Genomic DNA, 54,406 nt, shown 5'->3' on the forward strand with positions numbered 1-54,406 from the left:
ACGGCTGAAACCGGGCCTGTCGCGATGCGCACTGCCGCTGAGTTGGGGCAGATTATGCTGACGGGCGGGGCTACGGGTATTCCGACATTTGCAGAGGTGCTGGCGCTGGTGAATGGCCGCGTTCCGTTGCTGGTTGAGATCAAGGATCAAGACCATCAGATGGGCGAAAACGTCGGACTTTTGCAGCAGGTCGCGGCTGATGCCCTCGCGGATTACAAAGGCGACGTCGCGATTATGTCGTTCAATCCACATGCGGTTATGGCGTTTGGTGTCGCCGCCCCGACCATCCCGCGCGGCATTGTCACGTCGGATTATACCGCTACAGATTGGCCCACGATTCCTGCCGATGTGCGTGATCGATTGCGTGATATTCCCGATTACGACCGCATTGGTGCCAGCTTTATCAGCCACGAAGCCCGCGATCTGGGGCGTGATCGCGTTGCCAATCTGAAGGCTGCGGGTGCGAATGTGCTGTGTTGGACGATCAAATCGCCCGAACAAGAGGCGGAGGCACGAAAAGTTGCGGATAACGTGACTTTTGAAGGCTATCTCGCTTGACCCCCACCCAATTGCGCACAAATCAAGACTATGACTGACGACGCAATCGAGATTAACGCCCATCCCGACCTGAGCACAATTGCGCAGGTCGATTGGGATGCCTGCGCGTGTCCCGAAGACGGGCGTCCTTACGATCCGTTCACAACCTATCGCTTTATCAAGGCATTAGAAGACAGCGGGTCGGTTGGTTCCGGCACGGGCTGGCAGCCGCGTTATTTAACCGCAAAGGTTAATGGTCAGGTGATCGCTGTCGCGCCGCTTTATGCCAAAGGTCATTCGCAGGGCGAATATATCTTCGATCACAACTGGGCCCATGCGTTTGAGAATGCGGGTGGTCGCTACTACCCGAAACTGCAACTCGCCGTGCCGTTTACGCCTGCAACGGGACGCCGATTTCTGACACGTCCCGGTTTTGAAGTCGTCGGCATGTCCGCTATTGTCCAAGGCGCGATCCAGATTGCGGCAGATAATCAACTATCGTCGGTCCACGTGACATTCTGCACCGAAGCCGAGGCAATTGCAGGCGAGGAAATGGGCCTACTGCCTCGCATTGGGCAGCAGTTTCATTGGGAAAACGACGGTTACGCGGATTTTGACGGATTTCTCGGCAGCCTTGCAAGTCGCAAACGCAAGAACATCCGCAAGGAACGTGCGCAGGCGAATAGCTTTGGCGGTGATATTCTGATGCTGACGGGCGACGCTATTCAGCCCGAACATTGGGATGCGTTCTGGCAGTTTTATCAGGACACCGGAAACCGCAAATGGGGGACGCCCTACCTGACGCGTGGATTTTTCGACATCGCCCAAGAGACATTGCGCTATGATATGTTGCTGTCACTGGCGGTGCGTGACGGACAATATGTGGCGGGGGCATTGAACTTTATCGGGCGCGAAACGCTATACGGGCGCTATTGGGGCTGTATTGAACACCACGCCTGTTTGCATTTCGAGTTGTGCTATTACCGCGCGATTGACTACGCCATTGAACACGGGCTGGCGCGCGTAGAGGCGGGCGCACAGGGCGAACACAAACTTGCGCGGGGCTATTTGCCTGTCGCGACCCATTCATTGCATTGGTTCAGTGACGCAGGGTTTCGCGATGCCGTCGGCAATTACCTAGAGGCCGAGCGCGACGCGGTGGATAACGAAATCGAAATCCTGACCAGTTACGGTCCATTCAAACGCGAAAATCGTGAGGAACAACAATGACCGACGCATTGACCACAGCAGAACGCGACACACTGATTGCACCGCTTTTGGCGAACGGCTGGACCATGGTTAACGGGCGTGATGCGATCCAAAAGACATATGTTTTCGGGAATTTCGTCGCGGCCTTTGGATTTATGACTCAAGCTGCTATCTGGGCCGAGAAATTGAACCACCACCCCGAGTGGTCGAACGTTTACAAAACCGTCGACGTGACACTGATCACGCATGATTGCGACGGGTTAAGCGTTTTGGACGCGAAATTAGGCGCAAAAATGGATGCGCTGGCTAAAGGATAACTATGGAAGACTTGTTAAATACTGAAATTGTCGACGGCAAAACGCTCGCCGACTTGTTTACTGTTGAATTTCTTGCCTCGGTTTTCGGGTCGGTTGTCGCCGCGCTGGTGATCCTGATTGTCGGATTTATGATCGGCGGGTGGGCACGGCGCAGGCTTGGCCGGTTGGGTGAGCAGTACAAACACCTTGACGAAACGCTGTTCAACTTCCTTGGGAATATCGCCCGCTACGTCATCATTGGCTTTGCATTCCTGTTTGTTCTCAACACCTTCGGCGTGCAAACCACATCGTTTGTCGCTGTTGTCGGTGCCGCTGGTCTCGCCATCGGTCTGGCGTTGCAAGGTACGTTGTCGAATGTCGCCGCTGGCGTGATGATCATCTTTTTCCGCCCGATTAAACTGGGAGATTTTGTCGAAGTGAACGGTAGAATGGGCACCGTGAAAGACATTACGTTGAATTACACCGAACTCGCGTCTGTCGGAAACGTGCAGATCATCATTCCAAACTCTGAAGTATGGGGCAACACGATCGAGAACTATTCGGTTTACACGACTCGTCGTGCGGAATGGACGTTTGGCGTAGGCTACGGCGCGAACCTCAAGGACGCTGAGCAGATCATTCACGATACGATCTTGGCAGATGAACGGTCCCACGCAGAGCCCGCACCCTTTGTGCAGGTCAACAATTTGAACGACAGTTCGGTTGATTTCTTGGTGCGCGTTTGGTGCGATTCAGCCGTCTACTTCCAGTTCCAAGCGGACATGAAGCGGCGCGTCAAAGAGGCGTTGGATGCGGGCGGGATCGACATTCCGTTCCCGACAAGAACGCTTATTCAAGTCAAAGAAGACTGATAGTTTGGGCGCGGCGTCAAAACCGCGCCCTTTTTCTTTAGATCATCGCCAGCAGTGATTCACCGCCAGAGATATCACATTCACCGGGGCTCGATTCTTCGCCCAGTGCTGTGACAACGCCGTTATCCACAACCATTGCATAGCGCTTTGAACGCCCGATCAGGCCCGCTGGTGGTGCCGAAAAATCCATGCCGATGGCTTTGGTGAACGCGCCGTCGGCGTCGCCCAGCATCGTGATGCCCGCTTCAGCAGCACCCGTGCTTTCGCCCCACGCCTGCATCACAAACGGGTCGTTAACCGATACGCAGATGATTTCATCAACGCCTTTGGCCGCAAAATCGTCCTTGGTCCGCATAAAGCTAGGCACGTGCGACGTTGTGCAAACGCCAGTGTAGGCACCCGGCAAGCCGAAGATCACAACTTTGCGGTCTGTCAGTTTTTCTGACAACTGAACGCTGGCAGGACCTTCTTCGCCCATAAACAGCAGTGTAGCGTCGGGCAGTGTCGCCCCTTTTGAAATCGTCATGAATACGTCCTTGTTTTGATTGCACCTGTTGTCGCCAACAATATAGGCTTGGCGAGTAATCAAAACCAGATCAAGGACACAATTGTATGTCACATGTCGTCGTCATCGGTGCAGGCCAAGCCGGATCATCTTGTGTTGCAAAGCTGCGCACCGACGGATTTGACGGCGAAATCACGCTTGTCGGCGGTGAACCTGTGCCGCCATATCAGCGCCCACCGCTGTCAAAGGCTTATTTACTGGGGGAAATGGCAGAAGAGCGGCTGTATCTGCGCCCTGCCAGTTTTTACGCCGACAACGATATCACGCTGCGCCTGTCCACACGAGCGACTGCGATTGATCCCTCTGCGAAAACCGTGACGCTCGAAAATACCGAAGTGTTAAGCTACGATCACCTCGTTCTGACCACTGGCGCGCGTCCTCGGACCTTGCCCAGCGCTATTGGTGGCGATCTGAACAACGTGTTTTCCGTGCGCGATCTGGCTGATGCGGACGCAATGGCGCCTGCATTCGCGTCGGGCAAAAAGGCGTTGATCATCGGCGGGGGCTATATCGGGTTAGAGGCCGCTGCCGTCGCTGCCAAACGCGGCGTTGATGTGACCTTGGTCGAGATGTCAGAGCGGATTTTGCAGCGCGTTGCTGCCCCACAAACCTCTGACTACTTCCGCGCATTGCATACCGCGCATGGTGTGAAAGTCCTCGAAGGCATCGGTTTGGACCGCTTAGTCGGCAACGACACGGTCACAGGTGCGGTCCTCAACGATGGCACAGAAATACCTGTCGATTTCGCGGTTGTCGGCGTTGGCATTACGCCTGCCACGATCCTTGCCGAAGCGGCTGGTTTGACTATCAACAACGGTATTGCCACCAACGCGATGGGCCAGACGTCTAACCCTGCGATTTGGGCGGCGGGCGATTGCGCCTCTGCGCCGCTGAACGGTCAGCAGGTCAGGATCGAAAGCGTCGGTAACGCCATTGATCACGCAGAAATAGTTGCGAAAAACATCATCGGGGCTGCGACGCCTTATGTGCCCACGCCTTGGTTCTGGTCAGATCAATACGATTGTAAATTGCAAATCGCGGGCCTGAACGCTGGATACGACGCAGTTTATGCGCGCGTGACAGGCGATGCACGGTCGCATTGGTATTACAAAGGCAACCAGTTGATTGCCGTTGATGCAATGAACGACGCGCGCAACTACATGATCGGAAAACGCTTGATTGAAGCAGGCAAAAGCCCCGCACCCAATCAGATCACCGACCCCGATACCGACATGAAAGCACTGCTTAAAGCATGAGGATCATTGGCGGACAGCATCGCGGGTTGAACTTGACCGACGTGGGAAAAGGCGATGTAGCAGCGCATTTGCGGCCCACATCTGATCGCGTGCGCGAGAGCCTGTTCAATGTATTACAGGGCGGCAAATACGGAAATCCCATCGACGGGGCGCGTGTGTTGGACTTGTTCGCAGGCACCGGCGCATTAGGGCTAGAGGCGCTATCGCGCGGTGCCGCATATGCCACGTTCGTCGATAGCGGACGTGTCGCGCAAAAGCTGATTACCGAGAATATCAACAAATGTAGGCGCGGTTCGGACACAAAGCTACTGACCTGCGACACCAATAACCTGCCGCTTGCGGATACCCCTTGCGACCTGATTTTCGCTGACCCGCCCTATGGTCAGGGCCTCGGTCCCGCCGCCTTACGCGCTGCCAAATCCGCTGGATGGATCGCAGACAACGCGCTGATCGTGCTGGAAGACAACACCGCCCTGCCCGCACCACCGGGCTTTCGCAAACTCGACCAACGGCGCTACGGCGACACATGGATCACACTACTGGAGCCGAACGTATGACCGTCAAACTTGTTATTTTCGATTGCGATGGCGTTCTGGTGGATACGGAACCTACGACAAATCGGGTCATTGCCTCTGATCTTGTGAAGCGCGGTTTGACGTTAAGCGACCATGACATCGGCGAGCTATTCGTCGGCGGAACCATCGAAGCTGTGTCAAAACGCGCCCGCAAAATGGGGGCCGCCATCCCCAACGATTGGGTCGAAACGATCTACGCCAAGATGTTCAAAGAATTAAGCTACGGCGTCAGGGTTTTCGACGAGGTTGATGTTTTCCTCGACGCGCTTGCCGCCCAAGGGATCGCGATTGCGATTGCCTCAAACGGGCCGTTGGACAAGATGGAAATCACGTTGGCCCCGTCGGGCCTAAAAGCCCGCTTTGGCAGGCAGATTTACTCTGGCCACGACTACACGCCAAAACCCGCGCCAGACATGATCCTGCACGCGATGCAGGTTGCTGGCGTCACGGCGGACGAGACGGTGTTCATCGATGACAGCGCAACAGGGGCAAGTGCTGGCTTGGCTGCGGGCGTGCGCACGTTCGGTTTCGATCCAAGCCGCAAGTTCACGCAGCTGGGTGAATTGGCCGTGGATAAAGTCGGGTCGATGCGGGAAATTGCAGGGCTGATCGGCGTGGCGATGCCCGCGTTATCATCCGAACCCGCAGCGCCTGCCGCCACTGCAATACCCGAACAGCCCGACCATTTTTGCCCCGGTTGCGGCGTAGAACGCACATTCTACGCCCGCTATCCTTGGCACTTTTGCGACGATTGCTGTCGCACCGCAGTCGACGGCGACGGGCGCAAAATCCACACATTCAACACCGATCTCAGTGGTGGTTTCGGGTTCCGCATTGAGGGCGAAAGCCAAAGCTATTCTTGTGGTGGCATCCTCGCAAAGATCAACAACCGCCCCGCTATCATCAGGGACGCCTACATGGGCGGGATCGTTGCACAACCCTGGACGACGTCCTCGACTGTTGGCACACCAAACAGAACCCACAATTCGCTGCTGCCAAATGCGACAAAGGACGCCATAACGCCGATCAAATAAGGTCGCTTAAACCTCGTAAGTCGGGTGGAACCTGCCCGATGGCGACAGCGTAAAGATTTCCGCTCCTTGCGCGGTGATCCCGATGGAATGCTCGAACTGGGCCGATAGACTCTTGTCGCGTGTGACGGCGGTCCAATCATCGGCCAGTACCTTGGTCTCTGGGCGACCCAAGTTGATCATCGGCTCGATGGTAAAGAACATGCCCTCTTCCAGCACAGCACCTGTACCAGCGCGTCCGTAGTGCAGCACATTTGGGGGCGCATGGAACACGCGCCCTAGCCCGTGACCGCAAAAATCGCGGACCACAGACATACGGTTGCTCTCAGCGTAAGCTTGGATCGCATGGCCAATATCACCAAAGGTATTGCCAGGCTTTGCGGCCTCGATTCCCTTCATCAGCGCGTCATGCGTGACCTGCACCAGTCGCTCTGCTTTGCGCGACATCTTGCCCGCAACATACATCCGCGACGTATCGCCGAACCAACCATCAACGATAACCGTGACGTCGATATTCAAAATATCACCGTCCTTAAGAACCTTTTCGCCCGGAATACCGTGACACACGACATGGTTCACAGAAATACAGCTCGCGTGCTGATACCCTTTGTACCCAATGGTCGCAGAGGTCGCACCGGCAAGCTCGACCTGCTCCGTGATGAACTGATCCAACGCCGCGGTCGCAACGCCCGGCGCGACCAATGCAGCAACATCATCCAGAATTTGCGCGGCCAAACGGCCAGCCTTGTTCATGCCGGCAAAACCATCCGCATCATAGATCCGAATACCGTCTTTGGTCACGCTGCCTTTGTTCGTCATCATATCGTCCTCAACACCTTTTCCGCGACATAAGCGATCACGCCCAACAAAACCAGTAGGGCGCGACACTTCGTTTCTTTGACGTCTTCCAAATCCTCGCCGAAGGCATCCTAAGGCGCAACAAAATCCAACGGGTTGCGAATATCAACACCCAGCGGCGAAATCGCACAATCAAACACCATCACCTCAACCCCAGCCGCCCGTGCATCGCGAAACGCCTGCGCATAAGCGGCGTCGATGTCCGCGGCCAAGGTGAAGCCCGCGCAATCCGTCCGCTGCACCAAGTACAACATCACAGCGCGGTGCCCGTCGCGGACCATCTGCGACAACTCGCGTAGGTGCTTTGCCCCCCGCGTCGTCACTGAATCGGGGAACTCGGCCAGTCCCGCCTTTCGCGACAACGTCACGCTTTTCACCTCGACATAGGTATCCGGCCCCTGCCCTGTCAGCAGAAAATCAATGCGGGAATTTTCGCCGTATTTGACTTCGGGACGCACCAAATCATAATCCAATCCGGCCACCTGATGTGCCATAAACGCCGCTTTTAAGGCGCGATTCGGCACCGATGTATCAACACCTGTAAAATGTCCGTTCTCGTGATCCACCAGCCGCCAGCCGTATTTCAGCTTTTTCTTTGGATCGTCATTCGGTTCCAGCCAAACCTTCATACCCGGTTCTGCCAGCCCCATCATTGAGCCGGGGTTCGCGCAGTGGGCGACGACTTCGGTCCCGTCGTCCAGCCGCATATCTGACAAAAACCGCTTGTAGCGGCGGATGAGGCGGGCGGGGATAAGAGGCGTGGCAAACTGCATAAGCCGCCCTATAACATGGACAACATCAAGGAGACCACCGATGCCGAACCCAACAGCCGCGATGCTAGTCATCGGCGATGAAATCCTATCGGGCCGCACCCGCGACGCGAACACGCATTACCTCGCTGGGCAATTGACCGAAGCGGGCATCGACCTCAAAGAAGTGCGCGTCGTCAGTGACGATGCACCCGCGATTGTCGCAGCGGTCAAGGCACTCTCGGCAGCCTACGACAGTGTTTTCACCAGCGGCGGCATCGGCCCGACCCACGACGACATCACCGCAGATTGCATCGCGCAGGCTTTTGACGACCACATCGACGTGCGCGACGACGCCCGCGCCCTGCTTGCCGCACATTACGAACGCAACGGTCAGGAACTGAACGACGCCCGCCTGCGCATGGCCCGCATCCCCGACAGTGCCACGCTGATCGACAACCCCGTCAGCGTGGCCCCCGGTTTTACCATTCAAAACGTGCATGTCATGGCTGGGGTCCCATCGGTATTCCAAGCCATGGTCGCGACCGTGCTGCCAACGCTGAAAGGCGGCGCACCGCTGTTGTCGCAGACCCTGCGCGTGCAACGCGGTGAAGGCGATATCGCGGGACCATTGGCACAATTTGCGCAAGACTTCAGCGACTTGTCTGTTGGATCATATCCGTTTCAAAAAGACGGCGTTTACGGGTCCAATATCGTCGTGCGCGGCACCGATGCGATCCGGCTCGACGTCGCGATGACAGCTCTCACGGCGATCTTTGCCGCATGACGCTACCTTCGGTTCACACGCTGTATGACGTGATCGACGCGACTTGGCCTGCAGCCGACACAACCGGCGTCGGGCCTTGGCTGATCCGTAGCGGATTGCTTGGCGGTAGCCGCGTCAGCGCGACAACTGCAAGATATCCTGCAAAGATTGACGACCTGCGTTTGGCCGAAACCGAGATGCGGAAACGCGATCAGCCCCGCTTGTTCATGATCCGCGATGGCGATGACGTGCTTGATGCGATGCTCGCCGATGCGGGTTACATCATCAAAGATCCGGTGAACCTTTACGCCGCACCTCTTGCGGAAATCGCCGCGAACAAACCGCCACCGATCACATGCTTTCAAGTTTGGCCGCCGCTGCAGGCCCAACATGAAATCTGGGCACAAGGCGGTATTGACGCGCCGCGTTTGGCAATCATGGACCGCGCCATGTGCCGCAAAAGCACGTTCCTCGGGCGTGCAAATGACCGCCCCGCTGGCACTGTTTTCGCAGGTATTCACAACAATATTGCAATGCTGCACGCGCTCGAAATCGCCCCTGCCGACCGTCGCCAAGGGCTTGGCAAGCACCTGACCCAAGCCACAGCCGTTTGGGCGCGATCCCAAGGGGCCAGCCACCTATCTTTGCTTGCGACACAGGCGAACATTGGCGCAAACGCGCTCTATGCTTCCCTTGGGATGCAGGTTGTGGGACAGTATCATTACCGTATCAAGCTGGACTGACCCATGACTGACAAAGTAACAGCCCTAGACCTGCCGATGGTGAACCCGTTACCGGACGCCACGCAGAAGTATTTCGACGTTTGCCAAGAAAAATTGGGTATGATTCCCAATGTGTTACAGGCCTACGCTTTTGACATCGACAAGTTGAACGCATTTACAACGCTGTATAACGATCTGATGCTCGCAGGCAGCGGGTTAAGCAAACTTGAACGCGAAATGATTGCTGTTGTTGTGTCGTCAATCAACAAATGTTTCTATTGCCTGACGGCCCACGGTGCCGCTGTGCGCGAATTGTCTGGCGATCCGGCCTTAGGCGAAATGCTGGTGATGAACTGGCGCGTCGCTGATCTGGACGCACGGCAAACCGCGATGCTGGGTTTCGCTGAAAAGATCACGATCGCAAGCGCCACAATCATCGAAGAAGATCGCGACACGCTGCGCACTGTCGGGTTTTCGGACCGTGACATTTGGGACATATCTAACGTTGCTGCGTTCTTTAACATGACCAACCGCGTGGCGTCCGCGACCGATATGCGCCCGAATGACGGGTATCACAGCCAATCGCGATGATCGGTAAATCTTGTCTTTTCCTAGCGTTATGCGTGCCTCGCATCGTCATGGCCCAAGACCTGACCATGCCCGGCAATGCCGTCGCGACCCACCAAGAGGCGGGTGCGCCGAACACGTTACGGGTGGCGACCGGAGCTTGGTCAGACGGCGCCTTGCCAAATATCATGGCCGAAGGGACGCTTGCGCAAAGTGGCTGGAAAATCTCTGCGGCGGGCCTAACCACGTTACAAATTCTTCAACCGTTGCGCGACCAGTTGATCGCTGATGGATACGATGTCGTTTTCACCTGCGTTGATACTACCTGTGGCGGCTTCGATTTTCGTTTTGCAATCGACGTGCTGCCACCGCCTGACATGCAGGTCAATCTAGGCGATTTTCGGTATTGGGCAGGTACGAAAACAGACGAAAACGGGCCCGATTACGTCGCCATTCTGACCAGCCAAATTGGCAACGCCGCGTACGTTCAGATCGACCGGATATCGAACGGTGGCGATGTAGGGCGCGTATCTACGCAAGGCAGCGCCATCACTGCCACGGCGAAACCGGCGCCCACAGACAGCACCACCCCCGATATGACCACCGCGTTGAATAGCGTCGGACGTACCGTTCTGGATGACCTGAGCTTTGCGAACGGCTCTGCCGATTTGGCCGACGAAACATACGCATCGCTCAAAACCTTGGCCGCGTATTTACAGGCGAACCCGAGCTTGCAAATCGCACTTGTTGGCCACACCGATGCATCCGGTTCGTTAGATGGAAACATCGCGCTGTCCAAACGACGCGCACGCGCCGTGCGGCAGCGCCTGATCAACCGATATGACATTCCGCCCAGCCAGCTTGATGCGCAGGGCATGGGGTATTTATCTCCTGTTGGAAACAACCTGACCGATGCGGGACGCGATGCGAACCGCCGTGTCGAAGCGATTATCACCAGCACGGAAATTGATTAAATCGCACCCTTCATAGGCAAGGTGAACATAGAAAAAAGGCGCTACTCTGGGGAAAGAGCAGCGCCTAGGCAGGTGTCAAACACCGGGGAATATCAGAGCGTTACTTCCAAACGTCGGGGCCTTTATCGGCAAACGAATGGACGAGAAAATCGATGAACGCGCGAACTTTTGGCTGCGTGAAACGGCCCGGCGGATAGACTGCATAGACGCCTTGGGTTTCGACAGGCAGGTCAGGAATAGCGACCTCGACCAGACCTTGTTCCATCGCATCAGCGTAAAGAAAGCTAGGCAAATAAGCGATGCCAAGCCCACCGACACAAGCGTTCAACAAGGATTGCCCATCGTTCACGGTCAACCAACCAGCGGTGCGCACTTGGCGTTTTTCACCTGACGGGGCAGTCAATTTCCAAACGGCAGAGTTCGCTTGGTTGGAATAATGTAGCAGTTTATGCTCGTTCAGATCGTCGATCTTTTCGGGGCGGCCGTACTGCTCAAAGTAAGCAGGGCTCGCGATCATGCGTTTGGATGTCTCGGTCAATTTCCGAGCGCGCAGTGTGCTGTCTTCTAGTTCACCGATGCGCACGGCCATGTCGAACCCTTCGGAGATCAGTTCGACGTAGCGGTTATTTAGGACCATGTTCACTGTGATATCAGAGAATTCCGACAGGAATTCACCCAAAACAGGTGACAAATAGTTGACCCCAAAGTCGGTCGCGACCGAAATCCGCAACAAGCCAGACGGTGCGGATTGCATGGACGTGACCAAAGCGTCGGCTTCACCAGCGTCATTCAGAACGCGGCGGGCGCGGTCATAATAGGCAAGGCCGATTTCTGTCGGGCTCACCCTGCGGGTCGTTCGGTTCAAAAGCCGCGCACCAAGGCGGGCTTCCAAGGAAGATACGTGCTTTGAGACAGCGGATTTGGAAATCCCCATCTTCTTGGCCGCGTCTGTGAAGCCACCTTGGTCTACGACCGTGGCAAAGGCTTCCATTTCTGTCAGGCGATCCATACGCGATCCTCATTCTGGCTATTTCTGAGGACCCTTTTGAAGCTCAATTCAGGCAGGAATGGGACGAGGGCCTGACAATAACGGGGTATTGCAGCGCTTTGTCGCGGTATGGGAAACGAAAACGTTAATGTTTTTAGCTATTTCCCATATCCCGCGACAAAACCGTTACAGCGCAGCGGCCAGCCGCGTCCCTTGGTCAATCGCCCGCTTTGCATCCAATTCAGCCGCCACATCAGCCCCGCCAATGATGTGAACTGGCCGCCCTTTGGCCATCAAATCATCGGCAAGCGACCGTTCCGGCACCTGTCCTGCGCAAAGGACAATCGTATCCACGGCAATCACAGACGGGTTTTCACGCGCCTTGCCGTAGCTGACATGCAGCCCGTCAGCGTCGATCTTTTCATAGTTAACGCCGCCGATCATCTTCACGTTCTTCATCTGAAGCCCAGCGCGGTGAATCCAACCTGTCGTTTTACCTAAGTTCTTGCCGAGCTTTTGCGCCTTGCGCTGTAACAACGTCACCTCACGCACAGGTGCATCGGGTTTCGGTCCTTCGACGCGCACACCACCACGCACGTTTTCGGGATCACCAACGCCCCATTCTTCGAGCCAAGCATCAAGGTCTTCAGTCGGACTATCACCCGTCACGAGGAATTCAGCGACGTCAAAACCGATGCCGCCTGCACCGATCACCGCAACTTTGTCGCCAACGGGGGCCTTGCCGCGCAGCACATCAATGTATGACAGGACGTTCGGCCCATCTTGGCCGGAAATTGCGGGATCGCGGGGTATGACGCCTGTGGCGATGATTACTTCGTCGAAATCGGCCAGTGCATCGACGTCGGCTGTTGTTTCAAGCCGCACTGTGATGCCTGCGTCCGCGACCGAAGTGCGGTAATAGTCGACGAGACCCCAGAATTCTTCTTTGCCGGGGACTTGTTTGGCCATGTTCAATTGCCCGCCAATTTCTGACGCTTTGTCGAAAATCGTGACGTCATGTCCGGCCTCTGCCGCCGTCAACGCCGCAGCCAGACCAGCAGGCCCGGCGCCGACGACCGCGATGGATTTGGGGGCGGCGGATCTCGTCACGACCAGTTCAGTTTCATAGCACGCACGCGGGTTCACGAGGCATGTCGACATTTTGCCGCTAAATGTGTGGTCAAGGCAGGCTTGGTTACAGGCGATGCAGGGTGCGATTTTCGCCGCATCACCAGCGGCGGCTTTTGCCACGAAATCAGGGTCGGCAAGGAACGGACGCGCCATGCTGACCATATCAGCGCAACCATCTGCCAGCACACCTTCGGCCACGTCCGGCGTGTTGATGCGGTTTGACGTGATGACAGGGATCTTTACCTCACCCATCAGTTTTTTCGTCACCCAGGAAAACGCGCGGCGCGGAACAGAGGTGGCAATCGTCGGAATCCGTGCCTCGTGCCAGCCGATACCAGTGTTGATGATCGTGGCACCTGCGGCTTCAATCGCTTTGGCAAGCTGCACGACTTCGGCCCACGTGGACCCGTTTGGGATCAGGTCAATCATGCTGAGGCGGTAGATCACGATGAAATCAGTACCGACAGCCTCGCGGACGCGGCGGACGACCTCGACGGGCAAACGCATCCGGTTTTCATATGATCCACCCCAAGCGTCGTCCCGTTTATTAGTGTGCGTGACGAGAAACTGGTTGAGGAAATAGCCTTCGGACCCCATGACTTCGACGCCATCATAACCGGCTTCTTGCGCACGGGTCGCAGCCGTCACCATATCGCTGATCTGTTTTTCGATCCCGTCAGCATCCAATTCTTTGGGCGGGAAAGGCGAAATCGGGGACTTCACAGCCGAGGCAGACACGCATTCTGGGCTGTAGGCATAGCGTCCTGCGTGCAGAATTTGCATCGCGATCTTGCCGCCGGCCTCATGTACGCGGTCCGTCACAATCTTGTGGTTCGCGATATCGTCTTCGTTGAACAGACCAGCCGCACCAGGAAAAACCCCGCCTTCCTTGTTGGGGGCCATGCCGCCCGTGACCATCAACGCCACACCGCCACGCGCACGAGTCGCGTAAAATTCAGCGACGCGGTTCCAGTCCTTCGTTTCCTCAAGACCAGTATGCATCGACCCCATCAGCACCCTGTTCTTGAGCGTCGTAAAACCCAGATCAAGCGGAGCAAGCAGGTGCGGATAGGTTGTCATGTCATTTCTCCCAAAGTTGCTGACACCTTGGTCGCAGTTGACGCGCACGTCATCCTAAACGCGGCGTCATCTTGGCATCTGACATAACAAATGCGGGTTAAGCGGTCTCGATACAATGCTTGCGAAACGCTCGCTTCAGAATATCTAACTCGGCGCGTAGCAGATCAAGCTCGACCTGCATTTCGTCTGACATCTGATCGCCCGCAAACACGGTAAAGCTGTTCAAAATCGCGTTGGTCGATTCGTCGACGATTACAAAGGTCTGGACGTCGTCGTTGATCAGATCGACAGGCACAGGTGCCTGCACAAACCACCTGCCCTCTGCCAGCTTTTCGATGGCGAGGCCCGGCACAATTTCATCGTTGTGACGCATCACCAGAACAGGGGACGCATCGACGGGTCCGGTCAGCGTGCCGTCCCAAACGCCCGCGCTCAAACGGTTTTTAACCAATGTAAAGTCGGTCATCCTAAGGTCCTTTTCACAAATCGGCGCGTGGATAGCGGTAGAAGGTCAGATCACGGATGCGCAGCTGGTTCATTGCGGGGTCTTCAAAGATCAGATCAAGCCACATGCTATCGATCCGGTTTTCGTTCAGATCGGCGTAGGCCAGATCAAAATCGACCGCGACTTCGCGATCCTGCAGCGGCAATTCTTGGACCAATTGTTCGGTGTTCGGCCCGTATTTGATGTTGAGCCGTGCATACACGGTCGCTGGCCGCTCTGTCCCGATCAAACCTTGGACGCGGACAATGTCGCGCTTGCGCAAACCGTCAGCCGCATCCTTGGGCAGATCAATCACAACCGACAAAAAGCTGCCGTCAAAACCAAGCACATCCATTTGCAGCCCAAACGGCGCGAGATCCTGCTCGCGGGTGTTTCGAATTTGGCGCAGCGTCAGTTCGGAATGGCTGCAATCGTGGAACACCTTAATGTCGCTGCCGATATAATCGCCATTCTCGATGCCAGCCTGCCCCTTGGGCGAAATCGGACCACGCCAAAGCGTCGGTCGCCATGCCCATTTCGTGCTGGGCGGCTTGCTAAAGATGTTCGAGCCAATCAGCGGCAGCGCCAGACGGCTTTCGGCCACATAAATCACGCGGTCTACAGCGCTACGCATCTGCCGCGCCCGATTACGTTGCTCGCGCAGCGTCGCCAGATCCGCATGTTCCACGTCACGCGCAGCCGCCATCCATCGCGCCAAGGCACGATGATGCAAAATTTTATTCAACAAACCAAACCGTTCACGTGCCACACAGAAACCCTTTCAGATGGGTGCTCTCACTCTACCTGTCAAACTGTTGCCAAAAAGGAAATACCGTTCAGGTTTCGATTGATACTACCTGAGGTTGATTGATCGCAAGCATCGACCGCAGCACGCTTTCCAGCAATGCCTGACCTTCGGATGCAGACAGCGGCATTCCTGCCAATCCCCGCACAGCGATTGTCGTAAGCCGACCCTTAACATCAACAAATGCACGCCATTCGGTGGTCTGTAGACCCGAAACGGGTGGTGCTGCCTCGTCCGTGAACTGCACGGTGACCGCCCCAGATGTTTGCTTAAAACCGCTGACAGTGACGGTGCCGGCGTTGCCATTCACACTCAGCAAGTTTTCGCCTGCCGTTGTGCCCAGGAACGCCTGAAACGCATTTGGATCGCTCGCGACCGCAGCACTGCCCGCTTCACCTACCTGCACGATGGCAAAACCGTTCAGTCGCGGACGGTCATTCACGCCCGCGATCACCTCACAGGCGACCATAACTGCAAAACCTGTGCGCGGCTTGCTGGCTTTGGTTTCGATGCAATACCCTTCGGGTACAGCCGCGATCACATCACCACCAAAAAGCGCGATTGCCGGAGTAGGAGGCGTCGGCGCCCCCAATGAACCCAGTTCAGCGCAACCCGCAACCAAGAGGGTCGCGCCGAATACTATATACTTACTTACAAAACCGAACACTGGATTAGAGATCCATGTAGATGTGTTTCTCGGCCTTTCCACCCGGATGCGTCGTCGCACCGTAACGTGTCGCACCAACCAGTTGGGAATACTTCCACAAGGCACCGGACGCGTAGATCGTATCTTTTGGACCTGCCCACGCTTCTTTGCGCGCGGCCATGTCTTCGTCAGACACATCAACCGACAATTCGCCAGTTACAGCGTTCATCGTGATGACATCGCCATCCTTGAGCAGCGCAATCGGTCCGCCATGTGCGGCCTCTGGCCCCACGTGACCAACACAGAACCCGCGAGTCGCACCAGAGAAGCGACCATCAGTGATAAGCGCCACCTTTTTGCCCATGCCCTGACCGGACAGCGCAGCAGTTGTGGACAGCATTTCGCGCATACCTGGACCGCCAGCAGGACCTTCATTGCGGATAACCAGCACTTCGCCTTCTTCGTAAGCGCGTGCTTTGACGGCGGCGAATGCTTCTTCTTCGTTCTCAAAACAACGTGCAGGGCCCGTAAAGACTTGCTCTTCGGCAGCCATACCAGCAACTTTTACAATAGCACCTTCAGGGGCAAGGTTGCCTTTGAGGCCAACAACACCGCCGGTTTTCGTGATCGGGCTGTTGATGTGATAGATCACGCGATCATCAGCTTCGCCTTTGATCATGTCCAGCTCTTCGCCCATTTCGCGGCCCGATGCTGTCATACAGTCTTCGTGAATCAGACCCGCTTTGCGCAGTTCCTTCATCACGACAGGCACACCACCAGATTCGTACAGATCTTTGGCCACATACTGACCACCCGGTTTCAGATCGACAAAGTAAGGAGTGTCTTTGAAGATGTCGCAAACGTCGAACAGGTCAAAATCGATGCCAGCTTCATGCGCAATCGCAGGAAGGTGCAGACCAGCGTTGGTAGACCCACCCGTACAAGCAACAACACGCGCCGCATTTTCCAGCGACTTGCGGGTCACAACATCACGCGCACGGATGTTTTTCGCGATCAGGTTCATCACCGCTTCACCAGAAGCGACACCATATTGATCACGGGATTCGTAAGGCGCAGGCGCACCAGATGAATTCATCAGGGCAAGGCCGATTGCTTCGGACACACAGGCCATTGTGTTTGCGGTGAACTGACCACCACAAGCACCAGCGGATGGACAAGCCACACGTTCGAGAATTTCCAACTCGGCGTCGGTCATGTTGCCAGCCTGATGCTGACCAACCGCTTCGAACACGTCTTGAACGGTCAAATCTTTGCCGTTCAACCGCCCCGGAAGGATCGAACCGCCGTAGATGAAAACAGACGGCGTGTTCAAACGCACCATCGCCATCATCATACCGGGCAAGGATTTGTCGCAACCCGCAAGACCAACAATCGCGTCATAGCAGTGGCCGCGCATGGTCAATTCGACCGTGTCAGCAATCGCTTCACGTGATGCTAATGACGACCGCATACCTTCGTGGCCCATCGCGATCCCGTCTGTCACGGTGATGGTTGTGAATTCGCGCGGCGTCCCGAGACCTTTTTTGACACCCAGCTTCACTGACTGCGCTTGACGGTTCAGCGAAATGTTACATGGGGCAGCTTCGTTCCAGCAAGTGGCGACGCCAACCCATGGCTGGGCGATCGCTTCTTCGTCCAAGCCCATCGCGTAAAAATAGGACCGATGCGGGGCGCGTGATGGCCCTTCGGTCACATGGCGGCTGGGCAGGTTGGATTTGTCTACTTTGGTCATGGATTGTGCCTCGCGATAAATCGTTTGGAATGGGTCTAAATAAGGGGGCAAGGCGTGACAAGCGTTTAACGACTGCTTTTCGCGTAAGACCATCGGCTAAATGCTGCTGATGCCTCGCCGAAACTGGCAGATTTGGGCCGGATTCGGACCTATTCGAACACAACACATGCAAGCCGCAGCGATCCGCATAGGATTTAACTGTCAATCTTCACACGAAACGCAGGTCACCTGCGTCATGCGCATGAGCAACTGCTTTTGCGAACGATTAAGGTGCCTCACGTCCTACAGGAGAAATTTATGTCCTCAAACGATCAAGAAAACCGCAAGCCATTCATCCATGACACGAACGGTGCGACCAACACATGGGTCCTCGCCGTTGTTGCCGTCCTCATCGTGGTAGGCGGCATTTTCCTCTATAGCGGCGATGACGAAGGGATCGAAGTAACCCCAGAGCCCGCCCCAACAGCCATCGAAGAAATCACACCAACCGAGACTTTACCTGCGGAATAAGACTTTGGTGCGCGCGGACGGCCTTGCATTGATTGCAATTCGTGTCGTCCGCGCATATCTCTGCCGTATCAACGCAGAGGCATCGTTATGAACTGGATCACGAACTACGTCCGACCCAAAATCAACTCGCTGTTTTCACGGCGCGAGGTGCCGGAAAATCTTTGGCAGAAATGCGATGAATGCGGCACGATGCTGTTCCACCGTGAACTGTCGGATAACCTTTACGTCTGCACCAACTGTGACCACCACATGGCCATTGGCGCGCGTAACCGTTTAGACGCGCTGTTTGACGGCGGTATTTATGTCGAGGTCGCAGTGCCGGAACCAGTCGCGGACCCGCTGCACTTTAAAGATCAAAAGAAATACACTGACCGCATCAAAGACGCTCGCAAGAAAACTGGCGAACGCGAAGCGATGCTTGTCGTCGAAGGCGAAGTCGGCCGCACCCAAGCTGTGGTCGCCGTCCAAGACTTCACCTTTATGGGTGGGTCCATGTCGATGTATGTCGGCAACGCGATTATCGCTGCTGCCGAACGGGCGATTGAACTGAAATGCCCGATGATCCTGTTTTCCGCCGCTGGTGGCGCACGGATGCAAGAAGGTATTCTTGGCCTGATGCAGATGCCGCGCACCACGATTGCCGTGCAAATGCTGAAAGAAGCAGGGCTGCCTTATATCGTTGTCCTGACGCACCCGACGACTGGTGGTGTTACGGCGTCCTACGCGATGCTCGGCGACGTGCAGATTGCGGAACCAAACGCACTGATCGGCTTTGCTGGCGCACGTGTGATCGAACAAACCATCGGTGAAAAGCTACCAGAAGGGTTCCAACGCGCGGAATACTTGCTGGATCACGGCATGCTTGACCGCGTCACAAAACGGACCGAACTCAAGGACGAGCTGATTACGATCATGCGTCTTTTGATGAAGCAACCGCCAGCCGTCAGAGGCGACCTGCCCCCACCGACACCCGATCTTGAACTGCCTGACATCGAGGACGCAAAAGCGTGATCCTACTCGCCGCGCTGATTGGCGCGGGGTTAGGCGGATTTGCAGTGCTGATGATGTTTCACGCAGGCATGTTGGCCGAACGATCCGGCACGGCAATTTTGCTGTGCGCAGTCGCATTGTTCTATCCGGTTTTTGCAATGCAAACGCTAGATTTCGGCAATGTCGCACTGCATCTCATCATCTTCATCGGCTTTGCCACGCTGGCCCGCTTCGGTTTCCAGCGCGGCACACATTTGCTGGCGGGCGGCTTGATCGGCCACGGCATTCTCGACATCGGCCTACACGTCGTCGGCGCACCGGGTCCAATCTGGTGGCCCGCGATGTGCGGCGCATTTGATATAGCAGCTGGGGCGGCGCTGGTCCGTCTCGTCCAAACTGGGAAAGCAATCGCATGATCAACACTTCTGACGCGATCCTCGCACGTATGATGGCACTACATCCAAAGGTAATCGACCTGACGCTGGATCGCACATGGCGGCTGTTAGAAGCGCTCGATAATCCGCAAAAGAAACTGCCGCCCGTGATCCACATCGCTGGCACCAATGGCAAAGGATCAACCCAAGCGATGATCCGTGCTGGCCTAGAGCAATCTGGCGCTGCCGTTCATGCCTACACATCCCCGCATCTGGCGCGGTTCCACGAACGGATCAGGCTGGCAGGCACGCTGATTACAGAAGCCGCGCTGACCGTAATCTTGGACCGCTGCTATCAGGCAAACAGTCCCGACACGATTACATATTTCGAGATCACAACCATCGCAGGGCTGCTCGCCTTCGCGGAAACACCCGCCGATTACACCTTGTTAGAGGTTGGATTGGGCGGACGGCTGGACGCGACCAATGTGGTTGAAAAACCCGCGATCACGATCATCACGCCTGTCGATCTGGACCACCAAGCCTTTCTCGGCGACACGTTAACCGCGATTGCGACCGAAAAAGCAGGGATCATCAAGCGCGGCGTGCCTTGCGTCGTTGGCCCGCAACACGAAGAATCCATGGAGGTGATCGAAGCCATTGCAGCACGTCTTGGCGCACCATTGCTGGCACACGGCCAACACTGGCATGTATCGGAAGAACGCGGACGACTGATTTACCAAGACGAACGCGGCTTGCTTGATTTACCTTTGCCAGCCTTGCGCGGGCCGCATCAGATCACCAACGCAGGTGCCGCGATTGCAGCACTACGGGCGCTCGGCAAAGACGACGCCGCTTGCGAAGCAGCGGTTACAAACGCCTATTGGCCTGCGCGAATGGAAAAACTCACCAGCGGTGCTTTGGTTGAATTGGCCGCACCAGCAGAGCTTTGGCTGGATGGCGGGCACAACCCAGCGGCGGGTCGCGCATTGGCTGCAACGCTCAAACAGCAACCGCCAAAGCCGACGCATTTGATCTGCGGCATGCTGAACACCAAGGATATCACTGGATATCTGGCGCCGTTGGCAGAAGTTGCGCAAACATTAACCGCTGTCTCGATCCCTGACGAGGTCAACACGATCCCAGCTGAAGAGACCGCCAAAATCGCCGCGACTGTTGGTTTGAAATCGTCATCCGCGCCGGATGTCGCCAGTGCAATAAGGGACATCACGGCAACGGACCCTAATGCGCGGATCTTGATTTGCGGGTCGCTATACCTCGCCGGTGCCGTCATGCGGGCGAATCATACCGAATCGCTTTGACGACAAACTTCCCGACCGATTCGTTTTCTCTTTGACGGACGAATCACTTCGCGTCTATATCTGTCTCTAATTACGAAAAGCACGTGGCCTGCCAGCCGTCTTATTTAGATCCAGTGTTTTATTTTTGGGGATACAATATGTTATCGCGAACAGTTTTGACTGTTGCGGTGGTTGGGGCATTTTTCGCCTCACAAACCATTGCGCAAACGACTGCGGGGGCTGCTGACGGCTCTTTCACTTATCAAGGCCAGCAAAAAAATATTAGCCAAGCGTCCAGCGCTGACACGGCAACAATGGCGCGGTTTTACGACCTGCGCGACGGCTGTGAAGGATTGTGCATCGCACCCGATATCGCCGCGAATGACGTTGAAACAATTACTGAAAACACTGTACTCGCCTTTATGGCAAACGAACTATCCAACGGCACGGGCCTGTTGATCGATAGTCGCCTGCCCTCTGACCGCGCCCTTGGCTATCTGCCCGCCTCTGCCAGCATTCCGCACACGCTCGTCACCCCAGAAAACCTGCTGCTGCCCGAGATTTTAAAGGCACTGGGCGCGCGTAGCCTATTGGGTGCGTTCAACTTTTCCGACGCCATGACGCTTGTTGTGTTCGATACAGGGCCGACGACCATGGACGCCCACCACTTGGTGAATGCCTTGATCGCTGCCGGATACCCCGCTGCCAAAATCAAATACTACCGTGGCGGGATGCAAGTTTGGGCCACGCTTGGTTTAACAACCGAGGGGCTATCATCATGAACTCTCTCGGACCAAAACAACGGGCAAGCGTGCTGCCATGGGTGATAACCGCAGGCGCCGTGACCTTTGCAGTCGGCGTCATGGGCACGCTTTATATCACCAAAAGCCAGCAACGTGCGCAGACCGAAGCCTTGTCATCCATCGTCGCGCAACTGTCGGACATTCAAGTCAGCCGTGCGCAAACGCCTGACCTGCTTGCGATCACGACACCCGCGTCTGACACCGCCGTCGTGGCGATGCCAACACCTGTCGATGAGATCCCGACCACGATCCCAAGTGCTTCTGCGGCATTGGCCGCCGCCGCCCCAACCGAAGAAGATCTGCGCAGCAAAGAAGACAAAATCGCCGAAGCCATCGCAATCGCGAACCGCAACCAGTTGCGCATGCTGACCGAAGGCGTCGTTGCGGGTCTCTACGATGTGACCGCAGAACCGGTTGACGGCGAACGTCCGCGTCTTGCTCTGCAATCGCGGAACGCCGCGACAACCGCACAAGCGCTCGAAGGTATTCTGGCCGCAGCCGCCGAAAGCGGTCAAATCGACGTACCCGACGCCGTGAACACAAGCGACGGCAATATTGACCCGCAAACCATGCTGTTCGATCTCGTGCAACGGTCGCTTGAAAACGGTTCACCGGAAGAAGTCGCCGCCGCACGCGAACTGCAGCTGCGAGCCTTTGCAGCCTCTACCGCCGAAACCCAAACCGTTTCTGGCGAACGGTTTTACACCGTCGAAAGCGGTGACAGCCTAGCCTATATCGCGCTGCAGTTTTACGGATCGACGGGCCAATACCCCCGCATTTTCGAAGCCAACCGCGATAAACTTGCCTCACCCGAGAAGGTGCAGATCGGTCAACGACTGCGCATTCCGAATGTTTAAGAGATAACGACAGATGGGACTAACCCGTCGAGCAGCACGCAACATGCAGGCCACTTTGGTCTGCATGTTCGCGTTTGCACAAACCGCGACAGCCACCACGCTCAACATGTGTTGGACTGGCGGCAACGGCTACACCATGACAGGCCGGATGGAACTACCAGACAGCGCCATGAACAAACCCATGGTCCGCGAAGATGACATCACCGCCTTTAAGATCACCGGATATTTGAACGGTGCGCGCGTCGGATCATGGAACCTGATCGAACAGACCGAAGCGACGTCATGGGTGCTCTACTTCGACCCCGCGACATTCACCTTCCCCACCGCAATCGACCTGAACCGACCTGTCAGCCAAGAGTGGAACGCCAATGGCGACGTGGACGACTGCGGCACCCCTGGGTTTGGTTTTAACGCAGGTAATTTCGCCCAAGATGTTTGCGTCAACGGCAAATATATCGAACCCAGCAGCATCGACCCCGAAACGACGTTCTTCGCGACGTTTGAACCTGTCACCCCCGATTGCCGCTCTGTTGCCGCGTTAAGCAAGTCACGCCGACACCCGTGATCCCTGCAATCTGTGCGAATACGATGGTATTTAGCACAATCTGGTGTATTTGGCAGGCAATCCCTCGTGCACAATCGGTAAAGGCCGCAAAATGATCCGCTTTGTCGTTGGTTTGTTCATCTTCGCAGTCGCCCTGTGTGCTTATATCATCAGCACGCAGCACGGTGGCATCATGCCGCAATCCAGCACGGTCGACACTGTCGCCGAAGCGCCTGCCGAACCGATCATCGCAGTGGCCGAGCAACCTGCCGATGAAACAGCGTCCACGATCATCGATCAAATTTCAGAGCGTGAACTAGGCTTTCAAACCATATCAACGCCAGTGGGCGCTGCTGTGCGCGACACGCTCGCGGTCTTGGGCCTGACCGTTCCGGGCATTGCGGAATCCGCGCCTGACAAACGATTTGCGACGCTGATTGGTGACTCGCTGAAAAACGGCACGGCTGACGCAGAACTCACCGCAAGCGTGATAACGCTGGCAGACGCTGGCGAAATAGCGATCCCCGCAGGGCTCGTCACTGCTGATGGGCAAATCGACACCGCGACATTCCTCAAAGCGATTGTGACGACGGCGGTCCTTGTCACCGAAGGCACCGATCCCGTCGTGCCCGACTTGTCCAATGATCCGGCGGCTGTGATTTCGGTGAATGGTTACGATTACACCATCAACCCGACCGACAGCCTTGCCGCGATCGCGGTCAAATTCTACGGCGATATCGGACAAACCAGCAGGCTGATCCAGGCGAACCCGATTGCACTGGCGCGCCCTGCTCAGATGACCGCAGGTACGACGATCAGCATCCCGGCGTTCTGATTATTCTGCCCAATCAGCGGCCTGCATTTCGCGTAAACGGCTGGCTGTGCGTTCAAATTCAAACGTACCTTCACCCTCAAGATACAACATCTCGGGCGATGCAGCAGCCGAACAAATCAACCGCACCTTACCTTCATAAAGCGTGTCGATCAGCGTCACAAACCGCTTGGCTTCGTTAAAGTTTTGACGACCAAGTCGCGGAATATCCTCGACGATCAACACACGCACCGCATCGACCAACGCAAGATAATCGGCAGCACCCAACGGCTTGCCACACAGATCATAAAACGATGCGCGCGCGACACCATTATGAAATCCGGGCAAGGTCACTTCACGTTTTTTCACGTGCAACACCAACGGTGCGCCCTGCCCGCCAGTTAAATGCTGCCAAACATCATCAATCTTTGATCGTGCCTCAGACGAAAGCGGCGTGAAATACCGCGGCGATCCGGCTAGTCGCCCTTGCCGATAATCCGTCTCGCTGACCAACTCATGAACAACCAAGCGCTGTTTGATCAACTCGATAAACGGCGTGAACAACTGGCGGTTCAAACCATCCTTGTACAGGTCATCGGGCGGGCGGTTCGATGTGGTGACAATCGTCACACCAGCCGCAAACAACGCCTCAAACAAACGCCCAACGATCATCGCATCGGTAATGTCCGTGATCTGCATCTCGTCAAACGCCAGAAACCGAACGCGCCCCGCCAAATCAGCCGCAACAGGCGCGATTGCATCATCGACACCCGCCTTACGAGCCTCGGTCATCTGCGCGTGAACCCATTGCATAAACGCATGAAAATGGCTGCGCTGTTTCGGCGCATCAATCGCTTCATACAGCAAGTCCATTAACATCGACTTACCGCGACCAACCCCGCCCCACATATACAAACCCGGCTCTGGCTCAGGGGCTTTGCGAAACAGCCCACGCTTTGGTGCAGGGGCGGCCATCGCCGCGCGCACCCGCTCTAACTGGTCCATAACAGCGACCTGCGCAGGGTCCGCCGTCAACGCGCCACTGGCCACTTTGGCCTGATATATATCGTGCATTTTCATCGCTATCGGCATAGCCCTTTGATCGCGGTTTGAAAACTACTGTTCGCCTTGTCGCGGGCTTCTTAACCCCCACCAGAGGCATCACCGCCATCGCTAAAATCGTTAACAAAGATTAACCGAGAGTGTCGAAACCGTCTTTCCCCAGTGTTTTGTTAAGAAACTAAAAAGCCTTACGAGATACACCAAACGCCAACAACAACGAGGTTGGCATGAACTCCCTGCTGCAGACCGCCGAAATTCTGGTCGATCCGATGCTCTTGGCGATTGCCGTCATCTATATTTACGGGTTCATCGTGCGCCTTACGCCTAACACATACGTCCATCAAATCGTGATGGGTGTCACCTTTGGGGTCGGCGCCATTTTCGCGATGTTGATGCCGATCACCTTTGCAGACGGCGTGATCATCGATATGCGCAATCTGTTGATCGGGCTCTCATCTGCATTTTTCGGCATTCCCGGTGCGATTATCGCGGGCGGCATGGGCCTAGTGACACGGTTCTACATCGGCGGAAGCGGTGCAATAGCAGGCATGACCGGCATCGCAATCGCGACCTGCGCGGGCCTTTTTTGGGCGCATTTTGTACGTGGAAAGTTAAAAATGCAGGGCTTTGAACTCGTACTTCTCGGCCTGCTGATTTGCACCTATTTGCTTGCTGTCGTCCTCTTACCCACGACCATCATGTGGTCGGCAATCTACGAATTGATCCCCGTCCTCATCGTGTTTAACGTCGTCGGTACGGTCCTCATCGGCAGTCTCATGATCCGTGAAGAAGGGCTTGCGGCGGAAAATGCCGCTCTGCTTAACGCCGCCACGACCGATCCTCTTACCCGCCTCCAGAACCGACGCAGCGCTGTTGCCGCTTATAACGCGCTGCCAATCCCCAAAAATAGTCGTCACGGCATCGCCATACTTTGCTTCGATGTCGATAATTTTAAAATTATCAACGACACCTACGGGCATGTTTGGGGCGACAAAGTGCTTGCCGAGATTTCCGACAGAATTAGCAAAACATTACGCCCCACGGATGTTTTTTCGCGGTTGGGCGGCGATGAATTTCTCATCATTCTCCCTGCAGTAACCGAGGCCGAAACACAGCAGATCGCTGAACGTTGCCGCGACGTGATCGCACAAACCGACATCGCCGACGCTGGCGAAACGATGAACGTCACAATTAGTGTCGGGGCAGAATGGCTATCAGAACGACCCGACTTCCTGACTTTCGTCGCGCGGGCAGACGAGGCGCTGTATCATGCGAAAAAGCTGGGACGTAATTGCGTTTCATTTGCTTGGCTCAACACGGCAACTGCCGCGCAGGCGTTCAGCCAGGCAACTCAAAATCGAACCGCCTAGGACCTGCTTTGTGAACGCAACATCGCGCGTAGGAAAGTCGATAGCTCAGCGCCATGACTGTACGGCAGCGCGTGACCCGCACCCGCTACGACTTCTTGATGCGCAACGCGGTTCCATTCGGCGAGTCTGCCAAGCGCAGCTATCGGGATAACGCTATCCTGCTCACCCCAAATCGCGATCACCGGAATACCATTTCGGCTGATGCTGCGATGCTCCTGCTCTTGCAACACCTCTAAAATATTGCGCCGGCTTGATAGAACCGAGCGCAAGTAGCCCCGTTTCTGCAATTCAGCCCGCTGTGAGACAGCAATGTCTGGGGCAATAGCACTCGCGGGATCGTTTGCAATCGCGCGCCGCATCCGCGCACCCGCTAGTACGCCATGCACCCAGTCACCGATGATCGGCTTGGTGCGGCAAAATTCAGAGAACTTGCTTTCTTTGGTCGCGATACCAGCAGGAGCCAGCAAAATAAGACGTTTCATGCGATGTGGCTCGTTCGCCGCGAACGCCGTCGCAATCGTCCCGCCCATCGAATAGCCGACAAGGGTCAAATCATCATCCAACGCCAGTTCGGCCAAGAGATCATTCAGCTGGGTTAAGAAAAACGGAACATCCTGAACGCCGTCAGGCGCATCCGAAAATCCACGCCCGTACAGGTCATAAACCAGAACACGATACCCCGTGTCCCCCAAAGCCTGCGCCGTTTCTTTCCAAACTGTGGACGGTGTGGACAGGCCGTGGATCAAAACAGCAACAGGCCCACGAACGGGACCAAGCCATTGATAATGCGTCACACCTTGGGATAATTCAACAAACTTTCCCGGCGCCGTTTTTCGCACAGCGGCAGTCATCGGACGTCGCCGCGCCTCTAAGATCACAGGCAAAGCAATCGCCAAAACCAGACCCAACAGTATAATAAACCAGATCATGCGTCTGCCTTCCAATTCACAAAATATGCACGGCGATTAACCGTCTATGATCCAAGCCGCTGCGCCCAAGCCGTCTGAATATAACTGCTTGTCATCAAATCAAGATGCGCACCGCCGCCGTTCTTAAACAGCGTAATTTCGTCATCACTATGGCGTTGAAATTTCGCCAACTCGTAATAGTCCGCGATAACGGCGTCCGGCAGAATTGCGCCCGCAGCCAATGGCGTTTTCAACTCGCCGATATGCTCCATCGTGGTTTGTTTATTATCAACGAAGATCCGCGATTTCTGCAAGACGGCATCGTCAGCTTCGCGCATGTCAGGGCGATATGCACCAATAAGATCAATATGTTGACCGGGTTGCAGCCATTCGCCTTTGATCAATGGATCAGTTGACATGGTTGCAGACGTCACAATATCTGCGGCCCGCACTGCGGCCTCTAGATCATCGGAAACGTCCACCTCGGGAAAATCCTTCGCAAACGCCTCTGCGCCCGCACGACTGCGATTCCAAATGGTAAACGACGCATCAGGAAACGCTGCAGAATATGCTTGCTTCAGCGACCGTCCAACCGTCCCAGCCCCGACAATCAGGATATTCTTGCTATCAGGCCGCGCCAAACGACGCGCGGCGAGCAGACTATCACCTGCCGTTTTCCACTTTGTCACCAAATGGAAATCCAAGATCGCCGAAAGCGACCCATCCTCGTCGGAATAAAGCGTCACACCGCCGTTCACCATCGGCTTATCAAGCTTGCGATTTTCCGGAAAAATCGTAGCGCATTTGACGGCGAGCCCCATACCTTTGATCCAAGCGGATCGGTTCAGCAGGGTATTATCCCCTTGATATAAAAACACATCTTCAACTTGCGCAGGCGGCAAATCGTGTCCTTTTGCCAATGCGTCAGTCAGGTCGAGCCAGTTCAGGATCGCGTCAGCTTCTGCGAATGGAATCATGACGGTCATTGTGCGGTCTCCTTGGTTAACAGTCCCTCAGCGACAAGCCGATCCGCCCAGCCGTCAGCCCCCGTGAACACATGTGTCTGCCAGCCTCGGGCACGTGCCGCGGTGATATTGTCGATCCGGTCATCGGTGAACAACAAGGTCGCGGGATCAAGCCCGCAATCGTCCTCGACCATTTGATAAATCGTCGCATCAGGCTTGATCACGCCCATGTGGCCGGAAATATAGCTGCGATCAAATTCGGTCAGGAACGGATAAACCGGCTTTGCGACGTCAAAGGTTTGAATGCCGAAATTCGACAGCGCAAAGACTGGCACGCCCGCCGTTTTCAAAGCCCGCAAAGTCCGCACCGATCGGTCAATCGCAGGTGCCGCCATTTCGATCCAGCGATCATGCCACATCATCACTTCGTCGTGCCAATCGGGGTTCGCCTTCGCTGCCGCCAGAATGGTATCGTGAAAGTTCTCGCCGCGATCGACCTTGTCGTTAATGCCGTGCAGATCAATCGCCGCGAACATCGCCCGCCGCCGTTCGGCCCCGATCACACCGTCAAAAAACCGTTCCGGTTGCCATTCGATAAGCACATTACCGATGTCGAAAATGACGGCTTTAATCTGGGTCATACGAGTTTCCTTTTGCGTTCAGCACAGTCTAACCGCTTCACGCCGCTCGTCCAGTCAAAGACACGGCGGATTAAGGTTTGGCAGCCGCCCGCACAGCCCGTTCCAGAGCGTCCAAAAATCGCGCCCGATCCGCTTTGGAAAACGGCTTTCCGCCGCCTTGCCGGAATGGATCAGCGGCCCGCATGTCGGCCATTAAATCGCGCGTCGCAAGAACGTTGCCGATATTTGCAGTCGTCAGCGGTTCGCCGTTGTGTTTCAGCACAAGCGCGCCATTCTCGACGCATTTCGCCGCCAGCGGAATGTCACCCGTGATCACCACATCGCCTTTGGTCGCGCGATCCGCGATCCAAATGTCAGCGATATCAGGGCCGTCAGGCACGACAACCGTCTCTACGAACGGATTTGGTGACGGGCGAATACCACCGTTCGAGACCACGAACATTTTCAGCTTATGGCGCGTGCCGACACGTTCAACTTCGGCCTTAACGGGGCACGCATCGGCATCAACGTAGATCATTTATACAGCGCCTCAGCGTGGAAAATGATGTGATCTTCCATGAAGCTTGAGATGAAATAATACGAATGATCATAGCCTTTTTGCATCCGTAAATGACCTTCTTGACGCCGCTCAACCATAGCGCTGGCAAGGGCCGCTGTGCCCAGCAAATCGCCGAATTGATCGTCGGTGCCTGTGTCGATCAGAACTGGCCCGTCAAAGCCGTTGCCTTGCATCAAAAGGGTCGCGTCGTGCGGACCCCAGTTGTCTTCGTCACCCCAATAGGCCGCGAATTGCTTGCGGCCCCAATCGCTATTCGTGGGGTTACAGATTGGCGCAAACGCGGAAACCGACCGGAACCGACCCGGCAATGCCATCGCAAGCGTCAACGCGCCGTGACCGCCCATCGAATGGCCTGTGATTGATTGTGACCCCATATCCAGCGGGAATTTCTCACCGACCAAGGCAGGCAATTCATCCGCGATATAGGTCCACATCTTAAAGTTCTTCGACCACGGCTCTTGGGTCGCATCAATGTAGAAACCCGCCCCCTGGCCCAGATCATAAGCGTCGTCGTCAGGCACATCTTCGCCGCGCGGCGACGTGTCGGGGAAAATCACAGCGATCCCGTGATCCGCCGCCCAAGATTGCGCACCGGCTTTTTCCATCGCGTTTGCGTGGGTGCAGGTCAGACCGGACAAGAACCATAACACGGGAACAGGACCATCTTGCGCCTCTGCGGGCAAGAACAGACCGAATGTCATTTCAGTGCCTGTGGCGCTTGAATCGTGGGAATACACGCCTTGCGTGCCACCAAAGCTGCGGTTCTCAGAAATCGTTTTCATGTGGAAATCCCTTTCGTTTGCACAAGGGCTATCCGAGCATCACAGGCTTGTCACCCATCCGATCACAACCGAGATCGTCAGAATGCTCGCCGCCGTAGAAATCAGGATCGCGGCAGACACGCGGGCGGGCGCTACGGCATAATGCTGCGCGATGATGTAGACGTTGCCAGCGACAGGCAGTGCGGCGGCAGCAACCATCACGCCAGTCGCAACGGGATCAACGTGGAACAGGTACAGCGCGGCCAATCCCACAGCAGCCGGATGCAAAACCAGTTTACACAGCGTTAACCAAGCCGCGATGCTGACGCGCTCTGCCGATTTACTGGCAAGTGATGCGCCAATGGCAAACAACGCACCCGGCGTTGCAGCACCGCCCAATAGCGTCAAGAAATCAGTCGCGGGCAGCGGCAAATCGATGGTCATGGCGGATAGGGTTAAGCCGATCACAATCGACACGATCATTGGGTTTTTCAGCAGGCCAAGCCCAACCGTCCGCAGAATCCCCAACCGCATACGTCCATCGCGCGATCCGGTGATCAGGATCACGACCAGCGAGCCAAAAAAGACCAGATCGACGGCCAGAACCATCATGATCGGCCCAATCGCTTTGTCGCCGAGCAACAGCGCGAGCATCGGAATGCCCAGAAAACCAACATTCCCGATCACCGCGCATTGTGCTTCGATTGCGGCTTCGGCGACATTCAACCGCCGGATCATCGCGACCAATGTTGCCAAGGCGTAAACGGCGAACGTCCCGACCAAATAAGCCCCAACAAACGACCAGTCCAGCACATCGGACAGGTTCAACGACACCGAAAAGCGCAGCAGCATGGCGGGCAGCGCAAAGTAGAACACAAATTTGGTTAAATAGGCCGTCCCGACTTCGCTAAAGAAACCGCGACGCGCGGCACCGTACCCTAGCGCGATCAACCCGAAAAAAGGCAGCGTTTGCAGGAAAACTGCAATCAATCGAACGCGCCTGTGACACGGCCCAACAGCATGAATGCGCGTGCGGTGCGGGTGTCGGCCAGTTCGATCAGTTCAGCGTCGGATGCAACGACTTCGAAAGACACCAGCATCTTGTCAAAATGGCGCAGAAAATGGTGGCAGGCATCGCGGAAAATCGGATCTTCCCGCATCCGCGCCGTGGTTAACGCAAGCGACGTCCGGTCCCGCACACCGCCCAGCGCACCAATCGCACGACCGCGTTCACCTTGGGCAAAACGACGCCACAATTCGGGCCGTGATCGATCCGGCGCGAGGTCATCCATGTAAATACCGTCCTGCGACAACAACGTCAGCACGTCTTGGCTGGCCTGAACCAATTGACGGGCAGACCTGTCTTTCAACGCTTTGCGCAACGCAGCAAAGCCAATCGCGTCGCCTTCGGTATCGGGAAAGTTCAATGCACGGATTAAATCGACGCGCGGCAGCGGCGGCGTATCGTCTTCGGGCTGCACATCCAGCGCAAGTGCGCGTTGTTCAGGCGGCACCGGTTTTACGGTTTTGATGTCCAGCTTTACACCAGCGTCCCGCGAGCTCGTGAACGTCGCCAAAGGCGCGTCCGGTTTCTTTGTTGCTTGGGCAATCTGGTTCAATTTGCGTTCGACCGATGATTGCGACGTCAGCGGACTGCCTTGGCGTTCGGTCATGACGTTATCGCGCAGGGTATCGATTGCCTCGTGCAATAACTGCGCTTCTTCGCGCATGACCTTGGCGGATCGGGCAGCAACTGCGGCCACCCAAATCATCGCAACAGGTAAAAACAACGCCATCAAGATCAGCACAAACCGCAGGCTGTCAAAGCCTTGATCGGTTGACGGTGCGGGCGTGACCAAAAAGAAAATGCTCACGCCCAGCATCCATACCACTGACAAAATCAGTGCGATGACTTCAGTACGGCTTGGTGCAAAAGCACCTGCATTCATTTGAGAGCGTAACGCCATTTGTCGTCTCACCAAACCCTATTGGGATTATTTGTAAGCGATTTCAATAATTTCGTAGGTTTTCACACCACCCGGCGTGCGGACTTCGGCACTGTCGCCAACATCTTTGCCGATCAGGGCGCGGGCGATGGGTGATTTCATGTTCAAACGACCTTGCTCGATGTTGGCCTCATATTCGCCAACAATCTGGTAGGTCTTTTCTTCGTCTGTATCTTCGTCCGCCATCGTGACGGTCGCGCCGAATTTGACAGCGCCCGACATTTTCTTGGGGTCAATGATATCCGCCAAGGAAATCACGCCTTCCAGCTCTTTCACGCGGCCCTCAATGAAGGACTGCTTTTCTTTGGCAGAGTGGTATTCCGCGTTCTCGGACAAGTCGCCATGCTCGCGCGCCTCTGCAATCGCCCGAATGATCGTTGGGCGTTCAACCGTTTTGAGGTGCTTCAACTCAGCGTCCAACTTGTCAAAGCCAGCACGTGTAAGCGGAATTTTTTCCATGACTACGTCCCCTTGGGGCAAAAAATTACATCGAACGTTCATAACGTACTTGGGCTATAGAAAGTCAAGTACAACTAACATCAGTCGATTTGATTGATGCGGTACACTTTTTAGCCGACCGTCGGCGAATATAGGCATTTTCGTCGCTTTACGACGCATTGTTTCATTTTGTCGTCGCGTCTTGATTGCCCTGTTTTTCCGGATGCGCTAACCCAGTCCGCAACAATATTGCGGAGGTGCGCCTCCAAATGAACAAAAGGGTGCGACATGGCCGACATAGAACGCGAAGCAATGGAATATGACGTCGTTATCGTTGGGGCCGGTCCTGCGGGTCTGTCGGCGGCGATCCGGTTGAAGCAACTCGACGCGGATATCAACGTTGTCGTGCTGGAAAAAGGGTCCGAAGTTGGGGCGCATATTCTATCTGGCGCTGTTTTGGACACCGCAGGCATCGACAGGTTGATCCCTGACTGGAAAGCCAAAGGCGCACCGATCAACGTGCCTGTCAAAGAAGATAATTTTTACATGCTGGGCGAAGCGGGCAAAATCCGCGTACCAAATATCGCAATGCCACCGTTGATGAACAACCACGGCAACTACATCGTTTCCATGGGAAATGTCTGCCGCTGGATGGCAGAACAGGCCGAAGAGTTGGGGGTCGAAATCTTCCCCGGCATGGCCTGTTCAGAGTTGGTGTTCGGTGAAAACGGCGAAGTCAAAGGCGTCGTCGCTGGTGAGTTCGGCAAAGAAGCTGACGGATCGCACGGCCCGAATTACGAGCCCGGCATGGAGCTGCACGGCAAATACGTGTTCCTGTCCGAAGGCGTGCGCGGATCGTTGTCCAAACAAGTGATCGCAAAATACGACCTCGCCGCTGAATCCGACGTGCAGAAATACGGCCTCGGCATGAAAGAAATCTGGGAAATCGACCCCGCCAAACACAAAGAAGGCACCGTGACCCACACGATGGGCTGGCCTTTGGGCAAGGAAGCAGGCGGTGGGTCGTTTATCTACCACCTTGAGAATAATCAGGTTTACGTGGGCTTCGTGGTTCACCTGAACTACAAAAACCCGCACCTTTTCCCTTACATGGAATTCCAACGTTTCAAGCATCACCCGATGATCGCGGACCTGCTCCAAGGCGGCAAACGTGTGGCTTACGGCGCACGTGCAATCACCGAAGGCGGCTACCAGTCGATGCCAAAAACCGCGTTTCCGGGCGGTATGCTGCTGGGGTGTTCCGCAGGCATGGTTAACGTCCCGCGCATCAAGGGCAACCACAACGCGATGCTCTCCGGCATCCACGCAGCCGAAGCGGCGTTTGCGGCAATCGGTGCGGGTCAATCCGGCGATACGCTCGATAACTACGACACCGAAGTCCGGACCGGTCCAATCGGCCAGGACCTCAAAAAAGTGCGCAACGTGAAACCGCTTTGGTCGAAATACGGCTTGCTCACTTCGCTGGCTGTTGGCGGCATGGACATGTGGACCAACACATTCGGTTTCTCACTGCTTGGTACGCTCAAGCACGGGAAATCCGATGCGGATGCGACTGAAAAATCCGTGCGTCACCAACCGATCAACTATCCGAAACCGGACGGGAAACTGTCCTTTGATCGGCTGACCAACGTCGCGTTCAGCTTTACCAACCACGAGGAAAGCCAACCTGCGCACCTTGTCCTGACGGACCCAAGCATTCCCGTGGACACAAACCTACGCGATTACGCTGGCCCCTCTGCCCGCTATTGTCCCGCAGGCGTTTATGAATTCGTCGGCGAAGGTGTGGACACAAAGTTCCAGATCAACTTCCAGAACTGCGTCCACTGCAAAACCTGTGACATCAAAGACCCGAGCCAGAACATCACATGGACCACACCCCAAGGCGGGGATGGCCCAAACTACCCCAACATGTGATCGCTTAAATCACGCTCAAAAGGCCTCGCATTTGTGCGGGGCCTTTTTTAATGCATACGTCCCCGCGATGTTCCGCCCATTTATCAGCAATCATTTGCACCGACGCGATTCGTCGCCTAGGCTTTCATTTATGCAGTAAAACAGGGGCGACACAGGTGTTTCTACAAAAACAACGCGGCGCAATAATCATCGCATTGATGCTAAACAGCACAGCAGCCACGGCGCAGGACAGCGTTCCAAACGCGGGCGCATATCTGGCCGCACGGCAAGCGGCGCAAACATCTGACTTCGAATACGGCGTAAAATATTACACCGAAAGCTTGCGAACCGACCCCGCGAACGGTGTTCTGCTGGAAAATGCGCTGACTGCAACAATGTCTCTGGGACGGTTCGACGACGCCGTAGCACTTGCCAAAACCATCGATGACATCGGGATCAACCGCCAGCATTCGAATATCGTACTGGCGGTTAATGCGGCCAAGACTGACAACTGGGCCAATATCTTTGCTGCCCTTGAAATGGACCGCCGCGTCGGCCCCGTCGTTGACGGGTTGTCACAAGGCTGGGCGCATATGGCGCTAGGCGAATTTGACAAAGCGTTGGTTAGCTTTGACGAGGTCACGGACACCACTGGATTGCAGTCGTTCGGCACTTATCACAAGGCCTTGGCACTTGCGTCCGTGGGGAACTACGACGAGGCCGTCCGCATTTTCGATCTGGCAGCCGAGACCGATGGTTTGCGTCATAACCGTCGCAGCGCCATGGCGCACGCGCAAATCCTCAGCCAACTTGATCGCCGCGACGACGCGCTGGCCTTGATCGACGAGGTGTTCGGCGAAACCCTAGATCCACGCCTCGTGGACCTGCGTGATCGGATCGAATCCGGCGCACCGACGCCCTACGACATCATCACGAACCCCACCGAAGGCCTTGCCGAAGTCTACCTGTCCGTCGCCGAAGCACTGCGCCCAGACGTACCGGAAAACTACACGCTGATCTACGCACGTGCGGCTGAATATCTGGCACCCGACAATACCGAAGTGTTACTTCAAGTCGCGAGCCTACTTGAAGACCTCGAACGGTACGGTCTTGCAAACGAAACCTACACCCGTGTGTCCCGCGACGATCCGGCCTACGCGGTCGCCGAAATTGGCCGCGCCGAAGCGTTGCGCAAAAAAGGTAACTTCGAAGGTGCCACCGAAGTATTGCGCGCCATGACGCGCACATTCCCTGACATGCCTGCGGTCTACGTCAGCCTCGGCGACACCCTGCGGCAATCCGAGCAAATCCAAGAGGCAAACGCGGCCTACTCGACGGCCCTCGACCTTTATCCAGCCGATGACCCCGCACGCTGGTTCGTCCATTACATCCGCGCAGTGACCTATCATGCACTGGATCAATGGCCCGAAGCCGAAGCGGATTTCCGCGCAGCCCTGTCATTCCGCCCCGACCAACCCCGTGTTTTGAATTACCTCGGCTATTCTCTGGTTGAACGCGGCGAGAAATTAGACGAAGCCCTTGGAATGATCGAAAAAGCAGTCTCTATTCAACCGCAAAACGGTGCCATCGTGGACAGCCTTGGCTGGGTGCTATTCCAGCTAGGCGATTACGAAACAGCCGTCGGACATCTCGAAGACGCCGCCGCATTAGAAGCCGTTGATCCTGTCGTAAACGACCACCTCGGCGATTGTTATTGGGCCGTCGGTCGCAAGGTCGAAGCGCGTTTTCAATGGAACCGCGCCCTGTCATTTTCGGACGAAGATAGCGAAGATGCCGCACGTATCCGGCGCAAACTCGAAATCGGCCTTGATGCTGTTTTGATTGAAGAAGGCGAAGAACCGATCAAGGTCGCACATGGCGTCAATTAAAGCAGTCGCCCCTGCAAAGGTTAATCTGACCCTCCACGTCACTGGCCAGCGCGACGACGGCTATCACCTGCTCGACAGCCTTGTGGTCTTCACGGACGCGGGCGACATTATTACAGCCAGCCCGTCAAACGATCTGACATTGACGGTTAACGGACCGTTTGCCGCAGGCGTGCCAACCGATAAAACAAACCTGATCTTGCGGGCGGCAGAAACCCTGCGCCGTATGCGTGGCGTGATTAAAGGTGCGGCGATTACCGTCGAAAAACACCTGCCGAACGCTGCCGGACTGGGTGGCGGATCATCGGACGCTGCAACGACACTCAAGCTGCTCGCAGAACTGTGGGACGTAGCCCCCCTACCCGCCTCCGCTGCCGAAGTGGTGATGCTTGGTGCCGACGTTCCCGTCTGCCTGCGCGCGCCCGCGCCCACACATATGACAGGCATCGGCGATCAACTGGCGTCAACGGCAAAGCTGCCGGAATGTGCGCTCATCCTCGTGAACCCGAAAATCGCCGTTCCGACCGATGCCGTGTTCAAAGGGCTCGCAACCAAACAAAACCCGCCAATGGATCCGCTGCCTCAAAACCTCAGCTTCGCCGATTTCAGTGAATGGCTGGCAAAGCAGCGCAACGACCTGCAAGCGCCCGCGATCAAAACCACACCCGCGGTACAATCCGCACTCGACCTGCTCATTAAAAATCCGGCAGTCACTTTTGCGGGCATGTCAGGATCGGGGGCGACCTGCTTTGGCTTGACCAAAAATATGGCCGCCGCACGCCAAGCAGCCCGCGTGATCCAAGTTGCGCAAATGGGCTGGTGGGTGACACCTGCCGAGGTCCTACGCGGCTAGACCGCCAACTTCATTTCGCCAAAACAACTCCCGCCGGGGGCTCTGACAGCGCAGCAATCACACTGCGCTAAGTGATCCGCGCGACCACATAATCCGCCAGATCCAGCAGCATTTCACGAATATCGCTATCGGGCAGGACCGCCAGTGCAGCCTTAGCCTCGACAATATAATCCAACGCCGTTTGGCGTGTCGTATCCATCGCGCCGTGCTTGGCGAGCAATGCAACCGCGTGCTCCAGATCGCCGTCCTCTTGGCGTCCTTTCCCAATCGTCCGCGTCCAGAATTCACGTTCCGTCGCATCCGCCGCAGCAATCGCGCGGATCACAGGCAGCGTCAGCTTGCGTTCGCGGAAATCGTCACCGACATTTTTGCCAATAGCGCTCGTTCCACCGTAATCCAGCAGATCGTCAACAATCTGAAATGCGATGCCGAGTGTATCGCCATAGTCGAACAGCGCCTTCACCGTCGCCTCGTCTTGGTCGGCAATAACGCCGCCAACTTCCATCGCGGCAGAGAACAGCGCAGCCGTTTTTCCGCGTACAACCTTGAAATAAATATCTTCTGTCGTCGCCAGATCAGCAGCGGCGGTCAACTGTAACACTTCGCCTTCCGCAATCGTCGCAGAGGCGTTCGCCAGAATATCCAAAACCCGCATAGAGCCTGTCTCGACCATCAACTGGAACGACCGCGCGAACAGGTAATCACCGACCAGTACAGACGACGTATTATCCCACAGCAGGTTCGCCGTAGGCCGACCGCGACGCTGGTTACTTTCGTCAACCACATCATCATGCAGCAGGGTCGCTGTGTGAATAAATTCGACCGTTGCGGCCAGATGCACGTGGTACGGCCCGTCGTAGCCACACATCCGCGCCGCCGCCAACGTCAGCATCGGGCGCAAGCGTTTCCCGCCTGCCTCAACCAAATGCGCGGTCACTTCGGGGATGCGCGGCGCGTGCTCGGATGCCATCCGCGTGCGGATCATCTCGTTCACAGCCGACAGGTCATCCGACAACGCCGCAGCCAAGCGTTCGTGGGGTTTGGTAGCGGCGACATCAAGGCTCATCACGTATTCCGTCAGTTTGTGGACAAAGACGATCATGCATCTTACGTCAGATCTATGAAAGAGCTTTTGCGCACCAACGACCCGACAGTCATCGCCCTTGCTACGGCCCTTCTGGATAGCGAGGATATAACCGCATTCCAGTTCGACGTAAACATGAGCATCCTAGAAGGTAGCATAGGCATAATGCCGCGCCGCCTGATGGTCGCTGATCGCGATTTATTTATGGCCCAAGCGATCATGCGCGATGCCGAGATTGATCTAGGCCAGTGATTGAAGACACGACATATGACGCGTTTCTTGGTGGAAAAGTCCATGCTTTGCAGCCCAAACGCGGGTTTCGGTCAGGGATTGACGCCGTGTTGCTTGCCGCATCAGTGCCCGCGAAATCCGGTGAAACGGTTCTGGAAATCGGGTGCGGCGTGGGCGTGGCATCCTTGTGCCTGAATGCGCGCGTCGCTGGATTGGCGATCACCGGCATCGAATTGCAAAGCGACTATGCAGGATTGGCAAAGCAGAACGCAGCAACAAACAACGCTGACTTCACAATATTTTGCGCGGACCTACGGGCCCTGCCCGCTGATCTACGTCAAAAACAGTTCACCCACGTCATGATGAATCCGCCTTATTTTGACCGCACGCAGGGTCATGCGGCTACGGATACTGGGCGTGATGTGGCGCTTGCGGGCGACACGCCTTTGGCAGATTGGCTCGATATCGGGATCAGACGGTTGGCCCCCAAAGGCACACTGACGATTATTCAACATATCACCCGTCTACCCGAAGTCTTATCGGCGGTTTCAGGGCGACTGGGATCGATCCACCTGCGTCCTATTGCCGCCCATTCCAGCGCCGCACCGGGTCTGTTTTTACTCCAAGCGAAACATAGCGGACGCGGACCATTTGAATTAATGCTGCCGCTTGTGATGCACGGAAGCCAAGCAAAACAAGGGGATATCGAAAGCTACACCCCGCAAGTCAAAGCGATTTTGCGCGACGGCGCATCTTTCTCCATTCGCGACCCTGCCTGATTAACCTTTCAGCAACCTTTTGGCAGCAAGCTGCTCATATATCGCTTTGCTGCTCTGCGGCGTGACAGGTGGTCAAATCTGTGGTGCAGTGACGGTGTACACACTTATAGGAGGATCGAAATGAGCTTAAGTTCGCACTTGCAGGAACTGAAAAAGAAGCACCAACACCTCTCGGACGATGTCGAGGTCATGCAGCGTAGCGCCGGAACGGACGACCTTGAAATCGCGCGCCTCAAGAAGAAAAAACTCCACCTAAAAGAAGAAATTTCACGGCTTAGCGCCGGTTAGTCTTTGATCCTTTTGGGTTGGCGTAGAATGCGCCAGCCCAATCTACGATTTGCGCGGCAGTGGAAAGACCCTGCTTTCGGTCAAAACCTCAATCGCCGCAACCTCTTCACGCACCCATGCCATTAGACGCGCGACTTGCGGTCTGTGTTCGGCGCCTTTTGCGCAGACAATCCGATAATATGCATTACTCCAGATACTTAGCTCTAGCGGCATCACCAATTGCCCAAGGCTCAGATGTCGTTCAGCCATAGAGATTCGGCCCAAAACCACCCCAGCCCCGGACAATGCAGCATTCACCGCATGGTCACTTTGACTGAAATGCGTGCCGGCTGTAGTGGGCGGCTTTAACCCTGCAGCACGGAACCACGCATCCCAATCCGCAGGGGGCGTCAGAAATGTCAGGTCTTCTTGATGCAGCAGCGGTAAGTTTAACAAATCGCTTGGTTTTTTGATCTTTTCCGCCAAGCTAGGTGCGACCATCGGGCAGAGCCATTCTTTGAAAATCGGCTCGCTATATAACCCCTCGTCCGCTTGCTGGCTGAACCTGATCGCGACGTCCACTTCGTCGCGTGTGAAATCCATTAATCTGAGGTTGGCAGAGAACCGCAGATCGATGTCTGGATTCGCTTGAACGAACTGAAACAGCCGCGGTGCGAGCCATTTCGATGTAAAGCTCGGCCCAGATGTCACAGTTAAGGTTCTGTTATCATGTAGGCGTTTTGCCGCTGACCACGCTTTGGTCAATACTTCGAACCCTTCAGCAGCACCGGGCGCAAGAACTCGGCCAGATTCGGTCAGCTCGACTGCGCGGTTCAATCTGCGGAACAATGGATGGCCCAAATGTTCCTCTAATGACTTGATTTGAAATGATAAAGCGGCTGGGGTTACGTTAAGTTCACTTGCTGCGCGTGCAAATGACATATGCCGCGCTGCGGCATCAAAAGCGCGAAATGCGGTGAGTGGAGGAAGGCGTTCTGACATGTCACATCAATATATCTTAACTGAAGCTATGAAAAGTCTCGTTTGTCACTTTCCCCAAAACACCCCAAATAAGAGACAGACCAAATGAACTCGTTTCATCAGGAGACACGAAATGCACTCGATCACAACGAACGAAGAAACCCGCCTTATCATCGAACGCGCACACGCTGAGCGCGCAGAGATGGTCGCAGCATTCTTCCAGAAACTGTTTTCTCGCAAGCCAAGCGCTGCGCACACAACTGCTGAACAACCGGCCTAAAGCCGAGTCACTACCCGTGCACAATGCGTGCACAACGCGTATGACAAAATTCTTGATCCACGATCCTCCTCCCAGTCGATCGGATCATGAAAAAAGGGCCGGTCTTTACGACCGGCCCTTTCTGATTCTAGCCTAGAATACGTCTTACAACATGTACTGGCCGCCGTTTGCAGAGATTGTGGAACCGGTGATAAAGCCCGCGTCGTCGGACGCTAGGAACACGACGGTACGCGCGATTTCGGCTGCTTCGCCAAGACGGCCCACGGGAATGCCCGCTACGATCTGGTCCATCACTTTTTCAGGGATCGTCGCCATCATTTCGGTGTTGATATAGCCGGGTGCGACCACGTTCACGGTGATGCCAGCGCGCGCGCCTTCTTGCGCCAGCGCTTTGGTAAAGCCGATGTCGCCCGCTTTTGCGGCCGCATAGTTCACCTGAGCGAATTGGCCTTTTTGGCCGTTGATCGACGAAATCGTGACGATGCGACCGAATTTGCGTTCGCGCATTCCGGGCCATATCGGGTGGGTCATGTTGAAGACGCCGGACAAGTTCGTGTCCATGACCTCTTTCCACTGCGTCGGCGACATTTTGTGGAATGGCGCGTCGCGGGTGATGCCTGCGTTGTTCACCAGCACTTCGACCGGACCCAGATCGGCCTCAACCTTAGCGATACCAGCGGCGCAATCCTCGTAGCTGCCGACGTCCCATTTATAGGTTTTGATGCCAGTCTCAGCTGTAAAAGCAGCGGCTTTTTCGTCGTTACCTGCATAGGTCGCAGCGACAGTATAACCTGCGTCTTTCAACGCCGTCGAAATGGCAGCGCCAATACCGCGGGATCCGCCGGTAACAAGTGCAACACGGGACATGATATTCTCCTCCAAAAATAGTCAAGTAAGCAAATTACTTATACAGGGAACCATACGCAATTATATTGCGCAAGCAGAAAGGGGCAGCTTTGCGCTACCCCTTTCGATTTAGTTAATCGCGCTCAATGCACAGGGCCACGCCCATGCCTCCGCCGATGCACAGCGTTGCGATACCTTTTTTCGCGTCGCGGCGCTGCATTTCGAACAACAGCGTGTTCAGAACACGGCAGCCGGACGCACCAATCGGGTGACCGATCGCGATTGCGCCGCCGTTAACGTTAACGATTGCCGGATCCCAGCCCATTTCCTTGTTCACGGCACAGGCTTGCGCGGCGAAGGCTTCGTTTGCTTCAACAAGGTCAAGATCATCGACAGACCAGCCCGCTTTTTCCAACGCTTTGCGCGACGCCATGACCGGGCCCACGCCCATGATGGATGGATCGAGGCCGGCAGTCGCGTAGGACGCGATACGGCCGAGCGGCGTGATACCGCGTTTTGCAGCGTCATCGACGGACATCAACAATGTGGCTGCAGCACCGTCGTTCAAACCGGATGCGTTAGCGGCTGTGACAGAGCCGTCTTTTGCAAACGCCGGGCGCATTTTTGCCATCGTTTCAAGGTTCGCGCCGTGACGGATGTATTCGTCCTGATCGACGACGATATCGCCCTTGCGAGTTTTCACGGTGAAGGCCGCGATTTCGTCTGCGAATTTGCCAGCCTTCTGTGCTGCTTCAGCTTTGTTCTGCGACGCGACTGCAAATTCGTCCTGCATTTCGCGGGAAATTTCCCACTGATTTGCAACGTTTTCAGCAGTTTGACCCATGTGGTAGCCGTTGAACGCATCCCACAACCCGTCACGAATCATGGTGTCGATGTAGCTGACGTCACCCATTTTGTGGCCTGCCCGCAGGTGCGCCGCATGTGGTGACAACGTCATGTTTTCTTGACCACCGGCGGCGACGATATTCGCGTCACCTAGCTGGATGTGCTGTGCGCCGAGCGCCACGGCACGCAGACCGGAACCACACACTTGGTTAATACCCCACGCTGCGGATTCAATCGGAAGACCTGCGTTGATGTGCGCCTGACGTGCTGGGTTTTGGCCCTGAGCGGCGGTCAAAACTTGACCAAGAATGGTTTCGGACACTTCTGCTTTGTCGATTCCGGCGCGTTCAACAACGGCTTCGAGAATGGCAGCGCCCAGATCGTGGGCGGGCGTATTGGCGAATGCGCCTCCGAAACTGCCCACAGCAGTCCGGGCGGCAGAAGCGATAACGACGTTAGTCATGTTGAGTCCTCTCAGGTTATTCTTTGACCAGATTGGAGCACAACAGGCGCATATGTACAGGCCCCAACCTGCAAGTTGAGCCAACTTTATGGATTTGTTTACGTTAGGGCAATGTGGATTTGGGTTGGTGGGCCGCGTGCGGATGACGGCCTAGATGCTAAACTTGGGCACACCGTAAAGGTATCCTTGCAGGCAATCTGCCCCAAGTTTTGTCATAAAATCAGCCTCTTTTGCCGTCTCAACCCCATCTGCGACAACAAACATTTCAAATTGATGGGCGACCATGATGAGCGCCTCTGCGAGCACCTGATTGTCAGGGTCGTCGTGGATTCCACGCACAAAGCTTTTGTCGATTTTGACCAGATCGAAGAAGAATTCTTTGAGGTGACGAAAGGCGGTCATGCCTGCGCCAAAGCCGTCGAGCGCGAATGCGACCCCCTTTGGCTGCATTTCAACCATGAAGCGAATCATAACCTCGTGCAGTTCCATCGCAGAGGTTTCCGAGACTTCAAATATCAAGCGATCCCCGACGTTATCTTTGGTCGCCAAGCCGCGCGCCAAGGTGTCGCGCCATTTCCCATCGGCCAGTGACCGCGCCGAGACGTTGATGGAAATGCGCAGATCAGGCCGTCGCGCCAATAGGATGAACGCGTGTTCCAACGTTGTGCAATCGACCTCGCGGCCGAGATCATTTTCGCCGATGACAGACATAAAATGGGCGGCGGGAATAACACGACCAGCCTCATCAAGTACACGCACCAATCCTTCGTAGAAGGCGACACCGGGTTTGTCGCCCGCCAGCATGATTGGTTGGTACGCCATCTTTGTGCGCCCCGCCGCAAGCGCATCACGCACGAGCGTCAGGACATCGCTATCGCGACTCGCCATCGCCGCCTGAAACGGGTCGAGGGGACGGTCATCATTAGAGGCATTGGGCGTAGCGTGCATATTGGCATCTCGTGTAGGATGCGTCACTCTGCACCGTAACCGCCTAATATCACGTTAATAACAGGACAGTGTTTATGGTCGAAAGATGCCGATGGGCGGGCGATGATCCGATCTATCAAGCCTATCACGACACCGAATGGGGCGTGCCTGAATATGACAGCAGAGCGTTGTGGGAAAAGTTAATACTGGACGGTTTTCAGGCCGGATTGTCGTGGATTACGATCCTCAAGAAACGCGATAATTTTCGGGCTGCCTTTGCGGGATTTGATCCAAATGTGATTGCTGAATGGGGCGATGAAGACGTCGAACGCTTGCTCGGTGATGCGGGGATAATCCGGCATCGTGGTAAGATTTCTGCGACGATTACAAATGCCCGTGCGTGGCAAAAAATTGAGGCTGAGCAAGGCTTTGACACGTTTCTGTGGGACTATGTTGGCGGGACACCTTTGATTAACCATTGGGAAACACAGGCGGATGTGCCGACACAAACGCCACTGTCAGTGCAGGTATCGAAGGACTTGAAGAAAGCAGGGTTCAAGTTCTGCGGTCCGACGATCATTTATGCATTCATGGAAGCTTGCGGCTTGGTTAACGATCACATCGTTACTTGCCACCGTCACGGACGTTAGGACCAGCGGTTTAGCGCCTCTTCGTCGTCGTCTTTGGCTGCGACCCACGATGCCCCGTCACCCGTTGTTTCTTTTTTCCAAAAAGGTGCGCGGGATTTTAGATAATCCATCAGGAAATCGGCAGCAGCAAAAGCATCTGCGCGGTGCTTTGATGCCGTCGCCACCATCATAATCGGGTCGGTTGCATGCAACGTGCCGTAGCGGTGGATCACCAGAACATCGGCAAGCGACCAGCGGTTTTGCGCATCGGCAGCAATGGCTTCAATCGCTTTGGCGGTCATGCCGGGGTAGTGTTCGATTTCCATCCCCTGAAGGCCGCCCGCCACGTCGCGCACAAGGCCCGTAAAGGTGACAATCGCGCCGACAGACGGTTGGTTTTTGGCAAAACTGTTCAGTTCGGCGCCAGCATCAAAGAGATTTTCCTGCACCCGGACGATCATCTTAACCGCCTGTCATCGGTGGAAAAAACGCCACCTCGCGGACGCCAGCAAGAGGCGCGTCAAAGTCTGAGAGTTCTTGGTCTAGGGCGACGCGCAGGGCCGTGATATCAGCGAAGGCAGCGGCATAGCGGTCTTCGCGAGCGACCAGTTCCGCGACGAGGTCAGAGACGGTCGCGGCCTGCGTTTCAACCGTTTCTTTTGGCAGCCCGATCCGTTCGCGGACCCAAGCAAAATACATGATATCCATCACTTGGCCCCTTTGAGGAACGGCATCGCCTTGCGCAGATAATCCATGCCGGTGATGAAGGTCAGCAGGGCCGCGATCCACAGCAGGATAATGCCGCCATACCAGCTGACGTCCCAGCCGAGCATTTTCCAGCCCAAGCCAATCGTATCGTCGAAAGTTCCGTCAACAATACCGTCGATGGTCGCCTGATCCATGCCGATGGTGCGTTCGATGATGAAATGTTCAAACGCGCCCTTCGCGAACAGGAACGCGATAGAGACCATTTGAGCGGTCGTTTTCCACTTGGCTAGGTTCGTGACTTTGAGCGTGCCAGCCGTGTCGCCCAAGAATTCGCGCAAGCCAGAGACAAAGACTTCGCGGAAAATGATGATCGTCGCGGGCAACAAAATCCACGGGTTCATGCCGGAAAAACCAGTGATGACAACCAGTGCAATGACGACCATCGCCTTGTCGGCGATGGGGTCGAGCATCGCGCCGAATTTGCTTTCCTGCTTCCAAGCGCGGGCCAGATAGCCGTCAACGAAGTCGGTGATCGCCGCCACAACAAACAGGATCAGCGCAAACCAATCCGCGTAAGGCCTTGAAAAATAGAGGAACATCAGCACCACACCGGGGGCCGCGAGAAGACGCAAAAGCGTCAGGATATTTGGGATATTCCACTGCATGTCTATTTATTACCTAAACCGCTACGAAGTTTCCAGAGTAACACGTGCACATCCTTTTTTCGTGACGACCATTGCGGTTGGTGCAATTTTTCCCGAAAATTTATCCGATTTTTCCGAAAAATTGTCCCAGCATCATCCGTTTTCGTGGAAATAATCGTAGATCGTTTGCGCCATATTGCTAGATACACCTTCGACCGCCTTTAAGTCGGCCAGGTTTGCACGTGCGACGGCTTTGGCTGATCCAAAGTGTGCCAGCAGTGACCGTTTGCGGGCGGCACCAACGCCTGGCACGTCGTCGAGTGGATTTGCGCTCATTGCTTTTGCGCGTTTCGCCCGGTGGGTGCCGATGGCGAAACGGTGCACTTCGTCGCGCATTCGCTGGATAAAATAGAGCACGGGATCGTTGTGCCGCAACGCCATCACGGGCTTGCCGGTCCGGTAGAACACCTCTTTACCTGCGTCGCGCTCTTCGCCTTTAGCCACGCCGACCATCGCGATGTCGCTGACGCCCATCTCGTCCATGATCTCGCGCACCGACGACACCTGCCCTGCCCCGCCGTCGATCAGTAGCAGATCGGGCCAAGCACCGCTTTTGCGCTCTGGATCTTCTTTGAGAAGGCGACCAAAGCGGCGCGTCATCACTTCTTTCATCATGCCAAAGTCATCGCCGGGCGTGAGGTCGGTGCCTTTGATGTTAAACTTGCGGTAATTGCTTTTATCAAAGCCTTCAGGCCCCGCCACGACCATCGCACCCACGGCATGGGCACCTTGGATGTGCGAGTTATCGTAAACTTCGATCCGTTTGGGCGGCGCGTCTAATCCGAACGCCTCGGCGAGCCCCTTGAGAAGCCTGCTTTGCGTTGCTGTCTCGGCCATTTTACGCGCCAGACTTTCGCGGGCGTTGCGCAATGCACCTGACACCAGTTCGGCCTTTTCGCCACGCTGCGGGACGATGATTTCGATCTTGCGGCCTGCTTTTTCAGCGAGCGCGTTTGCCATCAGGTCGTCGTTATCCAGCCCGTGCGATAGCAACAGCACCTTGGGCGGTTCGCGGTTTGCGTAGAATTGCCCGACGAAGGCTTCCATGACTTCGGCCATATCTTCGTCGCCGCTGATGCGCGGATAGTAGTCGTGGTTGCCCCAGTTCTGGTTCGCACGGATGAAAAACACCTGCACGCAGGCTTGTCCGCCGTCGATGTGCAGGGCGATAACGTCTGCTTCTTCGGTGCTTTGCGGGTTGATCCCTTGAGAGGTTTGCACTTGCGTTAATGCTTTGATCCGGTCGCGCAAGGCGGCGGCGCGTTCGAATTCCATCGCTTCGGATGCCGCTGACATTTGGGACGCGAGCGCCTCTTGGATGCCTTTGGTGCGCCCCGACAGAAACTTTTCGGCGTCCGCGACGGTGGCTGCGTAATCGGCCTCGGAAATCAGCCCGCAACACGGACCTGAGCAACGTTTGATCTGGTACTGTAGACAAGGCCGCGTTCGCGTTTCAAAGTCGCTGTCGGTGCAATTGCGGATCTGGAAGACGCGCTGCAACTGGTTCAGCGTCCTGTTCACGGCACCCGCGCTGGCAAAGGGGCCGTAGTAGTTGCCCTTTTCCTTTTTCGCGCCGCGATGTTTCTTGAGCTGCGGGAATGCCTGATGCTTTGAGACGAGGATATTCGGGAACGATTTGTCGTCCCGCAACAGCACGTTGTAGCGCGGCTTCAACTGCTTGATGAGGTTCTGTTCGAGCAGCAGTGCTTCGGTTTCGGTGCGCGTTGTCAGAAACATCATCGACGCGGTTTCGCGGATCATGCGCGTGATGCGTGCGGAATGCTGCGCTGAGGGCCGCGCGTAGTTGCTGACGCGATTGCGCAGATTACGGGCCTTGCCGACGTACAGCACGCGACTGTCCGCATCCAACATCCGATATACGCCGGGCGAACTGTCGATTGTGTTCAGATACCCGTGGATACGATCGTAGCCAGTAACGGGAATTTCGCTGTCTTCACTCATCGGTCACGGATCCGTGATTCTTAGTGGCGCTGCAATGATCCAAAGGGCAGGACAAGTCCAAAGGCATCCACGAGACTTGTGGATAAGTCCGTGGGCAAAACGTCAACACGTCGTATTTTCCGTTGTTTTCAGGGGTGTTCATGTGTCTGCCTAATTTTTAAGCACATTTATAACGTGTTGTTTTGCAAGTATATTTTATTTACCAACTGGCAAATTACTGATTTCATTCATAAAATGTTTACATTCATGAAGGCGTTCAACGAAAGGTGGACAACTTTTACGGGTAGTGTCCAAATATGGGGCCATTTGGTTTATTCAACTCCCCTTACGTCAACTGTGTCCCACGCAAGATGCTGACCGCCATCGACGCAGAGCATCTGCCCCGTCACGGATTTGGCATCCAGGAAATAGCCCAAAGCGGCGGTAATGTCATCGGGGTTTGCCCCGCGTCCTAGGATCGTGGCGGCGCGTTGCCGTGTGAATTGATCCTCTGATTGCTTCATGCCTTGCAGCGTCGGACCCGGTCCGATGCCATTCACGCGCACTTTTGGCGCGAGCGATTGTGCGGCGGTTTGGGTCAGCGCCCACAGCCCCATTTTCGCGATGGTGTAGGACGCGAATTCCGGTGTCAGCTTGTGGACACGTTGGTCGAGCATGTTCACGACAAGCGCCTGTGCGACGGGTTCGTTTTGATCGTCCAGCGCGGTGACGGGTGCTTGAGCCGCGAACCCTTGGGTCAGTACAAACGGCGCACGTAGATTGGTCTCGACGTGTCGATCCCAGCTCGTGCGTGTGCCTGTGGTGATATCGTCGTGTTCAAAGATCGATGCGTTATTGACCAGCACCGACAGCGGCCCGACGGCGTCAACAGCGCGTGCAATCAGGGTCTGCGTTTCGTCCTCGATCAGCAGGTCCGCTTGAATTGCGACGGCCTTGCGCCCCAAGGCGATAATCTCGTCCACGACGCCCTGTGCGCCGTCCTGCGACGCCGCATAATGCACCGCGACGTCGTAGCCCCGCCCAGCCAGATAGAGGGCCATGGCACGGCCTAGCCTTGCGCCAGCCCCAGTGACAAGGGCCCCCGCCATCAGACGAGAACGAGCAGCAGGTAAGCCACGTACAGCGCCGATAAGATGATGCCCCAAAGTCGGGTGATGTCCACTTTCAAGAACACAAACGGGATCAGTAGCAGTGACGCCCCGAGCATGACCCAAAGATCAAACGACAGGAATTCTGACTCGACTGGAATGGTGCCGACAAAGGATGCGATGCCCATGATGCCGAGCAGGTTGAACATATTCGAACCGATCACGTTGCCGAGCGCCACGTCTGCCTGACGGCGCAGGGCTGCCATGACTGTCGTTGCGAGTTCGGGCAGTGATGTGCCGATAGCGATCAATGTCAGGCCGATCACGGTCTCTGGAATCTCGTAATGACGCGCGATATTCACCGATCCGTCGACGAGCAGCGACGCACCAAGCGGCAAGCCGATCAAGCCCAATGCGAGGAACAACAGGATTTTGCCCCAGCCAAGGTTCGGGTCTGCACCTTCGAGTTCTTCTTCGTCGCAGTCGTCAGCGGTATCGGAAGCAGATTGTTTACGGTGTTTGTTCGCAGACATGGCCGCGTGGACCAGCATCGCCGCCAGAGCCGCCAACAGAATAACGCCACTGACCCAGTTCAACGGGCCGATAAAGCAAAGCACGATGAACAGCACGGTGGCCGCGAGCATTTGCAGGTAGCTGACGCGCGTGTCGCATTCGCTGGTGTGCATCGTCGCCATCAGCGCCGGAATACCAAGAACCAGAAGCACGTTCGCCGTGTTTGACCCCACAACGTTCCCAAGAGCAAGACCCGGAACGCCGTCCCAGATTGCTTCGATCGAGATCAAGAGTTCGGGGGCAGAGGTCCCAAAGGCCACGATGGTCAGTGACACGATCAACGCAGGCACGCCCAAACGCAGGGACATATTCACAGCACCTTTAACAAGGCTGTCGCCCGCCAAAAGCAGGATCACCAGACCGATGACCACATAGACCCAATCCATTCCGTTCTACCTTTTCTTACAGGCACAACGGCCTTTACCAATACGATACCGCCCGCAGTCCCGGCATTTCGCCGCCGCGAGCTTGTCCTGCCCCGGAAACCGCCATTTGCCGAACATGGCGAGCACGGCGATAAAAGCAAGGAACAGGAGGATGATTTTTGCGATCACCTTAGAGGCCAAATCGTGCAAAAGCGGCGCGATCCTCGACGGTGTGAATAGCGTCCTGCATGACAGACATGCCAAAGCGGGACAGCAGTGTTTTCTTTTCGCTATACTTGCGGAACGTGACCTTGTCGCCGAAACGGGATTTCATCATCGGAACAAGGTGGCCAATCCCATCAACAAGACCCTCTGCGATGGCCTTTTTGCCAAAGAACACCTCGCCAGTGAACAGGTCTGGATTGTCCGACAGTTTGTCACCGCGGCGAGATTTCACATAAGCGATGAAAATCTCGTGCAGTTCTTCAAGCCAACCTTTGAGGCGGGTGATGTCTTCGTCTTTTTCGGGGCGGAACGGGTCCAGCATTGACTTGGATTTGCCAGCCGTATGCACACGCCGCTCGATCCCGTGTTGGTTGATGACTTTATCAAGTCCGAAACCCGCCGTGATGACGCCAATCGACCCTGTCATTGATGTTTCATCGGCGTAGATTTCATCGGCGGCACAGGCCAGCCAGTACCCCCCAGATGCCGCGACATCTTCGACAAAGGCGATCACGGGCACGTCGTTTTCTTGAGATAACCGCTGGATACGCGCGGCGATTAGCGACGATTGCGTCGGCGATCCACCCGGGCAATTGATCTGCAAAGCGACCGCTTTTGGTTTGCCTTTGGTAAAGGCTTTTTCCAGCAAGGGCGCGAGGCTGACATCATCCAAACCGCGACCACTGTTTGTGATAGCGCCTTGCAGCCGCACAACTGCAACCATGGGTTCAGATTTCAGAAAGGGAATATAACGTTTCATAACACCTCAGATAAGCCGCGCACTGCTATCCAACAAGTACCTCACTGCCGAATGCGCCAGCCAGTCCGGAAAATCCACCAAATAGCGGTCATACAGGCCCCTGTGAACACCGCAATCGCGATCAGGCTGATGCCCACAGGCACATCTGCAGTGCCAAAGAACGACCAGCGGAAGCCGGAAATCAGGTAGTGAACGGGGTTGAACAGGGTAATCGTTTGCCAAACGGGCGGCAGCATCGACGTGGAATAGAAAGACCCGCCGAGAAACACGAGTGGCGTGATGACAAGGAGCGGGATCAGTTGAAGCTGCTCGAAATTGCCTGCCCAGATGCCAATGATAAAGCCAAGCAGTGCGAAACTAAGCGCGGTGAGGAACAAGAATGCAAGCATCGCAAGCGGATGCGCGATGGTGATATCGACGAACAGGAAAGACGTGGCGAGAATGATCATGCCGATGATCAGCGCTTTGGTCGCCGCCGCCCCGACATAGCCAATTGTGATCTCAAGGAAGTTCACAGGCGCAGATAGCAATTCGTAGATCGTGCCAATGAATTTGGGGAAATATATCCCGAACGATGCGTTGGTCGTCGCTTGTGTCATCACGGTGAGCATGATCAGACCCGGTACGATAAACGCGCCGTATGGCACACCTTCGACGTTTTCCATGCGGCTACCGATCGCGGCCCCGAAGACCACAAAGTAAAGCGCTGTCGAGATTACTGGCGAGATGACCGATTGTGTGAGTGTGCGAAAGAACCGCGCCATTTCAAAGCGGTAGATCGACTGGATGGCTATCAGGTTCATGCGTCTTCCTTCACGAGACCAACAAAGATATCTTCGAGGCTGCTTTGTTGTGTCTGAATATCAACCATCTGGATGCCCGCGTTTTGCAGGTCGTTGAGCAACGTCGTGATGCCCGTGCGTTCACCATTGGTGTCGTATGTATATGTCAAAGTGGTGCCGTCGGCCTCTAGCCCGTAGTTGGACAGGGCGGCGGGAATTTCCGTGACGGGTGCCGCAACTTCGATCTTGAGCTGCTTTTGACCCATCTGGGCCATCAGGTCGGCCTTGTCTTGCACCAGCAGGATTTCACCCTTGGCGATGACACCGACGCGATCAGCGATAGCTTCGGCTTCTTCGATGTAATGGGTCGTGAGAATGATCGTGACGCCGCTGTCTTTCAGCTTGGCGACCACGTCCCACATGTCTTTGCGCAGCTCCACGTCAACGCCAGCGGTCGGTTCATCAAGGAACAAGACGCGGGGTTCGTGGGCCAGCGCCTTGGCGATCAAGACACGCCGTTTCATGCCGCCCGAAAGCGTCATGATCTTGTTATCCTTTTTGTCGAACAAGGACAGATCGCGCAGAATTTGCTCGATATAGGCGTCATTGCGCGGCTTGCCGAACAAGCCACGTGTGAAACGTACCGTGTTCATCACCGTTTCAAACGGTTCGAGATTGATCTCTTGTGGGACAAGTCCGATCAGATCGCGGGCTTTACGAAAGTCGGTTTGCGTATCGAATCCACCGACAGAAACCGTTCCTGACGTCGGCACTGTAATGCCACAAACCGTTGAAATAAGGGTCGTTTTTCCAGCTCCGTTGGGGCCGAGAAGTGCTAAAATCTCACCTTCTTCGATCTCTAGGCTTACGCCTTTCAGCGCCTGAAACCCGCCAGCATAGGCTTTGCGCAAATCGCGCACGGAAACGATAGATGACATGAGGCGCCCCTGTTTAGTGTTCTGCGAACGTAGTGTCGCAGGTGCCAAAGGAAAAGGGGCGTCGGTGCGAAACCCGCTATTCTGCGAAGATCCCTGTGTCGAGGTTAAAGTTTAACCGCTGTCCCCGCGCGTACAACGTACCCTCTGCAAAGAATTCGCCGCTGTCAGCGACCTGCCCATGCAAGCCACCTGTGACGTCAAAGTTTTCGGTTCCGCTTAACTGCGCATCAAACGCGGCACCGGGGATGTTCACGGTGCCAGTGACATCGACGTCAATGATTGCCTCGCCGCCAATGCGACGCACCGCGCCATTCGACAAAGCCAGTGCGCCGGACACGTTGATAAAGCCCACGTCGCCGTCAATTGGCGTGTACCCGTCAGCAACATCTGCGGTCAGAACGGCCACGGCATCTGCGTTCTCTCGGACCAATATCAGGTCCGTGACCTGCCCCGTGAGGCTGCCACCGTTGGCAAATGACGCATCAATCTGCGTGCGCCCGACCAAGGCATCCAACGTGCTGGTGGGCACGGCAAGCATGTAACCGTTGTAGCTGGCCGATCCGAGATCGCTCAGCGCGGATTGATCCAATGCGGTGTATCCGTCCGCTGCAAAGTCGAAATAAGCACGGCCCGCAGCGTTCACATCCGGAATGGAAATCGCACCGGACGTGGACATCACGCCGGACCCTGATGATCCACCACAAGCAGTTAGGGCAAGCAACGCGCCGATGGCAAAAAGGCGGGGAAATACAATCATGTGGGGCGTCCTAATTTCAATAGATCGACCCTGTGTAACGTCAGCATTCTTAATGAAAGGTTAACAAAACGGAAACAGGGACAACCACTTGTGGTTGTCCCTGTTGGTATCGTGATTCGCTTGCGGTTGATTTATTTCAACAGCAGGTTGGTTTCGTGTTTCTTGAGCGCTTTGCGTGCTGATTGGTAGCCCGCGAGGCCGGATTTGGTGGACAGTTCAGGGAACAGATCGAAGATTTCGTTCCGTTGGCTGTTGCCGATGCCCTTCAAGGAATAGTCGCCCGGTTGGAAGCTTTCCGTCCATGCCCCGTTGGACAGCACAACTTCGTGCCGCTCGAACATGAAGTGGATGTAGGTCGTTTGCATCACGTTCACGGTATGGATGCCTTCGGCCCCAACCATGTGTTTAGCGGCCGCGAGCACTTCGCTTTCCTCAAAGTAGAGCTGTGTCTTGTCAGACGACACCAGTACCCGGTGATTTGGCGATACCATCATGTCACGTTCCGGCAGGCCGTGGCCCAATGCGCCGCGTTTGATCAGCACAGGCTGCAGGTGCGGGTTTTGCACCAGCTGCTGGCCGGACATCGGCTTGTGGCCCATCCATGCGATTTCCTGAATGCCGTTGTCGCGGGTGATGATCCGGTCGCCGACTTGCAGTTCTTCGACCAGACGCTCGCCTTTTGGTGTCGCGATCAATGTGCCCGGTGTGAAGCATGGGATGACATTTTCGATCTCGGAGAAGGTCATGGTGGACCCGTCCGTGAACGTCACTGTACCCGCTTCAGGGTCGCCATC

62 protein-coding genes (1 of these 62 only partly in view) are annotated in these 54,406 nt (G+C 55.7%); 28 read left to right on the plus strand and 34 right to left on the minus strand.

The features are described 5' to 3' along the window. The 4 genes in view from FHS72_RS13020 to FHS72_RS13035 are tightly spaced (at most 30 nt apart) and all read left to right on the plus strand, a layout consistent with a single transcriptional unit that may run on beyond the window. A protein-coding gene (locus tag FHS72_RS13020; protein WP_183529828.1) for a glycerophosphodiester phosphodiesterase family protein crosses the window boundary here: on the plus strand, positions 1 to 558 show its 3' portion. 195 nt of this gene lie to the left of the window's left edge; 558 of the gene's 753 nt are visible here — the last part of the coding sequence; its start codon lies beyond the left edge, outside the window; the stop codon is at positions 556 to 558. Positions 559 to 588: 30 nt separating this feature from the next. Then, on the plus strand, positions 589 to 1,767 hold the full coding sequence (locus tag FHS72_RS13025; protein ID WP_183529830.1) for a GNAT family N-acetyltransferase: 1,179 nt from the start codon (positions 589 to 591) through the stop codon (positions 1,765 to 1,767). Beyond that, positions 1,764 to 2,063 carry a 4a-hydroxytetrahydrobiopterin dehydratase gene (locus tag FHS72_RS13030; RefSeq protein ID WP_183529832.1) on the plus strand — a complete coding sequence of 100 codons (300 nt, stop codon included), beginning with the start codon at positions 1,764 to 1,766 and terminating at the stop codon, positions 2,061 to 2,063. The genes FHS72_RS13025 and FHS72_RS13030 overlap by 4 nt, the downstream gene beginning before the upstream one ends. 2 nt (positions 2,064 to 2,065) lie before the next feature. After that, the gene (locus FHS72_RS13035; protein WP_183529834.1) at positions 2,066 to 2,914 is read left to right on the plus strand and encodes a mechanosensitive ion channel family protein; all 849 of its coding nucleotides are present in this window, start codon (positions 2,066 to 2,068) and stop codon (positions 2,912 to 2,914) included. 37 nt (positions 2,915 to 2,951) lie between these two features. On the opposite strand, the gene FHS72_RS13040 is transcribed toward FHS72_RS13035, so the two are convergent. Next, on the minus strand, positions 2,952 to 3,440 hold the full coding sequence (locus FHS72_RS13040) for a peroxiredoxin (RefSeq protein ID WP_183529836.1): 489 nt from the start codon (positions 3,438 to 3,440) through the stop codon (positions 2,952 to 2,954). Between the two features lie 86 nt (positions 3,441 to 3,526). On the opposite strand from FHS72_RS13040, the gene FHS72_RS13045 reads away from it, so the two are divergent. The 3 genes from FHS72_RS13045 to FHS72_RS13055 are packed head-to-tail and all read left to right on the plus strand — an operon-like array spanning position 3,527 to position 6,344. After that, positions 3,527 to 4,735, plus strand: a complete 1,209-nt coding sequence (locus FHS72_RS13045; protein WP_183529838.1) for an NAD(P)/FAD-dependent oxidoreductase — start codon at positions 3,527 to 3,529, stop codon at positions 4,733 to 4,735. Then, positions 4,732 to 5,292: a 16S rRNA (guanine(966)-N(2))-methyltransferase RsmD gene (gene rsmD / locus FHS72_RS13050; protein WP_183529840.1), complete on the plus strand. Its 561-nt coding sequence runs from the start codon at positions 4,732 to 4,734 to the stop codon at positions 5,290 to 5,292. Before FHS72_RS13045 ends, rsmD begins: the two co-directional genes overlap by 4 nt. Beyond that, entirely contained in the window at positions 5,289 to 6,344 is a 1,056-nt protein-coding gene (locus FHS72_RS13055) for an HAD family hydrolase (protein WP_183529842.1), read from the plus strand. The genes rsmD and FHS72_RS13055 overlap by 4 nt, the downstream gene beginning before the upstream one ends. 6 nt (positions 6,345 to 6,350) lie before the next feature. On the opposite strand, the gene map is transcribed toward FHS72_RS13055, so the two are convergent. Continuing rightward, a complete protein-coding gene (gene map, locus FHS72_RS13060) occupies positions 6,351 to 7,163 on the minus strand; it encodes a type I methionyl aminopeptidase (protein WP_183529844.1) in 813 nt (270 codons plus the stop codon). A gap of 107 nt (positions 7,164 to 7,270) precedes the next feature. After that, complete coding sequence (gene sfsA, locus FHS72_RS13065) at positions 7,271 to 7,972, minus strand: DNA/RNA nuclease SfsA (protein ID WP_183529950.1); 702 nt, start codon at positions 7,970 to 7,972, stop codon at positions 7,271 to 7,273. Positions 7,973 to 8,012: 40 nt separating this feature from the next. Between sfsA and FHS72_RS13070 the strand changes: the two genes are divergently transcribed. The 4 genes from FHS72_RS13070 to FHS72_RS18615 are packed head-to-tail and all read left to right on the plus strand — an operon-like array spanning position 8,013 to position 10,977. Further along, positions 8,013 to 8,735, plus strand: coding sequence for a competence/damage-inducible protein A (locus FHS72_RS13070; protein ID WP_183529846.1), 723 nt, complete (start codon positions 8,013 to 8,015; stop codon positions 8,733 to 8,735). After that, entirely contained in the window at positions 8,732 to 9,457 is a 726-nt protein-coding gene (locus FHS72_RS13075; protein WP_183529848.1) for a GNAT family N-acetyltransferase, read from the plus strand. Before FHS72_RS13070 ends, FHS72_RS13075 begins: the two co-directional genes overlap by 4 nt. Before the next feature lie 3 nt (positions 9,458 to 9,460). Continuing rightward, positions 9,461 to 10,027 carry a peroxidase-related enzyme gene (locus FHS72_RS13080; protein WP_183529850.1) on the plus strand — a complete coding sequence of 189 codons (567 nt, stop codon included), beginning with the start codon at positions 9,461 to 9,463 and terminating at the stop codon, positions 10,025 to 10,027. A 32-nt stretch (positions 10,028 to 10,059) separates the two neighbouring features. After that, complete coding sequence (locus FHS72_RS18615) at positions 10,060 to 10,977, plus strand: OmpA family protein (RefSeq protein ID WP_183529852.1); 918 nt, start codon at positions 10,060 to 10,062, stop codon at positions 10,975 to 10,977. A gap of 100 nt (positions 10,978 to 11,077) precedes the next feature. On the opposite strand, the gene FHS72_RS13090 is transcribed toward FHS72_RS18615, so the two are convergent. From FHS72_RS13090 to ilvD, 6 genes are all read right to left on the minus strand, one after another. Then, a complete protein-coding gene (locus FHS72_RS13090) occupies positions 11,078 to 11,986 on the minus strand; it encodes a LysR family transcriptional regulator (protein ID WP_183529854.1) in 909 nt (302 codons plus the stop codon). 165 nt (positions 11,987 to 12,151) lie between these two features. Further along, positions 12,152 to 14,176 (minus strand): NADPH-dependent 2,4-dienoyl-CoA reductase, encoded by a 2,025-nt coding sequence (locus tag FHS72_RS13095; RefSeq protein WP_183529856.1) that lies wholly within the window; start codon positions 14,174 to 14,176, stop codon positions 12,152 to 12,154. A gap of 97 nt (positions 14,177 to 14,273) precedes the next feature. After that, positions 14,274 to 14,642, minus strand: coding sequence for a hypothetical protein (locus FHS72_RS13100; RefSeq protein WP_183529858.1), 369 nt, complete (start codon positions 14,640 to 14,642; stop codon positions 14,274 to 14,276). A 13-nt stretch (positions 14,643 to 14,655) separates the two neighbouring features. Next, positions 14,656 to 15,405, minus strand: coding sequence for a DUF6478 family protein (locus FHS72_RS13105; protein ID WP_246414672.1), 750 nt, complete (start codon positions 15,403 to 15,405; stop codon positions 14,656 to 14,658). Between the two features lie 91 nt (positions 15,406 to 15,496). Beyond that, positions 15,497 to 16,132, minus strand: coding sequence for a dihydroxy-acid dehydratase (locus FHS72_RS13110; protein WP_183529863.1), 636 nt, complete (start codon positions 16,130 to 16,132; stop codon positions 15,497 to 15,499). Between the two features lie 4 nt (positions 16,133 to 16,136). Then, positions 16,137 to 17,864: a dihydroxy-acid dehydratase gene (gene ilvD / locus FHS72_RS13115; protein ID WP_183529865.1), complete on the minus strand. Its 1,728-nt coding sequence runs from the start codon at positions 17,862 to 17,864 to the stop codon at positions 16,137 to 16,139. A gap of 297 nt (positions 17,865 to 18,161) precedes the next feature. Here ilvD and FHS72_RS13120 point away from each other — a divergent pair, with 297 nt between their 5' ends. From FHS72_RS13120 to FHS72_RS13155, 8 genes are all read left to right on the plus strand, one after another. After that, positions 18,162 to 18,374, plus strand: coding sequence for a hypothetical protein (locus tag FHS72_RS13120; protein ID WP_183529867.1), 213 nt, complete (start codon positions 18,162 to 18,164; stop codon positions 18,372 to 18,374). Positions 18,375 to 18,461: 87 nt separating this feature from the next. After that, positions 18,462 to 19,385, plus strand: coding sequence for an acetyl-CoA carboxylase, carboxyltransferase subunit beta (gene accD, locus FHS72_RS13125; protein WP_183529869.1), 924 nt, complete (start codon positions 18,462 to 18,464; stop codon positions 19,383 to 19,385). Continuing rightward, positions 19,382 to 19,780, plus strand: a complete 399-nt coding sequence (locus FHS72_RS13130) for a hypothetical protein (protein WP_183529871.1) — start codon at positions 19,382 to 19,384, stop codon at positions 19,778 to 19,780. Before accD ends, FHS72_RS13130 begins: the two co-directional genes overlap by 4 nt. After that, positions 19,777 to 21,060, plus strand: coding sequence for a bifunctional folylpolyglutamate synthase/dihydrofolate synthase (locus tag FHS72_RS13135; protein WP_183529873.1), 1,284 nt, complete (start codon positions 19,777 to 19,779; stop codon positions 21,058 to 21,060). Before FHS72_RS13130 ends, FHS72_RS13135 begins: the two co-directional genes overlap by 4 nt. A 137-nt stretch (positions 21,061 to 21,197) precedes the next feature. Next, a complete protein-coding gene (locus FHS72_RS13140) occupies positions 21,198 to 21,821 on the plus strand; it encodes a rhodanese-like domain-containing protein (RefSeq protein ID WP_183529875.1) in 624 nt (207 codons plus the stop codon). Then, positions 21,818 to 22,699, plus strand: coding sequence for a LysM peptidoglycan-binding domain-containing protein (locus FHS72_RS18405; RefSeq protein ID WP_221235419.1), 882 nt, complete (start codon positions 21,818 to 21,820; stop codon positions 22,697 to 22,699). Before FHS72_RS13140 ends, FHS72_RS18405 begins: the two co-directional genes overlap by 4 nt. Before the next feature lie 13 nt (positions 22,700 to 22,712). Then, a complete protein-coding gene (locus FHS72_RS13150; protein ID WP_246414674.1) occupies positions 22,713 to 23,264 on the plus strand; it encodes a hypothetical protein in 552 nt (183 codons plus the stop codon). A gap of 91 nt (positions 23,265 to 23,355) precedes the next feature. After that, complete coding sequence (locus tag FHS72_RS13155) at positions 23,356 to 24,078, plus strand: LysM peptidoglycan-binding domain-containing protein (RefSeq protein ID WP_183529877.1); 723 nt, start codon at positions 23,356 to 23,358, stop codon at positions 24,076 to 24,078. Here the strand turns inward: FHS72_RS13155 and zapE are convergent, their stop codons facing one another. Next, positions 24,079 to 25,134, minus strand: a complete 1,056-nt coding sequence (gene zapE / locus FHS72_RS13160; RefSeq protein WP_183529879.1) for a cell division protein ZapE — start codon at positions 25,132 to 25,134, stop codon at positions 24,079 to 24,081. Between the two features lie 209 nt (positions 25,135 to 25,343). Between zapE and FHS72_RS13165 the strand changes: the two genes are divergently transcribed. Further along, positions 25,344 to 26,486, plus strand: a complete 1,143-nt coding sequence (locus FHS72_RS13165) for a GGDEF domain-containing protein (RefSeq protein WP_183529881.1) — start codon at positions 25,344 to 25,346, stop codon at positions 26,484 to 26,486. Here the strand turns inward: FHS72_RS13165 and FHS72_RS13170 are convergent. The 8 genes from FHS72_RS13170 to greA form a co-directional block, all read right to left on the minus strand. Continuing rightward, the gene (locus FHS72_RS13170) at positions 26,483 to 27,415 is read right to left on the minus strand and encodes an alpha/beta fold hydrolase (protein ID WP_183529883.1); all 933 of its coding nucleotides are present in this window, start codon (positions 27,413 to 27,415) and stop codon (positions 26,483 to 26,485) included. The genes FHS72_RS13165 and FHS72_RS13170 overlap by 4 nt on opposite strands. A 44-nt stretch (positions 27,416 to 27,459) precedes the next feature. Next, entirely contained in the window at positions 27,460 to 28,380 is a 921-nt protein-coding gene (locus tag FHS72_RS13175; protein ID WP_183529885.1) for an ornithine cyclodeaminase family protein, read from the minus strand. After that, positions 28,377 to 29,000, minus strand: a complete 624-nt coding sequence (locus FHS72_RS13180; RefSeq protein WP_183529887.1) for an HAD family hydrolase — start codon at positions 28,998 to 29,000, stop codon at positions 28,377 to 28,379. Before FHS72_RS13180 ends, FHS72_RS13175 begins: the two co-directional genes overlap by 4 nt. A 70-nt stretch (positions 29,001 to 29,070) precedes the next feature. After that, the gene (locus tag FHS72_RS13185) at positions 29,071 to 29,517 is read right to left on the minus strand and encodes a YaiI/YqxD family protein (RefSeq protein ID WP_183529889.1); all 447 of its coding nucleotides are present in this window, start codon (positions 29,515 to 29,517) and stop codon (positions 29,071 to 29,073) included. Continuing rightward, positions 29,514 to 30,341, minus strand: a complete 828-nt coding sequence (gene fghA / locus FHS72_RS13190) for an S-formylglutathione hydrolase (RefSeq protein ID WP_183529891.1) — start codon at positions 30,339 to 30,341, stop codon at positions 29,514 to 29,516. The genes FHS72_RS13185 and fghA overlap by 4 nt, the downstream gene beginning before the upstream one ends. A 39-nt stretch (positions 30,342 to 30,380) precedes the next feature. Beyond that, complete coding sequence (locus tag FHS72_RS13195) at positions 30,381 to 31,310, minus strand: AEC family transporter (protein WP_183529893.1); 930 nt, start codon at positions 31,308 to 31,310, stop codon at positions 30,381 to 30,383. After that, positions 31,307 to 32,287, minus strand: a complete 981-nt coding sequence (locus tag FHS72_RS13200; RefSeq protein WP_246414677.1) for a hypothetical protein — start codon at positions 32,285 to 32,287, stop codon at positions 31,307 to 31,309. The genes FHS72_RS13195 and FHS72_RS13200 overlap by 4 nt, the downstream gene beginning before the upstream one ends. Positions 32,288 to 32,314: 27 nt before the next feature. Further along, entirely contained in the window at positions 32,315 to 32,785 is a 471-nt protein-coding gene (gene greA, locus FHS72_RS13205; RefSeq protein WP_183529895.1) for a transcription elongation factor GreA, read from the minus strand. A 267-nt stretch (positions 32,786 to 33,052) separates the two neighbouring features. Between greA and FHS72_RS13210 the strand changes: the two genes are divergently transcribed. From FHS72_RS13210 to FHS72_RS13220, 3 genes are all read left to right on the plus strand, one after another. Then, positions 33,053 to 34,699 (plus strand): electron transfer flavoprotein-ubiquinone oxidoreductase, encoded by a 1,647-nt coding sequence (locus tag FHS72_RS13210; RefSeq protein WP_183529897.1) that lies wholly within the window; start codon positions 33,053 to 33,055, stop codon positions 34,697 to 34,699. A 155-nt stretch (positions 34,700 to 34,854) separates the two neighbouring features. Then, on the plus strand, positions 34,855 to 36,567 hold the full coding sequence (locus tag FHS72_RS13215) for a tetratricopeptide repeat protein (RefSeq protein WP_343042687.1): 1,713 nt from the start codon (positions 34,855 to 34,857) through the stop codon (positions 36,565 to 36,567). After that, a complete protein-coding gene (locus tag FHS72_RS13220) occupies positions 36,554 to 37,417 on the plus strand; it encodes a 4-(cytidine 5'-diphospho)-2-C-methyl-D-erythritol kinase (protein ID WP_183529899.1) in 864 nt (287 codons plus the stop codon). The genes FHS72_RS13215 and FHS72_RS13220 overlap by 14 nt, the downstream gene beginning before the upstream one ends. A gap of 67 nt (positions 37,418 to 37,484) precedes the next feature. Here the strand turns inward: FHS72_RS13220 and FHS72_RS13225 are convergent, their stop codons facing one another. After that, positions 37,485 to 38,483, minus strand: coding sequence for a polyprenyl synthetase family protein (locus tag FHS72_RS13225; protein ID WP_183529901.1), 999 nt, complete (start codon positions 38,481 to 38,483; stop codon positions 37,485 to 37,487). A 54-nt stretch (positions 38,484 to 38,537) separates the two neighbouring features. Here FHS72_RS13225 and FHS72_RS13230 point away from each other — a divergent pair, with 54 nt between their 5' ends. The 3 genes from FHS72_RS13230 to FHS72_RS13240 all read left to right on the plus strand — a co-directional run bounded on the left by FHS72_RS13230 (position 38,538) and on the right by FHS72_RS13240 (position 39,799). Continuing rightward, positions 38,538 to 38,753, plus strand: coding sequence for a putative signal transducing protein (locus FHS72_RS13230; protein WP_183529904.1), 216 nt, complete (start codon positions 38,538 to 38,540; stop codon positions 38,751 to 38,753). After that, positions 38,750 to 39,511 carry a methyltransferase gene (locus FHS72_RS13235; RefSeq protein WP_183529905.1) on the plus strand — a complete coding sequence of 254 codons (762 nt, stop codon included), beginning with the start codon at positions 38,750 to 38,752 and terminating at the stop codon, positions 39,509 to 39,511. The genes FHS72_RS13230 and FHS72_RS13235 overlap by 4 nt, the downstream gene beginning before the upstream one ends. 120 nt (positions 39,512 to 39,631) lie before the next feature. After that, entirely contained in the window at positions 39,632 to 39,799 is a 168-nt protein-coding gene (locus tag FHS72_RS13240; protein WP_183529907.1) for a YdcH family protein, read from the plus strand. A 42-nt stretch (positions 39,800 to 39,841) separates the two neighbouring features. Here FHS72_RS13240 and gcvA read toward each other — a convergent pair whose 3' ends face one another. Continuing rightward, the gene (gene gcvA / locus FHS72_RS13245; protein ID WP_183529909.1) at positions 39,842 to 40,780 is read right to left on the minus strand and encodes a transcriptional regulator GcvA; all 939 of its coding nucleotides are present in this window, start codon (positions 40,778 to 40,780) and stop codon (positions 39,842 to 39,844) included. A 112-nt stretch (positions 40,781 to 40,892) separates the two neighbouring features. Here gcvA and FHS72_RS13250 point away from each other — a divergent pair, with 112 nt between their 5' ends. Then, positions 40,893 to 41,039: a hypothetical protein gene (locus tag FHS72_RS13250; protein WP_183529911.1), complete on the plus strand. Its 147-nt coding sequence runs from the start codon at positions 40,893 to 40,895 to the stop codon at positions 41,037 to 41,039. Between the two features lie 144 nt (positions 41,040 to 41,183). Here FHS72_RS13250 and phbB read toward each other — a convergent pair whose 3' ends face one another. From phbB to FHS72_RS13265, 3 genes are all read right to left on the minus strand, one after another. Next, positions 41,184 to 41,906, minus strand: a complete 723-nt coding sequence (phbB, locus tag FHS72_RS13255; RefSeq protein WP_183529913.1) for an acetoacetyl-CoA reductase — start codon at positions 41,904 to 41,906, stop codon at positions 41,184 to 41,186. A gap of 112 nt (positions 41,907 to 42,018) precedes the next feature. Next, the gene (locus FHS72_RS13260; protein ID WP_183529915.1) at positions 42,019 to 43,194 is read right to left on the minus strand and encodes an acetyl-CoA C-acetyltransferase; all 1,176 of its coding nucleotides are present in this window, start codon (positions 43,192 to 43,194) and stop codon (positions 42,019 to 42,021) included. Positions 43,195 to 43,344: 150 nt separating this feature from the next. After that, a complete protein-coding gene (locus tag FHS72_RS13265; RefSeq protein WP_183529917.1) occupies positions 43,345 to 44,142 on the minus strand; it encodes an EAL domain-containing protein in 798 nt (265 codons plus the stop codon). 74 nt (positions 44,143 to 44,216) lie between these two features. Between FHS72_RS13265 and FHS72_RS13270 the strand changes: the two genes are divergently transcribed. Continuing rightward, positions 44,217 to 44,771 carry a DNA-3-methyladenine glycosylase I gene (locus FHS72_RS13270; protein WP_183529919.1) on the plus strand — a complete coding sequence of 185 codons (555 nt, stop codon included), beginning with the start codon at positions 44,217 to 44,219 and terminating at the stop codon, positions 44,769 to 44,771. Here FHS72_RS13270 and FHS72_RS13275 read toward each other — a convergent pair. The 11 genes from FHS72_RS13275 to FHS72_RS13325 form a co-directional block, all read right to left on the minus strand. Next, a complete protein-coding gene (locus FHS72_RS13275; RefSeq protein WP_183529921.1) occupies positions 44,768 to 45,211 on the minus strand; it encodes a molybdenum cofactor biosynthesis protein MoaE in 444 nt (147 codons plus the stop codon). The two genes, FHS72_RS13270 and FHS72_RS13275, sit on opposite strands and share 4 nt — an antisense overlap. Before the next feature lies 1 nt (position 45,212). Further along, positions 45,213 to 45,458, minus strand: coding sequence for a molybdopterin converting factor subunit 1 (moaD, locus tag FHS72_RS13280; RefSeq protein ID WP_183529923.1), 246 nt, complete (start codon positions 45,456 to 45,458; stop codon positions 45,213 to 45,215). Beyond that, complete coding sequence (gene pgsA / locus FHS72_RS13285; RefSeq protein ID WP_183529925.1) at positions 45,458 to 46,123, minus strand: CDP-diacylglycerol--glycerol-3-phosphate 3-phosphatidyltransferase; 666 nt, start codon at positions 46,121 to 46,123, stop codon at positions 45,458 to 45,460. Before pgsA ends, moaD begins: the two co-directional genes overlap by 1 nt. 132 nt (positions 46,124 to 46,255) lie before the next feature. Next, positions 46,256 to 48,124 carry an excinuclease ABC subunit UvrC gene (uvrC, locus tag FHS72_RS13290; protein WP_183529927.1) on the minus strand — a complete coding sequence of 623 codons (1,869 nt, stop codon included), beginning with the start codon at positions 48,122 to 48,124 and terminating at the stop codon, positions 46,256 to 46,258. A 311-nt stretch (positions 48,125 to 48,435) separates the two neighbouring features. Continuing rightward, the gene (locus FHS72_RS13295) at positions 48,436 to 49,212 is read right to left on the minus strand and encodes an SDR family oxidoreductase (RefSeq protein WP_183529929.1); all 777 of its coding nucleotides are present in this window, start codon (positions 49,210 to 49,212) and stop codon (positions 48,436 to 48,438) included. After that, complete coding sequence (locus FHS72_RS13300; protein WP_183529931.1) at positions 49,212 to 50,171, minus strand: calcium/sodium antiporter; 960 nt, start codon at positions 50,169 to 50,171, stop codon at positions 49,212 to 49,214. Before FHS72_RS13300 ends, FHS72_RS13295 begins: the two co-directional genes overlap by 1 nt. A gap of 169 nt (positions 50,172 to 50,340) precedes the next feature. After that, entirely contained in the window at positions 50,341 to 51,135 is a 795-nt protein-coding gene (locus FHS72_RS13305) for a S49 family peptidase (protein WP_183529933.1), read from the minus strand. Positions 51,136 to 51,176: 41 nt separating this feature from the next. Next, positions 51,177 to 51,938, minus strand: coding sequence for an ABC transporter permease (locus FHS72_RS13310; RefSeq protein WP_183529935.1), 762 nt, complete (start codon positions 51,936 to 51,938; stop codon positions 51,177 to 51,179). Next, on the minus strand, positions 51,935 to 52,855 hold the full coding sequence (locus tag FHS72_RS13315) for an ABC transporter ATP-binding protein (protein ID WP_183529937.1): 921 nt from the start codon (positions 52,853 to 52,855) through the stop codon (positions 51,935 to 51,937). The genes FHS72_RS13310 and FHS72_RS13315 overlap by 4 nt, the downstream gene beginning before the upstream one ends. A 76-nt stretch (positions 52,856 to 52,931) precedes the next feature. Next, a complete protein-coding gene (locus FHS72_RS13320; protein ID WP_183529939.1) occupies positions 52,932 to 53,612 on the minus strand; it encodes a hypothetical protein in 681 nt (226 codons plus the stop codon). Between the two features lie 131 nt (positions 53,613 to 53,743). Next, a partial coding sequence (locus FHS72_RS13325) for a Hint domain-containing protein (protein WP_183529940.1) occupies positions 53,744 to 54,406 on the minus strand: 663 nt, incomplete at its 5' end.

Source organism: Yoonia ponticola, from assembly GCF_014199395.1.
In the GTDB taxonomy this organism is placed as follows: Bacteria; Pseudomonadota; Alphaproteobacteria; order Rhodobacterales; family Rhodobacteraceae; genus Yoonia; species Yoonia ponticola.

Excerpts from the sequence above, each read along its gene's own strand:
- FHS72_RS13025 (WP_183529830.1), top strand. The coding sequence starts at position 589 with ATGACTGACGACGCAATCGAGATTAACGCCCATCCCGACCTGAGCACA.
- FHS72_RS13030 (WP_183529832.1), top strand. The coding sequence starts at position 1,764 with ATGACCGACGCATTGACCACAGCAGAACGCGACACACTGATTGCACCG.
- FHS72_RS13035 (WP_183529834.1), top strand. The coding sequence starts at position 2,066 with ATGGAAGACTTGTTAAATACTGAAATTGTCGACGGCAAAACGCTCGCC.
- FHS72_RS13040 (WP_183529836.1), bottom strand. The coding sequence starts at position 3,440 with ATGACGATTTCAAAAGGGGCGACACTGCCCGACGCTACACTGCTGTTT.
- FHS72_RS13045 (WP_183529838.1), top strand. The coding sequence starts at position 3,527 with ATGTCACATGTCGTCGTCATCGGTGCAGGCCAAGCCGGATCATCTTGT.
- rsmD (WP_183529840.1), top strand. The coding sequence starts at position 4,732 with ATGAGGATCATTGGCGGACAGCATCGCGGGTTGAACTTGACCGACGTG.
- FHS72_RS13055 (WP_183529842.1), top strand. The coding sequence starts at position 5,289 with ATGACCGTCAAACTTGTTATTTTCGATTGCGATGGCGTTCTGGTGGAT.
- map (WP_183529844.1), bottom strand. The coding sequence starts at position 7,163 with ATGATGACGAACAAAGGCAGCGTGACCAAAGACGGTATTCGGATCTAT.
- sfsA (WP_183529950.1), bottom strand. The coding sequence starts at position 7,972 with ATGCAGTTTGCCACGCCTCTTATCCCCGCCCGCCTCATCCGCCGCTAC.
- FHS72_RS13070 (WP_183529846.1), top strand. The coding sequence starts at position 8,013 with ATGCCGAACCCAACAGCCGCGATGCTAGTCATCGGCGATGAAATCCTA.
- FHS72_RS13075 (WP_183529848.1), top strand. The coding sequence starts at position 8,732 with ATGACGCTACCTTCGGTTCACACGCTGTATGACGTGATCGACGCGACT.
- FHS72_RS13080 (WP_183529850.1), top strand. The coding sequence starts at position 9,461 with ATGACTGACAAAGTAACAGCCCTAGACCTGCCGATGGTGAACCCGTTA.
- FHS72_RS13090 (WP_183529854.1), bottom strand. The coding sequence starts at position 11,986 with ATGGATCGCCTGACAGAAATGGAAGCCTTTGCCACGGTCGTAGACCAA.
- FHS72_RS13095 (WP_183529856.1), bottom strand. The coding sequence starts at position 14,176 with ATGACAACCTATCCGCACCTGCTTGCTCCGCTTGATCTGGGTTTTACG.
- FHS72_RS13100 (WP_183529858.1), bottom strand. The coding sequence starts at position 14,642 with ATGACCGACTTTACATTGGTTAAAAACCGTTTGAGCGCGGGCGTTTGG.
- ilvD (WP_183529865.1), bottom strand. The coding sequence starts at position 17,864 with ATGACCAAAGTAGACAAATCCAACCTGCCCAGCCGCCATGTGACCGAA.
- FHS72_RS13120 (WP_183529867.1), top strand. The coding sequence starts at position 18,162 with ATGTCCTCAAACGATCAAGAAAACCGCAAGCCATTCATCCATGACACG.
- accD (WP_183529869.1), top strand. The coding sequence starts at position 18,462 with ATGAACTGGATCACGAACTACGTCCGACCCAAAATCAACTCGCTGTTT.
- FHS72_RS13135 (WP_183529873.1), top strand. The coding sequence starts at position 19,777 with ATGATCAACACTTCTGACGCGATCCTCGCACGTATGATGGCACTACAT.
- FHS72_RS13140 (WP_183529875.1), top strand. The coding sequence starts at position 21,198 with ATGTTATCGCGAACAGTTTTGACTGTTGCGGTGGTTGGGGCATTTTTC.
- FHS72_RS18405 (WP_221235419.1), top strand. The coding sequence starts at position 21,818 with ATGAACTCTCTCGGACCAAAACAACGGGCAAGCGTGCTGCCATGGGTG.
- FHS72_RS13150 (WP_246414674.1), top strand. The coding sequence starts at position 22,713 with ATGGGACTAACCCGTCGAGCAGCACGCAACATGCAGGCCACTTTGGTC.
- FHS72_RS13155 (WP_183529877.1), top strand. The coding sequence starts at position 23,356 with ATGATCCGCTTTGTCGTTGGTTTGTTCATCTTCGCAGTCGCCCTGTGT.
- zapE (WP_183529879.1), bottom strand. The coding sequence starts at position 25,134 with ATGAAAATGCACGATATATATCAGGCCAAAGTGGCCAGTGGCGCGTTG.
- FHS72_RS13165 (WP_183529881.1), top strand. The coding sequence starts at position 25,344 with ATGAACTCCCTGCTGCAGACCGCCGAAATTCTGGTCGATCCGATGCTC.
- FHS72_RS13170 (WP_183529883.1), bottom strand. The coding sequence starts at position 27,415 with ATGATCTGGTTTATTATACTGTTGGGTCTGGTTTTGGCGATTGCTTTG.
- FHS72_RS13175 (WP_183529885.1), bottom strand. The coding sequence starts at position 28,380 with ATGACCGTCATGATTCCATTCGCAGAAGCTGACGCGATCCTGAACTGG.
- FHS72_RS13180 (WP_183529887.1), bottom strand. The coding sequence starts at position 29,000 with ATGACCCAGATTAAAGCCGTCATTTTCGACATCGGTAATGTGCTTATC.
- FHS72_RS13185 (WP_183529889.1), bottom strand. The coding sequence starts at position 29,517 with ATGATCTACGTTGATGCCGATGCGTGCCCCGTTAAGGCCGAAGTTGAA.
- fghA (WP_183529891.1), bottom strand. The coding sequence starts at position 30,341 with ATGAAAACGATTTCTGAGAACCGCAGCTTTGGTGGCACGCAAGGCGTG.
- FHS72_RS13200 (WP_246414677.1), bottom strand. The coding sequence starts at position 32,287 with ATGGCGTTACGCTCTCAAATGAATGCAGGTGCTTTTGCACCAAGCCGT.
- greA (WP_183529895.1), bottom strand. The coding sequence starts at position 32,785 with ATGGAAAAAATTCCGCTTACACGTGCTGGCTTTGACAAGTTGGACGCT.
- FHS72_RS13210 (WP_183529897.1), top strand. The coding sequence starts at position 33,053 with ATGGCCGACATAGAACGCGAAGCAATGGAATATGACGTCGTTATCGTT.
- FHS72_RS13220 (WP_183529899.1), top strand. The coding sequence starts at position 36,554 with ATGGCGTCAATTAAAGCAGTCGCCCCTGCAAAGGTTAATCTGACCCTC.
- FHS72_RS13225 (WP_183529901.1), bottom strand. The coding sequence starts at position 38,483 with ATGAGCCTTGATGTCGCCGCTACCAAACCCCACGAACGCTTGGCTGCG.
- FHS72_RS13230 (WP_183529904.1), top strand. The coding sequence starts at position 38,538 with ATGAAAGAGCTTTTGCGCACCAACGACCCGACAGTCATCGCCCTTGCT.
- FHS72_RS13240 (WP_183529907.1), top strand. The coding sequence starts at position 39,632 with ATGAGCTTAAGTTCGCACTTGCAGGAACTGAAAAAGAAGCACCAACAC.
- gcvA (WP_183529909.1), bottom strand. The coding sequence starts at position 40,780 with ATGTCAGAACGCCTTCCTCCACTCACCGCATTTCGCGCTTTTGATGCC.
- FHS72_RS13250 (WP_183529911.1), top strand. The coding sequence starts at position 40,893 with ATGCACTCGATCACAACGAACGAAGAAACCCGCCTTATCATCGAACGC.
- phbB (WP_183529913.1), bottom strand. The coding sequence starts at position 41,906 with ATGTCCCGTGTTGCACTTGTTACCGGCGGATCCCGCGGTATTGGCGCT.
- FHS72_RS13260 (WP_183529915.1), bottom strand. The coding sequence starts at position 43,194 with ATGACTAACGTCGTTATCGCTTCTGCCGCCCGGACTGCTGTGGGCAGT.
- FHS72_RS13265 (WP_183529917.1), bottom strand. The coding sequence starts at position 44,142 with ATGCACGCTACGCCCAATGCCTCTAATGATGACCGTCCCCTCGACCCG.
- FHS72_RS13270 (WP_183529919.1), top strand. The coding sequence starts at position 44,217 with ATGGTCGAAAGATGCCGATGGGCGGGCGATGATCCGATCTATCAAGCC.
- FHS72_RS13275 (WP_183529921.1), bottom strand. The coding sequence starts at position 45,211 with ATGATCGTCCGGGTGCAGGAAAATCTCTTTGATGCTGGCGCCGAACTG.
- moaD (WP_183529923.1), bottom strand. The coding sequence starts at position 45,458 with ATGGATATCATGTATTTTGCTTGGGTCCGCGAACGGATCGGGCTGCCA.
- pgsA (WP_183529925.1), bottom strand. The coding sequence starts at position 46,123 with ATGCAGTGGAATATCCCAAATATCCTGACGCTTTTGCGTCTTCTCGCG.
- uvrC (WP_183529927.1), bottom strand. The coding sequence starts at position 48,124 with ATGAGTGAAGACAGCGAAATTCCCGTTACTGGCTACGATCGTATCCAC.
- FHS72_RS13295 (WP_183529929.1), bottom strand. The coding sequence starts at position 49,212 with ATGGCGGGGGCCCTTGTCACTGGGGCTGGCGCAAGGCTAGGCCGTGCC.
- FHS72_RS13300 (WP_183529931.1), bottom strand. The coding sequence starts at position 50,171 with ATGGATTGGGTCTATGTGGTCATCGGTCTGGTGATCCTGCTTTTGGCG.
- FHS72_RS13305 (WP_183529933.1), bottom strand. The coding sequence starts at position 51,135 with ATGAAACGTTATATTCCCTTTCTGAAATCTGAACCCATGGTTGCAGTT.
- FHS72_RS13310 (WP_183529935.1), bottom strand. The coding sequence starts at position 51,938 with ATGAACCTGATAGCCATCCAGTCGATCTACCGCTTTGAAATGGCGCGG.
- FHS72_RS13315 (WP_183529937.1), bottom strand. The coding sequence starts at position 52,855 with ATGTCATCTATCGTTTCCGTGCGCGATTTGCGCAAAGCCTATGCTGGC.
- FHS72_RS13320 (WP_183529939.1), bottom strand. The coding sequence starts at position 53,612 with ATGATTGTATTTCCCCGCCTTTTTGCCATCGGCGCGTTGCTTGCCCTA.